The sequence below is a fragment of the Streptomyces sp. NPDC002795 genome (genome assembly GCF_042888725.1).
GTDB lineage: Bacteria > Actinomycetota > Actinomycetes > Streptomycetales > Streptomycetaceae > Streptomyces.
Window position 1 is genome coordinate 332,863 of sequence record NZ_JBIAQB010000005.1, and the last position, 55,478, is coordinate 388,340.

The window sequence follows — 55,478 nt, forward strand, 5'->3', positions numbered from 1 at the left end:
ACTGGCGGGGGCGCTGCTCACCGGTGTCGGCCTGCTCATGAGGACCGGACTCGCCGGCCGGCTTCCGCAGGCGGCCCGCGACCGCCTCGATACTCCGCGGCGGGCGGTCGGCCTGGGTTTCGGGGCGGCGTGCGTGGCGGTCACAGGCATGGTCCTGATGCCGCTGGCCGCCTCCCCGGCAGCCGCCCGAGAGTGCGAGGGCAGCACCGAGCTGTGCGACCGCCCCTACGACGAGGTCGCGTATCTCACCGCGCACAACGCGATGTCGACGACCGCCGACCACTTCATCGGGCCGCTCCAGGACCCGCGTATCAGCACGCAGTTGGACCACGGGGCGCGCGCCCTGCAACTGGACACCTACCGCTGGGAGACGCCCGACGAGATCGCCGGGCGTCTGGACGGCTCCGACTTCACGGCGGAGCAGCAGGCGCTGGTGCGGTCCGCGGTCAACCGGGTCAATCCGCCGCGCAAGGGGCTGTGGCTGTGCCATTCGGTGTGCCGGGCCGGGGCGATCTCCCTGGTGCCGACGTTGCGCGAGATCGGCGACTGGATGAACGACCACCCCAACGAAGTGGTCACCTTGATCATCCAGGACGCGATCTCCGCCGAGGACACCCGAAAGGCCTTCCGCCAGGCCGGGTTGGAGAAGCTGCTGCACCGGCCGCACGCCGATCCGGCGAAGCCGTGGCCGACGCTCGGCGAGATGATCGACAGCGGCCGGCGCCTAGTGGTCCTCGCCGAGCAGGCGGACACCCCCGGCTCCTGGTACCGCAACTTCTACCGCTACGGCATGGAGACGCCGTTCGCCTTCCGCTCCCCGGACCAGATGAGCTGCGTCCCCCACCGCGGCGGCGACGACAAACGGCTGTTCCTCCTCAACCACTTCATCACCGACAACGGCGGCAGCCGCATCGACGCGGGCGAGGTCAACGCCCGCCGCTACGTCCTGGACCGGGCGCACCGCTGCGAACGCGAGCGCGGCAGGCCGGTGAACTTCGTCGCCGTGGACTACGCGACGATCGGGGACGCGCAGGGGGCGGTCGACGCGCTCAACGAGGGCCGCTGACCGGCTCCGGTACCGATTCCGGCTCCTCGACCAGCGACGTCTTCGAGGTCTCGGGCATCAGCGCGTAGGTGATCAGCGAGATGAGGGCGCAGCCGGAGACATAGAGGAAGAACCAGTTCTCGTGGCCCGCGTCGGCGAAGGCCAGGGCGACGTAGGAGGCGGTGCCGCCGAAGATGGCCTGGGCGAGGTTGTAGGGGACGGCGACGCCCACGGTGCGTACCTCGGTGGTGAACAGTTCCGCCTTCACCACCGCGTTCACGGACGAGTATCCGGCGACGATCGTCAGCGCCAGGATCGAGAGCGCGAGGGCGGCGCCCCAGGTCGGCCACGCCTTCATGCCGCTGAGGATCGGGTACGTACCGAGGGTCGTGCCGACGCCGAAGAAGATCAGCACCGGGCGTCGGCCGACCCGGTCCGAGATGTATCCGCCCAGCGGCAGCAGCACCAGGAAGACGCAGAGCGCCGCGAAACTCACCCAGGACGCCTGCTCCTTGGGCAGGCCGACGCTGTTGACCAGGTAGCTGTTGAGGTACGTCGTGTACGTGTAGTAGGCGACCGAGCCGCCGAGCGTCAGGGCGAACACCAGCACGGCGGCGCGCCGCTGCCGCCACACCTCGCGCAGGGTGCCGCGCCGTTCCTGTACGTCCCCGGCCTCCGCCTTGACGTACGCCTCGGTCTCGTGCATGCCGCGGCGCAGATAGAAGACGGCGACGGCGCCGAGCGCGCCGATCACGAAGGGGATGCGCCAGCCCCACTGCGTCAACTGGTCCTCGCTGAGCAGGGTTTGGAGCACGATCAGGATCACGAGGCCCGCCAGCTGGCCGAGCGTCACGGAGACGTACTGGAAGCTGCCGCCGAGGCCGCGCCGGTGCCCCGCCGAGACCTCGGTGAGGTACGAGGCGCTGGCCGCGTACTCGCCGCCGACGCTGAGGCCTTGCAGCAGGCGGGCCACGACGAGGACGACGGCGCCGGTGTAGCCGGCCGTCGCGTGGTCGGGGGCGACGGCGATCATCAGGGCGCTCACCGACATCAGGCCGACGGTGACGGTGAGGCCGGTCTTGCGGCCCTTGCGGTCCGCGAGTCTGCCGAGCAGCCAGCCGCCGACGGGCCGGGCGAGGAAGCCGACGGCGAAGACGGCCGCGGAGTTCAGCAGGGAGGCGGTGGGGTCGTCCGCGGGGAAGAAGCGGCCGGAGAAGTAGACGGCGAAGGTGGCGTAGACGAACCAGTCGAACCACTCGATCATGTTGCCGATCGAGCCGACCATGATGTTCCGGACGTAACCGCGCTTCTGCGCGGCCGTGCCGGATTCCGCTCTTGGGTTGACCGGGCGACTCATCGTCGAACCTCGCTGGGGAAGGTGGCGGCGGGGGCGGTGAGGACGTCCCAGAGGGCGGGTTCGCCGGCCGCGATGGCCAGCCGGCCCAGCGCGACGGCCTCGGCCTGCTGCGGGACGGGGGTGTCGCGCCAGGCCCAGAGGCGGCGCGTGTAGCGGTGCAGCGGGTACTCGGCGGTGATGCCGAGCGCGCCGTGCAACTGGTGGGCTCTGTGGGCCACTTCGGTGGCGGTGGACGCGGCGGTGATCCGGGCGGTGGCGGCTGCGGCGGTCAGCTGGTGGGCATCCTTTTGAGCGCTCGCGTCCGCGCGGTGGATGTCGCGGGCGTGGTTCAACGCGGCTTCGGCCTGCAAGAGGTGGACGCGCATGGTGGCGAGGTGGGCGGCGACGGCCGGGATCTTCAGGAGCGGTGCGCCGAACTGCTGGCGCCGGGTCACGTGCCCCGCGGTCAGCTCGTAGGCGCCCTCGGCCGCGCCGAGCAGGGCGGCCGAGCGGAGTACGGCGAGGCGGGCGCGGATGTGTGCGGGGGACGGTGCGCCGGGCGGCAGCGTGTTCACCGGTGCGGCGGTGAGGTCGATGGCTTCGTAGGGGGTGCCGCACAGGGCGGGTCGGGGCGGGTGGCGGGTGACGCCGGGGCCCGTGAGGTCGACGGTCCACGGGCCCGCTGCGGATGTTCCTACGATCTCGGCCGCCGGGACCAGCAGCAGGGTGTGCGCTCCGGACGCCCAGGGGACGGCGGGCAGTTGGGCGGTGAGTGTGCCGTCGGCGGCCGGCTCCGTGATGTCTGCGGGGAGGAGGGCGAGTGTGGTCGCCCCCGTGGGGAGGGGGGCGCCGGAAGCCAGGCACCAGTCGGATGTGGCGGACTCGGCGACCGGGGTGGTGACGGTGTGCCGGGCGAGCGCGTGGGTCAGGGCGAGGAGGTCGTCGAAGGTGCCGCCCGACCCGCCTGCCGACTCGGGAACGTCCAGGCGTGTCATGCCCAGTTCGGCGAGTCGCTCCCACAGCGCGAACCCTGACGCGTCTTCCGTGGCGGCCGCGTCCGCCGCGAGTCCGCGTACGACCTCGCGGAGTTCGTCGGCGTACTCGCTGGTGATGGTGGGCTCGCGGCGCCGGGCCTGGCTGGGGGTGGTCATGCGCGGGTCTCCTCGCGGGCGATCAGGGACAGCAGGACGTCGGAGGCGCCGCCGCGCAGGCCGAACGCCGGGGCGGCGAGCAGCGCCTGGCCGAAGTGACTGTCGGCGGTGGGCGGCAGGCCCCCGGATGCCTCGCGGAACGCCTCGACGACGTCGTTCTCGAAGGCGTTGCCCAGGTACTTCAGGGCGGCGGCCTCTCGGACCGGGGTCTCCCCGCGGTCCATGGCGGAGGCCACGTCCCAGCAGAGGCGGCGCAGCACGGTGAGCCGGGCGGTGAGGGAGCCGACCGAGGCCGCGATAATGTCCGGGACGGCCGCCCCGGATTGCCCGTCGCGGGTGGCCTCGGCGAGCAGGGCGACGAGAAGGGGATAGCTGGACAGAACGCGTTCGGCGCCGCCGCGTTCGAAGGAGAGCTGCCCGACGACCTGGCGCCAGCCCTCCCCCTCGGTGCCGATGAGGCGGCCTTCCGGGACGAACACGTCCTCGAACCGCACCTCGTTGAAGTGGTGTTCGCCCGCCAGGTCGGGGATGGCGCCCGTGCTCACCCCGTCGGCGTCCATGTCGACGACGAACTCGCTCAGCCCCTGGTGCTTGCGTTCGACGTCCTCCCGCGCGGTGGTGCGGGCCAGTACGTAGGCGTGGGTGGCGTGGTGGGCGTGGCTGGTCCAGATCTTGTGGCCGCTGAGCCGCCAGCCGCCCGCGACGCGGCGTGCGGTGGTGCGGACCGAGGCCAGGTCGGAGCCGGCCTCGGGTTCGCTCATGCCGAGGCAGAAGACGGCGTCGGTGGCGGCGATCCGCGGCAGGATCTCCTCCTTGAGCGCGGTGCTGCCGTGCCGCAGGATGGCGGGTCCGATCTGCCGGTCCCCGATCCAGTGCGCGGCGACGGGGGCGCCCGCGCGCAGCAGTTCCTCGGTGACGGCGAGCCGGTCGACGTTGCGCAGGGCGTGGCCGCCGTACTCCTGCGGCCAGGTCATGGCGGTCATCCCGCGGCCGGCCAGTTCGCGGCTGAAGTCGCGGTCGAAGGAGCGGAGCCAGGCGTCGCTGCGGGGTGTGTAGCGGCCGGCCTCCCGCCACTCGGCGGCCAGGGCGCGGGCGGCGGCCCGAGCGGTGTCGGTCGGGGACATACGGGAGGTGCCTCCTGAAGCTGAAGGTCCGGTGGTGGGGAGGGGCGTGGGCGGCCGTCAGGAGCCCGTGTACGTACCGGTGCGCTTCTCGCGGAACGCGTCGTAGGCCTCGCGGGAGTCGTCCATCGATGTCACCACGGCCATGTGGGAGGAGATCAGGTCGAGCGCGGTGCGCAGGTCGTGGTGGGCGCCCTGGCGCACGGCGCGCTTGATGATGGCGAGGGCCGCGGGCGGGCGGGCCACGAGGCGGGCGGCGAACGCGTACACCTCGTCGAGGAGGTCCGCGTCGTCGAAGACGTCCTCGACGATGCCGAGCCGCTTGGCCTCGGCCGCGTCGACGAAGTCGCCGGTCCACAGCAGGCGCAGCGCTGCCGCCTGGCCGACGACGCGGGGCAGCAGCCAGCAGCCGCCGTCACCGGGGACCAGGCCGACCTTGATGTAGCCCTCGCAGAAGCGGGCGGAGCGGCCGGCGAAGCGCAGATCGCACAGCAGGGCCATGTCCATGCCCGCACCGACGGCGGGCCCGGTGACGGCCGCGAGGACCGGCTTGTCCAGGTCCTCAAGCGCCCGTGCGACCTGGTGCACCCGCTCGGTGAGCAGCCTCTTCTCCTGGATCGGGGTGCGCTGCTCGCCCTTGAAGTCGGCGAGGTCGACACCGGAGCAGAAGGCGTCGCCTGCGCCGGTGACGACGATGACGCGCACCTCGGGGTCGGCGTCGGCGCGGCGCAGGGCCTCGGCCCAGGCGTCGGCCATGTCGAGGGTGAACGCGTTCTTCCGGTGCGGGCGGTTGAGGGTGATGGTGGCGATGTGGTCGCGGGTGGAGTACAGGAGGTCTTCGTCCGCGGACATGGCGGATCCTTCCGTCGGGTGGCTGTTCTCAGGCGGCGGTCGCGGCGGTCGGCTCGCGCGCCACTCCGGTGTCGAAGAGGGCGGCGGCCTCCGTGCCGGGCAGGCCGAGCTCGGCGAGGACCTCGCGGGTGTGCTCGCCCAGGTGCGGGGCGGGGCGCAGCGGGCCCTCGTCCTCGCGCGGGGACGCGCCGGCGGCGGGTTCGGTCATCCGGACCGGTGGCCGGCCGAGCAACAGCGGCCCCTCGGTGGGGTGTTCGGTGCGCTCGAAGAAGCCGGTGGCGCTCAGGTGCGGGTCGGTGAAGAGATCGTCGAGTGTGTTGACGCGGGTCGCGGGTATGTCGCGGGCGTCGAACTCGGCCTGCCACTCGGCCGTGGTGCGCAGCAACAGCTCGGCGTTGACCATCGAGTAGAGGGTGTCGATGTGCTCGGTGCGCTCCGTGATGGTGCGAAAGCGCGGGTCGTCGGCGAGCGCGGGGCGGCCGATCGCGGTGAAGAAGGCGCGCCACTGGGCGTCGGTGTAGATCATGACGGCGAGGTGGCCGTCCTTGGTGCGGCACGGGCGTCGGTGCGGGGAGCTGGTGCGGGCGTAGCCGGTGGGGCCCGTGGGCGGGTCGAAGACGCGGCCGCCCTGCTGTTCGAGGAGGGTGAACGAGGCCATGGTCTCCAGCATCGGGACCTCGACGGCGCGGCCCCGGCCGGTGATCTGACGCCCGTGCAGCGCGGCGAGCACGGCCGCGGCCCCGTACACGCCGACCGTCTTGTCGGCCGCGGCCTGCCGCACGTACTCCGCGCCGCCGTCGCCGCCCTGGAGTGCGGCGACGCCTCCGGCGGCCTGGATGACGTCGTCGTAGGCCGGCCGGTCGGAGTCGGGGCCGCCGGCGGCGAAGCCGCGGAACGCGCAGTGGACGAGGCGCGGGTTGCGGGCCAGGGCGGACTCGGCCGTGAGCCCGAGGCGGCGGGCGGCCGCGGGGCGGAGGTTGTGCACGAGCACGTCGGCCGAGTCCACGAGGGCGGCGAGGACGGGCGCCGCGCCGGGCGCCTTGAGGTCGAGGGCGGCGCTGCGCTTTCCGCGGTTGGTGTTGAGGAAGGCGGGGCCCATGCCATTGCCCCGGGTGTCGCCGATGTAGCGGACGACGTCGCCTGCGGGCGGCTCGATCTTGATGACGTCCGCGCCCCACTGGGCGAGCAGCAGGGTGCAGTACGGGCCCATCAGTGTCGAGGTGATGTCGACGACGCGGACGCCGTCGAGCGGCCGGCCCGCGGGAGATCCACCGCCGCTCTCCGCCGCCACTGCGGCTTCGGAATTGTCTACCGATTCTGCCGGTTCCTTCGGCGCCATCGCCGAGTCCTCCTCTGAAATCGGCCGCTGATGGCGTGCATTGAAGCCATCAACAGGTTTCATTTCGGGGCGTTCACCACTGAACGGGACATCCATCCGAGCAAGATTGGATGCAATCTGACTCACGGTGCGGCATCATGTCAATGCCCCAGTCGGCACAGGGGAGTTAGAGTCGACAACCCTCGGAGGGAAGGCAGGCAACAGTGACGGCTCAGGCGGGGGCGGAACGTCTGGACGCGGTGTCCGGTGCGGTGGCCCAGGTGGTGGAGGAGTTGCGGGCGATGCTGTTCGCGCGCGATCTGACGCCGGGCAGCCCGGTACGGCAGGAGGCGCTGGCCGCGCGACTCGGGGTGAGCCGGGCACCGGTCCGCGAGGCGCTGCGGGTGCTGGCCAGCGAAGGCGTCCTCGATCACGTCCGCAACGTCGGATACCGCGTGAAGGTACTGACCGCAGCCGAGTTCGAGCAGACCTATTTGATGCGGCGGGTCCTGGAGGCAGAGGTACTGCGTCGACTGCCGCCCTTCTCGGCCTCCGCCCTGGAGCGACTCTCCGCCGTGAACGAGCGGATCGCGGAGGCGTCGGCCCGCGGCGACCTCACCGCCATGGCCCGCCTCAACTCGGACTTCCACTTCCGCATGTTCACCGCGTCGGGCCTGGACCTCGTCGTCGCCGAGCTGCGCCGCGTCTGGCAGCTGAGCGACGGCTACCGGGCCTACCTCCTGCACGACCCGACGTCGCAGAAGCGGATCGTCGACGAGCACGCGGAGATGGTCGAGGCGCTCCGCGTGCGGGACCACGAACGGCTCGTCTCCCTCATGGACCACCACCGGGACGGAACGCGCCCCCAACTGGAAGCGGTCTTCACACCCGCGTGATAGCTTCGCTGAGCCAGTCGTACCTTTGTGTGTTTTTCTACGCACACGGGTCAGGGAATCCGGTGTGAACCCGGAACTGACGCGCAGCGGTGAGGGTGACGGGCGGAGCCACTGCCACTGGGCCGGCACATCGGTCTGGGAAGGCGCTCCGCGCGGACGACCCCGAGTCCGAAGACCTGCTGGCGGCCTCCAGTGCCGCGTGGCGTGGGGGCGGACCGTAGGCCGGCTCCGCGTATGAGCCCTGGACGCGAAGGAACTTCCGTGCTGTTCGCACGTCAACTCCGCCGATGCGCACCGCTGTTGGCGCTCACCCTACTGCTCACCGGGTGCGGCACGACCGCCGCCACCGAGGACGGTGCCGCCGGTGGCGGCGGTGTCACGCTCGACAACTGCGGCAAGAAGGTGCGGGTCGAGCACACCCCACGCCGGGCCGTCGCCCTCGACCAGGGCTCCGCCGAGATCATGCTCTCGCTCGGCCTGGAGGACCGGATGGCCGGCACCGGCACCTGGACCGACCCGGTCCCCGAGGAGCTGGCGAAGGCCAACGCGAAGGTGCCGCGCCTGGCCGACCGCTACCCGTCGTTCGAGAAGGTCCTCGGCACCGAACCGGATTTCGCCGCCGCCTCCTTCACGTACACCCTCGGCAAGGGCGGTGTGGCGCCGCGCGCGGAGTTCGAGAAGCTCGGCGTGCCCACGTACCTCTCCCCCAGCGACTGCACGGGCAAGGACAACGGCGACGGGGACGGCGTGCGGACCAAGACCCTGGGGCTCGACGTCGTGTACGGCGAGATCCGCGATCTGGCGCGCGTCTTCGACGTGGAGGAGCGCGGCGAGAAGCTGATCGACAGGCTCAAGTCCCGGGTGCGCACGGCTACTTCGGGGGTCGACGCGCATGGCGTGGACGTCCTGTACTGGTTCGCCAACTCCGACTCGCCCTACATGGCGGGCTGTTGCGGCGCCCCCGGCGTCATCACCAAGGAACTCGGGGCGCGCAATGTCTTCGACGACACGCGCGCGGAGTGGCCGCAGGTCAACTGGGAGACCGTCGCCGACCGCGATCCAGATGTGCTGGTCATCGGCGATCTGACGCGCCGCTCGCAGTCCGCGGAGTCGGCCGCGCAGAAGATCAGGTTCCTTGAGTCCAACCCCGTCACCAAGCACATGACCGCCGTGAAGAAGAAGCGGTACGTGCGCCTGAGCGGGCAGGCCATGAACCCGACCATCCGGACGGTCGAGGGCGTGGAGCGGGTGGCCGCGGGGCTGCGCGAGTTCGGGCTCTCGCGGTGACGGCCCGCACGGTCGCGGCTCACGCGGTACCGGCGGCCTTGCCGCGGGCCTCGCCCCGGTTCTCCGTTCGCGCCACGCTCGCCTGGGCGGTCGCCATCGCCGTGCTGTGCGCCTCCGTGGCCTTCGCCATCACCCTCGGTCCCGCGCAGATCCGGGTCGGCGACGTCTGGGCCGCGGTCGGTGACCGGATGGGCCTCGCGACCTCGGATCTCTCGCCGATCCGGGACGGCATCGTATGGAATCTGCGGCTGCCGCGGACGCTGCTCGCGGCGGTGTGCGGGGCGGGGCTCGCGGTGTGCGGCACGGTGCTTCAGGCGCTGCTGCGCAATCCGCTCGCCGACCCGTTCGTGCTCGGTGTCTCGTCGGGGGCGTCGACCGGGGCCGTGCTCGTGGTCGTGCTCGGGCTCGGCGGGGGCGCCGTCTCGGTGTCGGGCGGCGCGTTCGTCGGCGCCGTCTGCTCCTTCGCCCTGGTGCTGGTGCTCAGTCACACGCTGGGCGGCAGCACGGACCGGGTGGTGCTGTGCGGGGTCGCGGCGATGCAGCTGTTCTCGGCGCTGACCTCGTTCGTCGTGCTGACCTCGGCGGACGCGGAGACCACACGCGGTGTGCTGTTCTGGCTGCTCGGCTCGCTCAGCGGGGTCGGCTGGACCGAGGTGTGGCTGTGCCTGGCCGTGCTCGCCGTCACGCTCGTGGTGTGCCTGGCGTACGGGCGCACCCTGGACGCGTTCGCCTTCGGCGCGGAGGCGGCGGCCACGCTCGGTGTCCGGGTGGCCCGCACCCGGATCGTGCTGCTGTGTGTGACGGCGCTGCTGACGGCGGCCCTGGTCAGTGCGGCGGGCGCGATCGGCTTCGTCGGCCTGGTGCTGCCGCACGCGGCGCGCGCCCTGGTGGGTCCGGGGCACACCAGGCTGCTGCCGGTGACGGCGCTGGCCGGGGCGGTGTTCCTGGTGTGGGTGGACACGGTGGCGCGGACGGTGCTCGAACCGCAGGAGGTTCCGGTGGGTGTGGTGACATCGCTGATCGGTGTGCCGGCGTTCGTGCTGGTGCTGTACCGCGGGCGGGGTGTTCGGTGACGGCGGGGCTGCGCGCGGAGCGCGTGTCGTGGTCGCCGGGTGGCACGCTGGTGCTCGACGGGGTGTCCGTGGCGCCGGAGCCCGGCACCGTCACCGGTGTCCTGGGGCCCAACGGCTCGGGCAAGTCGACTCTGCTGCGTCTGCTGTCCGGGGTGCTCGCCCCGGACAGCGGCGTCGTCACCCTCGACGGTGACCCGCTCGCCTCGGTGGGCCGCCGGCAGGCCGCGCGGCGCATCGCCATGGTGCAGCAACAGTCCGACGCCCAGGTCGAGTTGACCGTCGCCGACGTCGTACGTCTCGGCCGGGTACCGCACCGTCGCGCCTGGCAGCCCGCTTCGGCGACCGACGAGGCGGCCGTGCGCTCCGCCCTGGAGCGCAGCGGACTCGCCGACCGGGCACACCGCCTGTGGCACACACTGTCCGGCGGCGAGCGCCAGCGGGTGCAGATCGCGCGGGCGCTCGCTCAGGAGCCGCGCGAGCTGCTGCTCGACGAGCCGACCAACCACCTCGACATCCAGCACCAGCTCGAACTACTCGACCTGATCGGCGCGCTGGGCATCACGTCCGTCGTCGCCCTGCACGACCTGAACCTCGCCGCCACCTACTGCGCGCGCGTCGTCGTGCTGCGCGAGGGCCGGGTGGTGGCGGCCGGGGAACCGGGCGACGTACTGACCGAGGAACTGATCGCCGACGTGTACGGGGTGCGCGCCGAGGTCACCCGCCCCGGCGCCCGCCCGCACATCCGCTACTTGGGCACGACGACGCCTGCGTGAGCGGGGTCACTCGAAGCGCTCGGTGTCCCCCGCCCCGCGCCGTACGATCTCGGCCTCCCCGCCGGAGAAGTCGATGACCGTGGTGGGCACGGTGCCGCAGTCGCCGGAGTCCACGACGGCGTCCACCACGTGGTCGAGCTCCTCCTTGATCTCCCAGCCCTGCGTCAGCGGGTCCTCCTGGCCGGGCAGCAGCAGCGTGCTGGACAGCAGCGGCTCGCCGAGCTCGGTGAGCAGCGCCTGCGTCACCACGTGGTCGGGGATGCGCACGCCGACGGTCTTCTTCTTCGGGTGCTGCAACTGCCGCGGCACCTCACGCGTCGCGGGCAGGATGAAGGTGTAACTGCCGGGCGTGGCCGCCTTGATGGCACGGAACACGTCATTGTCGATCTGGACGAACTTCCCCAACTGGGAGAAATCCTGGCAGACCAGTGTGAAATGGTGCCGGTCGTCGAGCTGTCGGATCTGGCGGATCCGGTCGACGCCCGCCCGGTTGCCGAGCCGGCAGCCGAGCGCGTAGCAAGAGTCCGTGGGGTAGGCCACGAGCGCGCTGTCGCGGATGCCGTCGGCGATCGCGGAGATGAGGCGCGCTTGCGGGTTTTCTGGGTGCACGTCGTAGTACCTGGCCATCCGGCGAGGGTACGGGATCGGACGCGCCACGCCGGGGTACACGAGGGGCGAATCGGGCACGTACGCGCGACAATCCCGACACCGGCCCACCCTGCCCTGGCCCCCGCGCGCCCACGGACCCCATACTGGTCGCGCCCCGATCACTCACAGAACGACTCCATGGCGAAGAAGAACTCAACCCCGACCCCCGTCCCCGACACCGTGTGGCTAGGACGCGGACGCCACCTCGGGCCCGATCCCGAGCGCGATGTCCGGCGCAACCTGATCGCCCTCAAGGCGGCGGGGGTGCTCGACGACTTCCTCGACCTCGATCCCGAGGACGCGGCGCGTTCCACGGTGCTGCACCCGCGCGCGGAGGAGGCCGGTCCAGGCCCCGGCGCCCGGCGGGTGTTCGAGGCGCGCTGGCGTGTGGCCGACAACGTCACCGTGCGCGGCCAGCTGACGACGTACGACCCCGAGACGCGCGCGAGGAACTCCGAAGGCGTCACCTGGGTCCTCGCAGCGGAGGCGGAGCGGGCCTGGGAGCTGGCCTGGCCGTCGCCCGCGCCGATGTTCTGGCCGGACAGCGAGCGGGTGCCGTGGGACCACGACACGGTGGCGGGGCTGCGCCTGCGGGAGCCGAACCACCTCCCCAAGGACGACGACGCGCTGCGGCGCCTCCTCAAGGACTGCTCGCGCTCCAGCTGGTACGTGCATGTCGTCATCCACGAGGCGATGACGCCGGACGCGGCCGGGCAGCGGTCCATCACGCGGCATCTGCCGCCGAGCCTGCAGCACCGGGTGATCGAGCACCGGGCGACGCCGGACCAGGCGCAGGTCGTGGACTTCGGGCTTCGCAAGGACTTCAAGGCGGGGATGCCGCGCGGTGGCGGTGTCGTGCTGCCGACCGCGCCCCCGCATCCTGACTATGTGGCGGACCGTTTCACCGTGCGCAGCGTGTTCCTCGACGGCAGCGAGCCGACCGAACTGGTCGACCGGATCCGGGAGTTCACCGCGTTCCCGCGGCCGCTGACGGACGAGGCGGCGCAGGCCCTCACGCGACTGCGCGACGGCTGGCATCTCCTCACGTCCGACGAGGAGTTGACCCACGCGCAGGACATGGTCACGAAGTACGCGGAGGCGCTCGACGCCATGACCAGGTCCCGGGACAGCTACCGCGAGGCGGCCGAAGCGGCGCGCGCCGCGCTCGCCGAGGTCCCGCGCGGCGACAGCGCGGCGCACCCGTCGGAGGCCCCGGACGCCAAGGACGCCTCACCGTTCGGCACGCTCGGCAAGGCGTTCGGACGCTTCCGGGGGCCGAACAAATAGCGACCTAGGGCCTGATCCGAACGACAGGCCCTAGGGGCCCTCACCCTCCGCCTCCTCCGCGTCCCCCGGATCGGACATCCGCAGCGCGATCTCCTGCAGCAGCTCGCTGGAGTTGACGTCGATGCGGCCCTCGTCGTGGACCTTGGCGAGCTGCGTGAAGAGGAACGCGAACGCCTCCACGAGCGACACGCTCGCCGGCATCAGCGCGGCGATGGCCAGTTCGGCCGCCTCCTCCGCGCTGGCCCCCGACGGGATCTCGATGGTCGGGAACACTTCCGACACGAGCCGCCCCAGTTGCGTCAGGTCGGTGTCGAGTGCCTCGCCGTCGCTGAGCCTGCGCACCATCTCGTGCGTCTCGGTGAGCACGCCGATGGCCCGCAGAATGATCTCCCTCTGTTCCATGTGCGGAGCTTATGCCGGGGCCCGTGCCCCGCGTGCAACGTGGTCGCAACGTCACTCCCCTTTGACTGGGTGTCATGACCGACGTATCCCGCGTGGAGCTGACGTCCGCGGCCGCCGAGTTGGTGCGGCGGCTGAGCGAGGCCCACGGTCCGCTGATGTTCCACCAGTCCGGCGGCTGCTGCGACGGCAGCGCGCCGATGTGCTACCTGGCGGGCGAGTTCCGCACGGGAGCCTCCGACGTGCTGCTCGCCGATCTCGTGGTGGAGGGGGTGGCGGAGCCGGTCTCGTTCTGGATGTCCAAGAGCCAGTACGAGGTGTGGAGCCATACACGGCTCATCGTCGACGTCGTCGAGGGGCGCGGCAGCGGCTTCTCCCTGGAGGCGCCGGACGGCGTACGTTTCCTGATCCGTTCCCGGCTCGTCGGTACCTAGTCATCGACGCGGGCCCCTCCGTCTGCTGAACTCCCCGCATGCAGACGAGATCTGGCAAGCGAGGCAGAAGAGTTCTTGCGGCCCTCGGGGTCGCGTCGATGCTGGCCGGTGCCGCCCTGACGGGTGCGGCGCCGGCCGGCGCCGCTTCGGGCGAACGGGTCGCACCAGGGGTCACGTACACGGAGTTCGACGTCCCCGCCGCCAAGGGAACGGCACATGCCCATGTCCTCACCGTCGATCTGACCGACCCGCGCGTGCGGGTCGACCTCCTGCACCCCGGCGCGGTCGGGGCCCGCGCCACGGTCTCCTCGATGTCCGACACGGCCGGCGCCGTCGGCGGGGTCAACGGCGACTTCTTCAACATTACGGAGAGCCAGCATCCGGGCGTCGCGGCCACCGGCGCCTCCGTCGGCCCGGCGATCGCCGCAGGGCACACGCTCAAGGCGGCCGTGCCGAACGGGCAGCGCTTCGGCCCGGCGCTGCCGCCCGGCACCTCCACGCGTGACGTCCTCGGCGTCGGCGTCGACCGGCGGGCCCGCCTCGACACCCTGGACCTCGACGGTTCGATGCGCACCCCGGACGGCCGGAGGCCGCTGGGCGGGCTCAACCAGTACGCGCTGCCGGTCGGTTCGGTGGGCGCGTTCACGTCCGACTGGGGCAGCGTGTCGCGGGTGCGGGCCACCTGCGGCACGGACACCCAGCGGGCGGCGCCGTGCAGCGCGGACACGTACGAGGTGACGGTGCGGCGCGGGCGGGTCGTGTCGTCGGCCGACACTCCCGGCAGCGGGCCCATAGCGGCCGGGTCCACGGTCCTCGTCGGCAGGGAGGCCGGGGCGCAGTGGCTGCGCAAGCTGTCGCCGGGTGAGCCGGTCGCGGTCCACCACCGGCTCGTCGCCGCGCGCTCCCACATCCCGTACCGTTTCGCGATCGGCGGCTATCCCGTGCTGCGCGACGGCGCGCCGCTGCCCGGCCTGGACGCGACGACGTCGGCGGTGCGCACGGCGGCGGGGATCGGGGACGACGGCCACGAGCTGATCCTGCTGGCCCTGGACGGCGCCCCCGCGTACCGCACCGGCATGTCGATCTCCGAAGTGGCCGCGACGATGCGGTCCTTGGGCTCGGACGACGCGTTCAGCCTCGACGGCGGCGGTTCGTCGACGCTCGTGGCACGCGCACCCGGCGCGCCTTCGGTGTCGGTCCGCAACCACCCCAGCGACCCACCGGAGCGGGCGGTCGCGAACGGGATCGGGGTGTTCTCGGCGCGGTAGACCTCACGGACTGAGGCTGCTGACCAGCCCGGCGGTGGAATTGATGCCGTCGTGGATGGTCGGCGCCGCGTCGGTGCCCGCGAGCAGGAAGCCGAGCAGCAAGAAGACGAGCCCGTGCGAGAACTTCATGGCGCCGTTGCGCAGGAAGATCACCGCGACGATGGCCAGCAACAGCACGACGGAAATGGACAGAGACATCGCCGGACCTCCTCCGCCACGTCAACACCGTGGCTATCGGCCGCAAGTGTGACGCAGCGGAGGACGCCGACCGGGGCGTGACCTGTCCCCCGAACGGGTGTTAACCCGGCGTCACCGGCCGGAACTCTTGTCGCGGCCCTTGTCGTGGGCCTCCAGGAACGCCCGCAGCCCCACGAGGTCGTCGGTGTTGAGGTGGTCGACGTCGGCGGCCGTCAATTCGGCCCAGACGGCTTCGCGTTCGAGGCCGGCGACATCGGGTGTCGCCCAGAAGCGGACGCGCTGGCCGCGCGCGTGGGCGGCGCCGACGATTCCGCGCAGCTTGTCGCGCTCGGCCGCCGGGATGGGACCGCTCCCCAGCCACGTGAAGTTGTTCGCCCAGTTGTCGCTGATGAGCGGGATGAGCGAGGCGGGCGCCGCGCTGCCGAGGTCGGTGAGGCGGCCGTCGTAGAAGGCGCTGCGCCTGGTCTGCGCTTCCATCGGCGGGCGGGCGGCGCGGTCGCCGGACACGACGACGGTGGCGGCTCCGCTCCGCACGCGCCCGCGGTCGTAGGTGGTGAAGAGGCGGCCGTAGCGGCGGAGTTGGCGGTCGAGTTCCTGGTACGTCGCCGCGCCGTCGGTCTTGATGTCGACGAGGAGTTGTAGCGGGGTGCGCCAACCCCGGTACACCGAGCCGTGGTTGGCCTTCACGCGGGCGGCGAGCGGGGCGAGGTAGAGGGAGGCCAGGGTGCGGGAGGGGTCGAGGTCGACGGGGTCGTGGGCGACGAGGAGGTCGCCGTTCACGAGGTAGATGTCGGCCTCGACGCTGTTGAACCGCTGGTCGAGCGCGTCGAGCAGGGGGCGCGGGTGCTCGTAGTCGTTGTGGGCGTGTGCGCGCCGCAGCGGCGCGGGACCGCGCTTGGCTTCGGTGGCGTGTGCGAGCTGGGGTGTGGTGACACCGACGGCGAGCGCGGCGGCGAAGGTGCCGAGGGCTCTGCGGCGGGTGGTCGGGGCCATGTGTGCCTCCCGTGGTGGGCCGGTGGGACAGGGTGAGTATGCGGGGCGCGGGTCATCAACCGGCAGAGGTGGGACGGGAGTTGGCGTGACCGGCACCCCGGGTTCACCACGGGGCCACCACAACCCACTGGTCACGGGCGTGCATGATGACAGCTACAGAACATCCGAGCTTGTCACCGAACGCAGTCTGGAGAAGTCCCCTTGACCCACGTGTCCCGCCACGTATCCATCGAAGAGCACCCGGTCGCCGACCGCGCGGCCGGGCCCTACGCCCTCGTCACCGGACCCGACGGTGCGCTCTGGTTCACCCTCGTCCACAGCGGCGAGATCGGGCGGCTGGTCCCGGGCGCCGATCCGACGCGCCACCGTCTGAAATCCCCCGACTGCGGGCCGACCGTCATCACCCCGGGCCCCGATGGCGCCCTGTGGTTCACCGAGTACCGGGCGGACCGGATCGGGCGGATCACGGTGGACGGCGCCGTCGACGAGTTCGACGTGCCCACGCCCGGCTGCGGACCGTTCGGGATCGCGCCGGGCCCCGACGGGGCGTTGTGGTTCACCGGGACGGCGGCCGACCGCATCGGCCGTATCACGGTGGACGGTGACATCACCGAGTTCCCGCTGCCGGTCACCGGCGCCTTCCCCTCGGCGATCGCGGCCGGCGCCGACGACGCGATGTGGTTCACGCTCAACCAGGCGAACGCCATCGGCCGGATCGGCATGGACGGCGCGATCACCCTCCATTCCCTGCCGACGGAGGCGGCGGCTCCGGTGGGCATCGCGGCGGGGCCCGACGGTGCGCTGTGGTTCGTCGAGATCGCCGCCGGTCAGATCGGCCGGATCACTGCGGACGGCCGGATCACCGAGTTCCCGCTGCCCGACCGCACGGCCCGCCCGCACGCCGTCACGGTCGACGGCGAAGGCACCGCGTGGTTCACCGAATGGGGCGCCAACCGCATCGGTACGATCACCGCCGACGGCACGATCACCGTTCACGATCTGCCCACCCCGGACTCCGAACCGCACGGCATCGCCGTCGGCCCGGACGGCGCCCTGTGGGCGGCGTTGGAGATCGGCGCGCTCGCGCGCGTCGCCCTCTCGTAGTGCGACCGGGCGCGCGCCTACGCTCCCGCCAACTGCCCCCACTCCACCGTCCGGTCGCACCACCGCTCCAGGAGCACCCGGTCGTGCCCCACGGACAGGAGTCCCGCCCCGGTCTCCCGCCGGTAGTCCTCCACCACGCCCACCAGCGCGGCCGTGGTCGACGCGTCGAGCATGGCGGTCATCTCGTCGCAGATCAGCCAGCGGGGGCGCAGGGTGAGGGCGCGGGCGAGGCAGGCGCGTTGGAGTTGGCCGTCGCTGACCTCGTGGGGGCGGCGGGCGAGCAGGCCGGCAGACAGGCCCACCGTGTCGGCCAACTCCCGTACGCGGACCGTGTGGTCGGCGCCGTTCGCGCGCAGTGGTTCCGCGATCAGGTCGGACAGGCGCAGGCGCGGGTCCGCGGACAGGCGGGGCTGCTGGAAGACGACGCCGAACGCGGTGCGCTGGGCACGTGGCGCGCGGTGGCGCCAGCCGCGGGCCGGCTCGCCGTCGATGACCACGCGTCCGGCGTCCGGGGCGTGCAGCAGCGCGGCGACGCGGGCGAGGGTCGATTTGCCGCAGCCGCTGGGGCCGAGGAGTCCGACGCTGTCCCCGGGACCGACGGTCAGGGTCACGTCGCGGACGACGGGGGCGCGTCGGTCGTAGCCCGCGGTGATGGAGTGGAGTTCAAGCACGGGTGGCCTCCTGGTGGGCCGGTACGGGGTGGTGGCAGGCCACGCCGTCCGTGAGCCCCGGCATCACCGTGCACCGGTCGTCGGCGCGTGTGCAGCGCGCGGCGAACGCGCAGCCCTCTCCCAGCGCGCTCAGTTCCGGCGGCATCCCGGGGATCGGGGTGAACTCGCGGTCGGGCAGGGCTTGGAGGAGACCTCGGGCGTACGGGTGGCGGGGGCCGGGTGCCCCGAAGAAGGCCTCCGCGTCCGACAGTTCGACGATGCGGCTCGCGTACATCACCGCCACCCGGTCCGCGATCCGTTCCGCCGCCGCGAGGTCGTGCGTGATCAGGAGGAGCGCCCGGTCGGTGCCGATGTGGCGGCGCAGTTCGTCGACGGTGCGCTCGACGAGGTCGCGGTCGAGGCCGGTGGTCGGCTCGTCGGCGAGGAGCAGCGGCGCGTCCCCGACGAGGGCGAGCGCGGTCGCGGCGCGCTGCGCGAGGCCGCCGGAGAGTTCGTGGGGATAGCGGTCGAGATGGTCGAGGGGGAAGGAGGCCCGCGCGGCGGCTTCCGCGACGGCTTCCTCCAGCCGCGGGCCGCGACGCGGCGCACCCGTCAACTGCCTTAGTGTCTCGGCCAGTTGTGAGCGCACCGTACGGACCGAAGTGAGGTGTGCGGCCGGACTCTGCGGCACCAGCCCGATCCGGCGACCGCGCACCGTGCGTACGAGTGTCGCCTCGTCGGCCGCCATCAGGTCCAGGTCACCGAGGCGCGCCGAACCCGCCGTCTCCGCGTTGGCGGGCAGCAGGCCGAGCAGCGCGGAGGCCAGCACCGACTTTCCGCAGCCGCTCTCGCCCACGAGGGCCAGACACTCCCCCGCCCCGAGGTCGAAGGAGGCGCCGCTGACGGCCCGTACGTACGCGCCGTCGCGCATCCGGAACCGTACGGACAGGTCGTCCACCGAAAGCACCGTGGTCACAGGGTCAGCTCCGATCGGCGGCGGGGGTTCAGGCGTTCGCGCCAGGCGCCCGCGAGGCCCGCGATGGCCAGCGTCGGCACGATGATGAACAGGCCGGGGAAGAGGGTCGGCCACCAGTCGCCGGCGAGCAGCGAACCGCGCGCCGTCTGTACGAGTGTGCCGAGGCTGGCCTGGTGGGTGGGCAGGCCCAACCCCAGGAAGGAGAGGGCGGATTCGTGCCAGATGGCGTGCGGGACCATGAGGACCGCGGCGAGCGCGGCCTGCGGCAGGACGCCGGGCAGGAGGTGCCTGGCCGTCACCCGCCACCGTGAGGCTCCGCCGGAGATGGCGGCGTCCACGTAGGGGCGCGAGCGCAGCGAAAGCACCTCGGCGCGCACGATGCGGGCCGTCGACAGCCAGTGCGTCAGGCCGACGGACACGACGACCGGCCACACACCCGGCCGGAACATCGCCACGATGAAGATGCCGAGCAGCAGGTGCGGCACCGACGAGAACGTGTCCACGACGCGCATCACACCCCGGTCCACCCAGCCGCCGAGCGCGCCCGCGAGCGCCCCGACGGCGGTGCCGATGACGGTCGCGACGACCGCGGCCACCACGCCGACGAGCAGCGAGACCCGCAGCCCGTACACGCTGCGCAGCAGCAGATCACGGCCGACGTCGTCGGTGCCGAACGGGTGCGCCCAGGAGGGCGGTTGGAGCTTCGCGGCGAGGTCGACGGCCTGCTGGTCGAGCTGCGTGAGCGGCGGTACGACCAGCACGGCGAGGACCACCAGAGCCACGAGCACCGCGGACGTACGTATCCGCCACGCGCGCGTGGAGCGGCGCCGTACCCCGCGCGTACGCCACTGCCTTTGCAGAACCTGCTCAGCCATCGAAGCCCACCCTCGGATCGGCGATGCCGTACAGGAGATCGGCGGCCCAGTTCCCGGCGAGCACGGCGAGCGTCGCGAGGACCGTGACGGCGGCGAGCAGCGGGAAGTCCACGGACGTCGCCGCCTGCACGGTCGCGGCGGCGATGCCTGGCCAGCTGAACACGGTCTCCACGAGCAGCGCCCCGGTGATGAGTTCGGGTACCCGCGAGCCGATGAGCGTGAGCACGGGCAGCGTGCCGGAGCGCAGCGCGTGCCCGAACAGGACGGTGCGCGGCGCGAGTCCGCGGGCCCTGGCCCCGCGCACGGGGTCCTCGTCGAGCGCGTCGCCGACGCCCTGACGGACGTACAGGACGAACCACGGCAGCTGCGAGATCGCCAACACGCCTGCGGGCAGCGCGAGATGGGACAGCACCTGCCCGGCGGTGATCGTCGATGAGCCGGTGTCGGTGAGTCCGCCGGCCGGGAGCACACCGAGTTTCAGCGCGAACAGCCACACGGCGAGCAGGCCCAGCCAGAACGGGGGCGCGGCCTCCAGCGTGTACGCGAGCGAGGTGATCACCCGGTCGAGCCGGCCGCCCTGGCGGCGCCCGGCGAGCACACCGAGCAGGGTGCCAAGGACGATCGCGACGAGGAACGCGGTGGCGGCAAGCAGCACCGACCAGCCGAGCCGTTCACCGATCACCTGCGCGACGGGTTGCCGCATGACGGCCGAGTCGCCGAGGTCGCCGCTGAGCGCGGACGTCAGCCAGTCCCACCAGCGGGTGAACAGGGGTTGGTCGACGCCGAGGTTGACCCGCAGCTGGTCGAGGTTCTCCTGTGACGCGGTGAGTCCGGCCGTGCCGGCGTATGCCTTGACCGGGTCGAAGGGGGAGGCCGCGGCGATCGCGAAGACGCCGAAGGTGACGGCGGCGAGGACGGGCACGGCGAACACGATCCGCCGGCCCGTCAGGCGCGCCATCGGCCCCCAGGGGAGCCTCCTGCTCATGCCTTCCAGTCCTCCACGTTCCACCACGGCCCGGAGGCGAGCCCGTGGTCGTGCGGCTCGATCTGCGTGGAGAGGTCGCCGAACTTCTTGTCGACCACGTAGAGGTGGTCGATGTGGGTGAGGAAGGTGTAGCCGGGGTCCTTGACGAGTTCGCGCTGGACGGTGTCGTACGCGGCCTGCCGCTTCGCCTTGTCGTCGGTGCGGCGGGCGTCCTCCAGGGCGGCGTCGACCTTCTTGTTGTCGTAGTGCGCCATGTTGTTGAAGCCGTCGCCCGCGAGGGTGGACTTGAGCAGCGAGTACTGGTCGAAGTCGGGGTCGGCGGGCGCGCCGCCACCGGCCAGGACCGCGTCCTTGGGCATGCGGGGCATGATGACTTCCCAGGTGCCGCTGTCGACCTTGATGTCGATGCCGAGCTTCTTGGCGTCGGAGGCGTAGGCGAGGGCGTGGTCCTGGCGGAGCTTGTCGCCGGTGAGGTACCAGAGCGGGAAGGCGGCGCGGACACCGTCCTTCTCGCGGATCCCGTCCGTGCCCGCCTTCCAGCCGGCCTCGTCGAGCAGCTTCTTCGCCTTGGCGAGGTCGTGCTCGCGCTCGGTGCCCTTGGTGAACCAAGGGCTGTCGGTGGGCACAGGCCCGTACGCCTCCTTGCCCGCGCCCTCCAGGATCTGGTCGACCATGGCGCCCCGGTCCACACCGATGTCGAGGGCGCGGCGGATGTCGGTGTCGCCGGCCACCTTGTTGCCGGTCGGCAGGGTGACGACGCGGTAGTCGAAGGTCTTCGCCGCGTACGTCTTCTTGGCGGTGTCGGACTTGTACGTCTTGGCGAGGTTGGGCGGCAGGATGGCGCCGTCGAGGTCGCCGGAGCGCAGCCGGGTGGCGCGCACGTCGTCGTCCTTGATGATCGCCATGGTGAAGTTCTTGATCTTCGGTGCGCCGCCCCAGTAGTCGGGGTTGGCCTTGAAGACGAGCTTCTCGCCCTTGGACCACTTCACCAGCTCGTACGGGCCGGTGCCGATGGGCTTGGTGGTGAACCTGCCGTTGTTGACGTCCTGTTGCCCCGCGACGTGCTCGGGCGCGATGGGCAGGACGGTGCGCTCGGCGAACGGCGCGTAGGGGTACTTGAGGTGGAAGACGACGGTGTCGTCGCCCTTCGCCTCGACGTCCTTGACGGCGTCCAGCTCGGTCTTGGAGGCGTTGTTGGTCTTCTTGTCGAGGATGGTCTCGTACGTGAAGACGACGTCCTTCGAGGTGAACGGCTTGCCGTCGCTGAACTTCACGCCGTCGCGCAGCTCGTACGTGTAAGTGCGGCCGCCGTCGGTGACCTTCGGCAGTTCGGCCGCCAGCGCGGGCTTGAGCTTCATGTCGGCGTCGTGCGTAAGCAGCCCGTCGAAGATCTTCGAGTTGCCGTCCTTGCCGTAGCCGAGGAGCGGGCTGAGGCTGTCGGGTTCGTAGGCGATGCCGACGACGGCGCTGTCGCTGCCGCCGCCCTTGGCGTCGTCGTTCGGCGCCGCGCAGGCCGCAGCGGTCACCGCCAGTGCGGCGACCGCTGCCCCTACTGTCGCGCTCCGTGCCGGCCTGGCCACGTCACCCACCCCTATTCAAGATCTACTGTTATTGCGAACGAGTCGCAATAATGTCATCTCGTCAAGGTGAGGTAAAACCCGGCTGTCAACTTCTCGGCCGTGAACGGCCGAGCCTGTGCGGCTGTGGCCGTTCACACCTTGTCGCGCTTCCGACTGCCCCCTACGACGGGACGGTCACGGGTCGCATCTCCCCGTCTCTCCTGGCCGTTCAGCCAGGAGAGACGGGGACGGGTGCGTTGACGAACACCCACGCCGAGCGTGCGCGGTTGCGCACGTTGACCCCGGCGACGTGATCGGCGGGCCCAGCGAGGCCGCACCGACGACAGCAGAAATGGTCCCGGGTCGACCGGTTGGCCTTCTCGGTGTGCCCGCAGCGCAGGCAGCGCTGCGAGGTGTAGGCCGGATCCACCTCGATGTAGGGCACCCCGGCCTGTCGGGCCTTGTACTTCAAGTGCTCACCGAGCTGGTGGAAGGGCCAGGAGGAGAGCCGGTCCCGCTGGTCGCGTCGAAGCCGTACCCGGTCCCGGATCCCGCCGAGTTCTTCGACGGCGATCCCGCGACCGGTGCGTTGCGCGACGGACACACGATCTCCTTGGCAATCTTGTGGTTCACATGCGTGGCGTGCCGGAACTCCGTGCGTGCCCGGCGGGCCAGGCGGCGGGTGGCCGAGCGGGTCTGCTTCTTCTGCAGCTCGGCGCGTTTGCGGGCCTGCCAGCGGCGGTAACGGGTCAGGCGCCGGCCCTGGTAGTTGGTGCCGTCGGAGGTGGTGGCGAGGTTGACGATGCCACGGTCCACCCCGATGAAGTCCACCGGCTCGTACGCCTCCACGTCGGGGATCTCGCAGGTCGCCAGCAGGTACCACGTGCCCTTGATCTGGACCAGGTCGCTCTCCCCGCGCCGGAACTCGGCGAGTGTCTTCAGCTGGTCCGCCTGCCCGGTGTAGCGCAGGGATTTCAGGCGCCCCTCGACGGTCCAGATCGAGACCGTGCGGGCGTCGTATTGCCAGGACAGGCAGCGGTCATCGAACGGTTGGGCGGCCTGTGGGCGGAGGGTGACCGGCTCCCCGGTGGCCTTGCGCCACCGCTTCGAGCCGGCCCTGCCGAGGTTTCCGGCCTTCAAGTTGGCGCGCAGGGTGGCATAGGCGTCCACCGCCTTCTTGATGGCCCGCACGGCGGGCTGCGCCGAGAGCCCGAAGGCGGCCTTGACGTCCGCGTAGACCAGCTTCTGCAGTTCGTTGCGGGTATACGTGCTGTGCTCGAAGGCGACCTCGGCGGCGTGGGTGGCGGCCCGGTTGCAGGCACGCAGGGTCGCCTCAAGCACCGACGCCTGCTCCCGCGTCGGCAGCAGCTTCACCCGCACCACCCACTTCATAAGTCCGGACTGTAGTGCGCCCATCACACACCCGATCGGCATCCGGCCGCCGCTCATCAATACCGGTGACAGACACGGAAGTTGCCCGCACGGTCCGGCTCCGCCGGGTAAGGGTCGGCGATGCTCCGCATCGCTCATGAACCGACACGGTGCTGCGACGCTCCGTGTCGCCCTGCGGGGAGGCGGTTCCTCCCCGGCGTGAACGCCGGGGCCTCCTCGCCAGAAACCGGTGAAGTTGTTGTGCGACCGAAAGGCGTCGGCCGCCGTCAGGGAGCCCGCAGATCGACCAGTTCGGCCAGTTCCTCCCGGTGCCGTCCCGCCGTGCCGAGCGCGATCGAGTCCGCCTTGGCGCGCTTGAGGTACAGATGGATCGGGTGCTCCCACGTCATGCCGATGCCGCCGTGCAGCTGCAACGCCTCCTCAGCGGCGTGCACCGCGACGGGCGCCGCGTACGCCTGGGCGACGGCGACCGCGATGTCCGCGTCCTCGCTGCCGGTCGCGAGCGCGTCGGCCGCGTTGCGGGCGGCGGCGCGGGTGTTCACCGTCTCCAGCCACAGCTGGGCGAGCCGGTGCTTGAGCGACTGGAAGGACCCGACGGGCCGGTTGAACTGGTTGCGCTCCTTCGTGTAGCGCACGGTCTCCGTCAACAGCCAGTCGGCCAGGCCCAGTTGCTCGGACACGAGCAGGCCGGCCCCGGCCCGCAGCGCGCGCCGCACCGCCGTCGCCGCACTGTCGGTCAACTTCCGCCCGGCGACCCCCTCGAACGTCACGGAGGCCAGCGGGCGCGTACGGTCCAGCGAGACCTGCGGCTCGACGGAGACACCCTCGGCGCCCGCGTCGACGGCGAAGAGGCCGCTCGCGGTGGGCACGAGGAACACGTCGGCGGCGCCCGCGTCCGCGACGCCGGTGACGCGCCCGGTCAGCGCCCCGCCCTCTTCTCGTACGTCCCTGAAGTCCTGCCCGGGCGCGGCCGACAGCGGCACCGTGAGCACGCCGATGGAGCGGCCGGAGGCGAGCGCGGCGAGGACGGTGGCCGCCTCGTCGCCCTCGCAGGCGAGCAGCGCCTCCGTGGCGATGACGGCGCTGGTCAGATACGGCACGGGGGCGACGGCGCGCCCCAACTCCTCCAGGACGACGGCCGCTTCGCGGTGCGAGGCGCCCTGGCCTCCCTTGTCCTCCGGGACGAGGAGGCCGGCCAGGCCCATCGTCTCGGCGAGGTTCTTCCACAGTTCGCGGTCGTGCGGCGCGTCCGTGTCGACGCGGGCCAGGACCGACGTGGCGTCGCAGTGGTCGGTGAGCAGGTCGCGGACCGCCGAGCGGAGGGCTTCCTCCTCCTCGGAGTAGAGGAGGTCCGGTTCGGTGTTGGCGGTAACGGTGGCGGTCATCGGGCGAGGTCCTTCCAGGCGACGTCCTTGTCGGTGCGCGGCTCGGACGGCAGGCCCAGGACGCGCTCGGCGACGATGTTCAGCAGGATCTCGCTCGTCCCGCCCTCGATGCTGTTCCCCTTGGCGCGCAGATACCGGTAACCGGCCTCGCGGCCCGCGAAGTCGACGATCTCGGGCCTGCGCAGGGTCCAGTCGTCGTACAACAGGCCCTCCTCGCCGAGGAGTTCGACCTCCAGGCCGCTGATCTCCTGGTTGAGGCGGGCGAATCCGAGCTTCATGCCCGCGCCCTCGGGTCCGGGGTGTCCGGCGACGAGCTGCTGGCGCAGGCGCTCGGACGCGAGTCGGGCGACCTCGGCCTCGACCCACAGCTTGACGAGCCGCTGGTGCAGGTCGTGGGTGCGCAGCTCGGGGCGCTCGCGCCAGGTCCTGGAGACGATGCCGACGAGCCCGCCCTCGCGGGGCACGCGCATGCCGCCGATGGAGACGCGCTCGTTGTTGAGGGTGGTCTGGGCGACCCGCCAGCCGTCGCCGACCTCGCCGAGCCGGTGGGCGTCGGGGATGCGGACGTCGGAGAGGAACACCTCGTTGAACTCGGCCTCGCCGGTGATCTGGCGCAGCGGCCGGACCTCGACACCCGGGTCGGTCATGTCGCACACGAAGTACGTCATGCCCTTGTGCTTGGGCACGTCCGGGTCGGTGCGGGTGACGAGGATCGCGAAGCGGGCGTTGTGCGCGTTGGACGTCCACACCTTCTGCCCGTTGACGACCCAGCTGTCGCCGTCACGGACGGCGCGGGTGCCGAGCGCCGCCAGGTCGGACCCGGCGCCGGGCTCGCTGAACAGCTGGCACCAGACCTCCTCGCCGACCCAGAGCGGCTTGAGGAAGCGCCGCTTCTGGTCCTCGGTGCCGTAGCGCAGGATGGTGGGGGCGGCCATGCCGAGCCCGATGCCGTTGCGCCGCGGGTTGTTGTCCGGGGCGCCGGCTGCCGCCAGCTCGGCCTCCACGACGGCCTGGAGGGCGCGCGGCGCGTCGAGCCCTCCGAGGCCCTCCGGGTAGTGCACCCAGGCGAGCCCGGCGTCGAAGCGGGCACTGAGGAAGTCCTCGCGGGACGTGGTGGCGGGCGGGTGCGCGGCGAGGAACTCCTGGGTGCGGGAGCGCAGTTGGGCTGCGTCGACGGTCATGCGGAGGTTCCTTCCTGCGTACGGGCGTTCAGCCCGGGGACCACCACGACGCGGCCCGTCGTGACGCCGTCGGCGACGCGCTGCACGGCGCCCGCGGCATCGCTCAGGTCGACGCGCTCGCTGACGAGGGGCTTGATGGCGCCGCTCGCGGCCAGCTCGGTGAGCTTCTGGTGGCAGTGCGGGATGAGCTTCGGGTTCTTGGTGGCGTACAGGCCCCAGTGCAGCCCGACGATCGAGTAGTTCTTCACGAGCGCGTGGTTGAGCGCGGCGGTGGGGATGGCGCCGGAGGCGAAGCCGATGACGAGGATGCGGCCCTCGAAGGCGACGACCTTCGTGGACTGCCGGTACGCGTCGCCGCCCACCGGGTCGTAGATCACGTCGGCGCCGCGGCCGCCGGTGGCCTCCTTCACGGCGGCGATGACGTCCTCGGAGCGCCGGTCGATCACGACGTCGCAGCCCAGTTCGGCCGCGACCTTCGCCTTCTCGGGGCCGCCGACGACGCCGATGACCCGGGCGCCCGCGGCCTTGCCGAGCTGCACGGCGGCGCTGCCGACCCCGCCCGCGGCGGCGTGCACGAGCAGTGTCTCGCCCGACTGGAGGTGGGCGCGCTGGTGCAGACCGAACCAGCCGGTCTGGTAGCCGATGTGCAGGGCGGCGACCTCGGCGTCGTCCAGCGAATCGGGCGCGGGCAGCAGGGACTTCGCGTCGGCGACCGTGTACTCGGCGAGTCCGCCGCGCGGCAGCACGGGGTTGGCGATGACGCGGCGGCCGTCCTCGGTCTCGCCGCAGATCTCCACGCCCGGGGTGAACGGCAGCGGCGGCGTGACCTGGTACTGCCCCTTGCACAGCAGGGCGTCCGGGAAGTTGATGTTGGCGGCGCGCACCTTGAGCAGAACCTGCCCCGCACCGGGCTCGGGACGCTCCACCTCTTCGAGGCGCATCACCTCGCTCGGCTCGCCGTTCTCGTGCACTTGCCATGCCTGCATGCGGAGCCTCCACGGGACTGCTTCGTCAAACCGGGTTCGGCCGCATACTAAGCGGTCGCTTGCCGATCTGTGAATGCCCCGGAGCGGTTCGGATGAGGGTTTGGGCGGTAGTGACTACTCCTTCTTGCGGGCGGGCCGCGCGCGTACGTGCATCCGCTCGCCTTGCGGCCCGAACAGCACGAGGAACTCGGCGGGCCCCTCCCCCGTCGACCCGAACCAGTGCGGCACGCGTGTGTCGAACTCGACGGCCTCCCCCGGCTCAAGCACCACATCGTGCTCGCCGAGCAGCAGCCGCAGCTTCCCGGACAGCATGTACAGCCACTCGTAGCCCTCGTGCGTCTTCTGCTCGGGTTCGAGCCTGCGCTGCGGCTCGATCACCTTGTACGCCTGAAGTCCGCCCGGCTTCCGTGTCAGCGGGATCATCGTCCGGCCGCCCCGCATGATCGGCTTCGCCTGCACGCGCGGGTCCTCCACGGGTGGGGCGCCGACCAGCTCGTCCAGCGGCACCTTGTGCGCGCGGGCGATGGGCAGCAGCAGCTCCAGGCTGGGCTTGCGCAGGCCCGACTCCAGGCGGGACAGCGTGCTCACGGAGATGCCGGTGGTCTCGGACAGCCCGGACAGGGTGGCGCCGCGGTCCTTGCGCAGTGCGCGCAGCCGGGGCCCGACGCCGGTCAGGACGGCGTCCATGCTCGCGTCGGACTGCTCGTCCTCGTGGTGCTGGTGACCTTGCGCATTCATGAATCCATTGCAGTTTCAGCAAGCTTGTTTGTCAATACGGCAGGGGTGGGTGCACCTTCGGAATCGAGAGGTTCCCGTGCAATCCCGAACACGAGGTGGTCACCATGCAGAGCAAGAAGAACGCGTACGAGGTCGTGATCGTCGGCGGCGGAGCGGCGGGCCTGACGGCCGCGCTGATCCTGGGCCGTTCGCGCCGCTCGGTCCTCGTGGTCGACGCGGGCGAACCTCGCAACGCCCCGGCCGCGCACATGCACGGCTTCCCGTCGCGGGACGGCATGCCGCCCGCCGAGTTCCTGGCGCAGGTGCGGCGGGAGGTCGCCGAGTACGGTGTCGAGCTGGTACGGGACCGGGTGACGGCGGCCGAGCCCGACGGGTCGGGCGAGTTCGAGGTGGCCCTGGCGGACGGCGGCCGGGTGCACGCACGACGCCTCGTCGTCGCCACCGGCCTGGTGGACGAGTTCCCGGACATCCCCGGCCTCGCCGAACGCTGGGGCAACGACGTGATCCACTGCCCGTTCTGCCACGGCTACGAAGTGCGCGATCGCGCCATCGGCGTCCTCTACCGCAAGGAGACGGGCATCCACCAGGCCCTCCTCTTCAGCGGCCTCTCCTGTGACGTGACGCTGTTCCTGAACGGCGCGGACGAGGACGACCTCCCGGACGAGCACTGGCAGACGCTGGCGGCGGCCGGGGTGAGCGTGGTGAGCGGCGAGGTCGACGGCATCGAGGTGACGGACGCCCGGCTGAGCGGGGTGCGCCTCGCGAGCGGCCGAGTGTTCCCGCGCTCGGTGGTGGTCGTCCCGACGGTGATGGTGCCGCGCGACTCCCTGCTGAGCGCGCTCGGGGCCCGGACGAAGGACACTCCGGCGGGCCCGTTCGTCGAGGTGGACCCGACCGGCCTGACCAGCGTTCCGGGCGTATGGGCGGTGGGAAACGCGACCGGCCCCGCGGAACAGGTGGTCAACGCGGCGAGCGCCGGCTACCGCGCGGGCGTCACCATCCACGCGCAGCTGCTCAACGGGGACCTGGAGCGCGAGGTGGCGCGACGCCGCGCCGGGGCGTTCTCACCGGAGGGCGAGCGGGCGGTGGCGCGGGCGCGGCGGCAGGCGGTGGGGGCGTGAGGGATGCCGGGATCCCGGAGCGCCTCATCCGCCCGCGCCGCCCTCGACCTCCCACCTCAACAGACCCCCAGGCTGACACTCCAGTACCTCGCACAGTGCCGCGAGTGTCGTGAAGCGGACGGCCTTGGCGCGCGACCCCGAGGACGGCCAGACCGACCCCGCCCATGATGAGGGTGACGCCCGGGTCCTCCCGCTGGCCGGGTGCGTTGACGGCCGTGACCGTGAACCACAGGAGGGCGGCCGCCACGATCGCGCCGATCACCCCGTCCACGTACCGGAAGGCGGCACGGGAGAACACGGTTCCGCCGCGCACCATCGCCACGAGCCGCCATACGCAGACGAGGGCGACCTGGGCTGCGACCATCCCCAGGATCGTGATCACACGCAGCGCGGTCAGCGGGAGCGAGCCGTCCTCGGGATCACTCCCGCCGGCCAGCACCCACACCCGACGCCCTTGGGTGGGTGAACCATACGAAGGGCTCACTACGTCCCGCAGTACAACGTATGGAAGGTTGCGCGCCCAGGAGGTATCCATGTGCGCCATGACGCACTCCTCGCCCGCCCCGCGCGGCCTCCCCGCCCCTCCCCCGCTCGGCGACTCCGCTCTGCCCCCGGACACGTACGACGGTCGGCTCGTGCTGGTGACCGGGGGTGGGACGGGGCTCGGGCGGGCCGTCGCCGCGGAGTTCGCGCGGCTCGGGGCCGGGGTGATGATCGTCAGCCGGAAGGCGGAGCATCTGGCGCCCGCACGCGAGGAGTTGCGGGCGATCGAGGGCGCGGGGCCGGTCACGGCGGCGACCTGCGACATCCGGGACGCGGCCCGGATCACGGAGGTCTTCGACGCGGCGTTCGCGGCACACGGGCGGATACCGGACGTGCTGGTGAACAACGCGGCCGCCAACTTCCCCGTACCCGCCGAGGAGTTGTCGCCGAACGGCTGGCGCACGGTCGTCGACATCACGCTCAACGGTACGTACTTCATGACCCGCGAGTTCGGGCGCAGGCACCTCGCCGCGGGCACACCGGGCTCGGTGATCGCCGTCGGCGCGTCGTACGCGTGGACGGGCGGGCCCGGTTTCGCGCACAGTTCGGCGGCGAAGGCGGGTGTGAAGAACCTGGTGGAGACGCTGGCCGTGGAGTGGGGCCCGTACGGGATCCAGGTCAACGGCCTGGTGCCGGGCCTCATGCTGCACGAGGACATGACGCCCGACATCCGCGAAAACCTCGACCGCGCGGAGGACCCCGCCGCCCGTCAGCCCGCTCTCCGGGTGGGCGCGCCACGGGAGTTGGGCTGGGCGGCGACGTTCCTCGCCTCCCCCTACGCCCGTTTCGTCAGCGGCCACACACTGGTGGTGGACGGCGCGAACTGGCAGCGGCGGGATCTGGTCAACGCGCCGGTGACGCCGGTGCGGGAGCAGATGGGGCGCGGCCCGTTCGCGCCGTGATCCGACCGTCAGCCGAGCCGCTGCCCGTACACGTGGTCCACGGCCATCACCATCAGCACCCGGCGGTCGGACACCATCACGGACCGGTACTCGTCCCAGTCCGGGTGTTCGCCCGCCGCCTTGCGGTAGTAGTCGACGAGCGCCTCGACCTCGTCCCCCTTCGGGTCGGTCCCCGGTCCGACGAGCGTGACGGCGCCCTCGGCGGTGGCCCAGGACCGGCCGTCGGAACCGGTCACCTCCAGCGCGGCGCGGGGGTCTCGGCGCAGGTTCACGGTCTTGGCGCGGCCCTCGGTCATCGACACGTACAACGTCTCGGTGTCCGGGTCGTAGAACGGCTGCACCGGCGAGAGCTGCGGCCGGCCGTCGGCCTTCAGCGTGGCGAGGACGCCGAGCCTGCTCTCGGCGAGGAGGGCGTGGGGAGCGAAGGGTGCGGTGGTCATGGTCACCTTTCGGGCGGGGGCGGACGCTACGGCGTCGACGTGGTCCGCCGACACCCTTGCGAACATCTCACGCGCCCCGGTATTCCGGCGGTCTGCGCCGCGCCTTCGCGGTGAACCCTTCGGTCGCGTCCTCGGAGGTGAGTGTCAGCGCCGCGCTCATGGCGACCCGGTCGAGCGCCGCGTCGAGCCCGGCGTCGGCGTACGCGTCGATGTCACGCTTGACGGACTGCACGGCGAGCGGCGCGTTGCCGGCGATCTCGGCGGCCACGTCACATGCGGCGCGCTCCAACTCGTCGACCGGCACGACCTGTTGGAGGAGATTGAGCCGGTGCGCGGTCCCCGCGTCGATCCTTCGCCCGGTCAGCGCGAGGAACTTGGCCCACCCGGCCCCCGCCTCGCGCGCGATCCGCAGATCCCCGCCCGCGTCGACGGCGACCCCCAACTGCGCCTCCGGCAGCGCGAACACGGCGTCGTCGGCCGCGATCCGCACATCCGCCATGAGCGCCAGCTCGAACCCGAAGCCCAGGCAGTACCCCTGTACGGCGGCGACCACGGGCTGCGGCAGCCGCGCGAACGCCGCGAACCGCTCGTGCACCCACCGGATGCCCTCGTAGTACGCCCGGTGCCGCGCGGAACCGCTCTCCCCCTCGATGCCCCCGCCCGGCGCGGTCACATCGATCCCGGCACAGAAGGCCCGCCCCTCGGCGCGCAACAGCACGACCCGTATCCGCTCGTCGAACCGGATCCGGTCGGCCATGACACCCAGCTGCCGACTGGACTCCCAGCTCCAGGCGTTGAGCTTGGCCGGACGGCACAGCGTGAGCACGCCGACGCCGTCCTTCTCGACGTCGAGGCGCATCCGCCGCTCGTCCCCTTCGGGGATGCGGGTGTCGGTCGTGTCGATCATGCGGTCACCTGCCGGCTCGGGAGGGGGTTCGAGGTAACTGGCGGCGCGCAGCGTAGCCCTGTGGGCCCACATATTGAAGACAGCTTGAAGACAGCTCCGCGACCGTCATCGCGAGACGGCCCAGAGCCGCTCGGCGGTCGCGGGGTCGAGCGCCCATTCCTTGACACCGTGCGGGTGCCGCGCCAGTTCGGCGTCGTTCGGCACCGTGTACGCCTCTTGGCCGTCGTCGAGGTAATGGCCTCCGGTGTGGGCGAACTGCGGGGCGACCGCCGCGACGACGCTGGTGGCTGCCCCCTGCTCGACCGTCTTGTACGTGAAGACACCGGCGGCCTCGGCCGCGTCGAGGGACGCCTTCTGCTCGGGCGTGAAGTTCCGTTGCAGCCCGGTGGCGACACCACCCGGGTTCACCGCATTGGCCACGATGCCGTCGGACGCCCAAAGGCGGGTCGCCTCGACGGCGAAGAGCGAGTTCGCCGTCTTGGACTGGGCGTAGGCGAGCTGCGGGTCGTACGCCCGACGCTCGAAGTGGAGGTCCTCGAAGTCGACACCGGCACGCATGTGCGCCGTGGAACTGACCGAGACGATCCGCGCTCCGTCGCGCTCGGCCGCTCCCCGCGCGAGCGCGCGATGCAGGCCCGTGGCCAGCGCGAAGTGACCGAGGTGGTTCGTCGCGAACTGCAACTCCCAGCCCTCAGCCGTGCGTTCGAGGCCGCCGGTGACCACACCGGCGTTGTTGATCAGCAGATGGAGCGGGCCGCGCCAGGCCTCGACGAAGCGCGCGACGGAGGCCCTGTCGGCAAGGTCGAGCCGTACGACCCGCGGCCGGGCCCCGACGGTCGACTTCGCGAGCCTCTCGGCGACGGCCTCGCCCGCAGCCGTGTCGCGGACGGCGAGCGTCACATCCGCCCCGGCGGCGGCCAGTACCCGCGCCGTCTCGGCCCCGAGGCCGGAGGAGGCCCCCGTCACGACCGCGCGGACACCGGCGAGGTCGACACCGCGCAGCACCTCGTCCGCGGTGCTGGAGGCGGTGAAGGGCGTGGTGATGAGGGCGTGGGCATCCATACGAGCCACTATACGTACTGGACTGCACTTGTATAGTTTGTTCACCACTCCTACGCTTGCCCCATGAGCAGCCCCGACGCCGCCCCTGACGCCGACCGCCGCACCCTGGTCCTGGACTCCGCCATGGCCACGTTCGCGCGCTTCGGATACCGGAAGACCTCCATGGAGGAGGTGGCACGGGCCGCGCACATCTCCCGACCCGGCCTCTACTTCCTCTTCTCCTCGAAAGAGACCCTGTTCCGTGCCGCGGTCACGCAGACCCTGGAGCGGGACATCAGCGCGATCGAGCACACCCTGGCCGACACCGGCCGCCCCCTGCCGGAGCGCCTCGTGGACGCGTTCGACCGGTGGGCCGGGCGGTACGTCGGCCCGCTGTCGGGCGACGTCATGGTGGTCATCGAGGACAACCCCGGCCTCCTCGGTGAGATCGCCGACACCGCGCCACGACGCTTCGAGGAACTGGTCACCGACGCGATCGCGAGCGGGGCGACAGTAGAGGAAGCCGCCCCCTTCGCCCGGACATTGATCAGTACGTCGATCGGCCTCAAGCACCAGGCCGGCTCAAGGGAGTTCTACGTCGACCGGATGAAGACCGCGGTCGCACTACTGGTGCGTTGATCCGGCTTCCCGACGAGGCGCGGCTCAGCCGGACACAGGGGTACGGGACAGCGCCGTGCGCAGCGCGAAGACGCCGAGCAGGCCGCCTGCCGTGAACCGCTGGGCGGTCATGGCGCGGGGGCGGGCGGTCAGGAATCCCGACACCCGTGCGGCGCCCAGCATGATCAGGGCGTTCACGGTCATCCCCACGACGATCTGTACGGCGCCGAGTTGGAGCAGCTGGCTCCAGGCAGGACCGGCGTGCGGGTCGAGGAACTGGGGCAGCAGCGCGGCGTACATGAGCGCGATCTTGGGGTTGAGCAGGTTGGTCAGCAGCCCCATCGAGAACAGGCGGGCGTCGGAGACCGGTGGCAGGTCCGCTGCCGGGGCGAACGGCGAGCGGCCGCCGGGCTTGAGCATGCTCCAGGCGAGGTAGGCCAGGTAGGCGGCCCCGGCGAGCTTGACCACCAGGAACGCGACCGGCACGGCGGCGAACAACGCGGACAGGCCAGCGGCCGCGGCCAGCAGATAGGCCACGAAGCCCACGGCTGTCCCGCTCAGGCTGACCAGTCCGGCCCTGCGTCCCTGGGTGATCGCGCGGGAAGCGAGGTGGATCATGTTCGGTCCCGGTGTGAGGGCCATGCCCAGTTCGATCAGGGCCACTCCCCCGACCGCGGTCGCACTGATCATCGTCAGGCCCTCAGTGCGCGATGCCGTCGATCAGTTCCCGCGCGCCCTGCCGCAGCAGCGCCACCGCCACCGACATCCCCAGCGTCGCCGGGTCCAACGGGCCCGCCCACTCCTGCGCGTTGAGCACCCGCTTGCCGTCAGGGGTGAACACACAGCCCCGCAGCGACAGGTCGCCGGAACGTTCGGCGCGGGCGTAGCCGGCGATCGGTGAGTTGCAGTGGCCTTGCAGGACGTGCAGGAACATGCGCTCGGCCGTCGCCTCGCGCCAGGTGTCGCGGTCGCCGAGACCGGTCACCGCCTCCAACGTCGACTCGTCGCCCTCGCGGCACTGCAGCGCCAGGATCCCGGCACCGATCGGCGGGCACATCGTCTCCGGCGAGAGGACCTCGGTGATGACATCGGTGCGCCCGATACGTTCGAGTCCCGACAGCGCGAGGAGGAGTACGTCCGCGTCGCCCGCCGCCATCTTCTCCATGCGGCGGTTGGCGTTCCCGCGCATCGGGACGCACTCCAAGTGCGGGTGCGACGCCGCGAGTTGAGCGACACGGCGGACCGAGGACGTGCCGACGCGGGTCCCCTCGGGCAGTTCGTCGAGGGTGCGGCCCGCCGGGTCGATGAGCGCGTCCCGTACGTCGTCCCGCTTCAGGTACGCGCCGAACGTGCAGCCCTCGGGCAGCGGCCGGTCGGCCGGGATGTCCTTGAGGCAGTGGACGGCGAGGTCGGCCTGCCCGTCGAGGAGCGCCCGGTCGACCTCCTTGGTGAAAGCGCCCTTGCCGCCGAGCTTCGACAGATCGCCCATCCACTTGTCACCGCTGGTCGTGACCGGCACGACCTCGGTGCGGATGCCGGGGTGCAGCGCGGCGAGTTCGCCGCGGACACGCTCCACCTGGGCCAGGGCCATCGGCGACGAACGGGAGACGATACGGATCAACTCGGCTGCCATGGCGCAACCATAGGGCAATCCGCGCACACCTTCCTGAGCGGGTCGGCCCTACCTGCTGAACAGTTCGAACGGCACCGCCGGCTTCCCGCCGAACCGCTCCGCCGCCGACTGCGCGTTCCCCATGAGGAAGGTACGGCAGTACGTCTCCGGGTCCTCGTCCGTCAACACCTCGATGTACGTGCGGTGTTCGAGGAGGGAGCTGATGGAGCGCTCAAGGCCGGCGGTCGCGTCGACGGCGTGCGTGGGCTGCGCGGAACCGGCGATGGCCACCCACCGCACCCCGTCCCATGGTTCGAGGCCCTGCTCGGTCAGCTCGGGGAAGATCCACCGGTTGCCCGCGTCCCCGGCCGCGTCGAGCGTGGCGCGGCCGACGGCGACGTGGTCGGGCGTGTTCCAGGCGACGCCGCCCCACGTGTCCCGGTGGTTGAGGGTGATGACGAGTTCCGGGCGGTGGCGGCGGATCGCGGCGGCGATGTCGCGGCGCAGCGCCGTGCCGTACTCGATGACACCGTCCCGGTGCTCGAGGAACTCGACCGTCTCCACACCGACGACCGCCGCACTGGCCCGCTGCTCCTGTTCGCGCAGCGGGCCGCACTTGGCCGGTTCGAGGGTGTCGATGCCGGCCTCGCCGCGGGTGGCGAGTACGTAGCTCACCTCGCGGCCCGCGTCCGTCCAGGCCGCGACGGCGGCGGAGCAGCCGTACTCCAGATCGTCCGGGTGGGCGACGACGGCGAGGGCGCGCCGCCAGTCCTCCGGCATGGGGTGAAGCGGGGCTTCGGTGCTGGGTTCGGGCAGGGTCATGTGGGCAGCCTATGGCCCTGCCCGCGAGCTCACACCTCTCCGCGCGCCATCGCCAGCAGCCGGTCCAGCACCCGCGGACCGCCCGCCCGCAGCCCGTCGTGCTCGAACTCGTTCGTCACCCACGGGCGCAGGCCGCGGATGGTCCGGGCGGTGCGCAGCGCGTGCTCCGTGTCCACGTACATGTCGTCGTGGTAGACGGCGGCGACCGCCGGGACCTCGTTCGCGGCGAGCCGGGTCGGGTCGTACAGCGGCGCCCAGTCGGTGCGGGCCGCGACCCGCTCCGCGACCCCGCGCAGCGGCCGCAGCGCCGGGTCGCAGTCGAACTGCCACGGGTGGACGGTCTCGCCGGTGAACAGCAGCGGCCCGCCGCCCGTGAGGGCCTTCTCCCCGTCGAACTGCGGGAATTCACCGCGTACGCGCTCCGCGGACCAGTCGGTGGCCCGGCCGCCCTGCGCGTAGATCGCCTCGTGCACCACGGCGTACAGCGGGTGGGAGCGGTACGAGAGCGCGCCCGCGACCTGTTCGCAGAACGCGTCCGACAGCTCCCGCCCACCCGGGGTCCGCACGAACGCGTCCTCCAGCAGGTAGTGCAGCCGGTCGCTGCCGTCGCCCGCGCCGAGCCAGATGCCGAGGGACTGGAAGGCGGGGACGGTCAGGCGGTAGCCGTTCGGAAGGACCGGCTCGTGCTCCTGGACGTACGTGGCGATGTCCTTCGCCCGCTCGACGTCCATCGGGTAACGGGCGTAGTGCGCGCGCACCTTGCGCTCGACTCGCGGGTAGGCGGCCCGGTAGACGTCGTCCGCGTGGCCGTCGAGCGTCGGCAGGCCACCCGTGATGATCGCGGTTTGCAGGCCCTCCGGAGCGGACGACAGATAGCGGACGGCGCAGAAGCCTCCGAAGCTCTGCCCGAGGATCGTCCAGGGCGCGCCGCCGGTGACCTCCCGGCGGATGAACTCGCAGTCGCGCACGATCGAATCGGCGCGGAAGTGGCCCACGTACGCCGCCTGCTGCTCGACGTCGCCGCGCAGCGGGAGCGTCTGGCGGTTGACGGTGGCGGAGGCGCCGGTGCCGCGCTGGTCGAGGAGGAGGACGCGGTAGTCCTTCAGTGCGCGGCCGAGCCAGGCCGCCGGGCCGGAGAAGCGGTTGGCGCCGAAGCCGGGGCCGCCCTGGAGGTAGAGCAGCCACGGCAGGTTCTCGTGCGCGCGCCCCGGAGCGACGGCCTCGCGCGCGAAGAGCTCGATGCGCTCCCCGTCGGGGACCTCATGGTCCAGGGGTACGGAGAACCGGCGGTCGGTGAGGACGACCCCGGCCTGTCGGTAGCTGGCGGCGCTCAATGCGGCTCCTGTGCTGCGGTGCGGACGGTTCGTCCGCCCAGTTCAGCACACGGTGATCGCGTAGGTGGGCGCTGCCCCCGCACTCGGGCGACTGTCAGTACAGCGGCTCCAGGATCACCACCGTGGTCTCGGTGGACCGCTTCGCCGCGTGGGCGTCCAGGTTCTTCTCGGTCTCGCGCCAGCGGTTCCACAGCCGCGTCCGTTCGTCGCCCGTCGCGGCGCGCGCCCGCACCGTCCGCCGGCCGGAGACCATGTGGACGGTCGCCTCGGGGTGTGCCCGGAGGTTGAGCCACCAGGCGGGCTCGCCTTCGCCCCACCCGTTCATCGCCAGCGTGACCAGCTGTGGGCCGTCCTCCACGTAGGCGACGATGACACCGCGCCGGCGGCCGGTGCGGCGACCCGTGGTCGTGAGCCGCAAGATGCCCCACTTGTCGGGGCGCGGCTTCCACAGCCCGACCCTGCCGCCGAAGGCCCGGTACGCGCCCCGGTGCACCGACCAGGCGAGGCGGATGAACCAGCGCGGTGGCAACCACGGCGCTTCTCTACGGTCCTTGCCCGGCATGGCGACCTCTCCCACGCGCTGTTGGCTGCGGTTGCGGAGCACGCTAGCCGCGGGTGTGCGCCCCGGGTAGGGCCGAACGGTCCGTTGACGCTCAGCGCGCGCCGAGACTCGACCCCCGCACCACCAACTCCGGCTGCAGCACCACCCGTCGGTGCTCGTGCACACGCCCCGGCTCGTCCGCCGCCTCGATCTCCTCCAGGAGCAGGTCCGCGGCGAGGGCGCCCATGTGGACGGCCGGCTGGCGCACCGAGGTGAGCGGGACCGCGGCCGCCGCCGCGAACTCGATGTCGTCGTAGCCGACGATCGCGATGTCGTCGGGGACGCGGACCCCGGCCGCGTACAGGGACTGCAGGACGCCGAGGGCGAGGAGGTCGTTGGCGCAGAAGACGGCGGTGGGGCGCTCGGTGAGGCCGAGGAGGCGGGCGCCCGCGTCGCGGCCCGCCGCCACGTCGAGGCGTTCGGTCGGGAGTTCGCGCAACACGGAGGAAGGCAGTCCTGCCTCATTCAGGGCGCGCAGGGCGCCCTGGCGGCGGTCCTCGACCTGGTTGAGCGTGCGCGGGCCGCTGACGTAGGCGATGCTGCGGTGTCCCGCGTCGATGAGGTGGCGCACGGCGAGCGCGCCGCCGTTGACGTCGTCGACGGAGACCGAGCATTCGGTGGCGCCCTCGGCGACCCGGTCGACCAGGACGAACGGGATGTCGTGCCGACGGAAGGCCTCCACGGTGGGGCCGGTCGCCTCGGCGGGCGTCAGGAGGACTCCGCGTACCCGCTGCTCGGCGAAGAGCGACAGGTAGTCGGCCTCTTCGACGGGGCTCTGCGCGCTGTTGCACACCATCACCCCGAGCCCGGTGTCCCGCGCGGCGCGCTCGGCGCCGCGCGCGACATCCACGAAGAACGGGTTGCCCATGTCGAGGACGAGCAAGCCGATGATGCGGCTGCGTCCGGCGCGCAGTTGGCGCGCCGACTCGCTGCGGACATAGCCGAGCCGTTCGATGGCGGCCTGGACGCGGGCCCGCGTCGCGTCGGCCACGGCCTCGGGCCGGTTGATCACGTTCGAGACCGTGCCCACGGACACCCCCGCTTCACGGGCGACGTCCTTGATCCCCACGGACTGTCCCATCGGGTGTGGTCCTCCTGGTGAGCTGGTGCGGCAGTGGGAGTGTACGTGGGTGTGTCCGTCCGGCGTCCGGCCCGCCGAACATGCCGAGCGTGTCAGTCCGCCGTGTCGTACGCGGAGCGGAACGTCCAGGTGCCGGGGCCGACGTCGTAGAGCGCCTTTCCGTCCTCCGTGCCCACGAGCCGCGCGCCCTTCGGCGCCCCGACCTGCCCCGAGGTCACGGGCACCTCTCCCGCTCACCGGTGTTGGGTCCGCGCAACTGGACGTCGGGAGCCTCCCAGCCTCCGCAGGGTTCGGCGTCGGAGGGGAGGCCGACGTTGGTGCGGAAGGTGTGCAGCAGCCGGTCGGGGTCGACGGCTTTGAGGTAGGCGCAGGTGCGGCGCATGTCGGCGCGGAACGGGCTGTCGAGCAACGTCACGTCGCGCAGCGGCACTTCGGCGAGAGCGGGCGCGGGCGCCGCGCCGCTCGCCCCGTCGGCGGCGAGCCCTTCCTCGGCGGCCGCCGCGGCGAGGGCCGTCCCGCCGTATCCGGGCGCCGCGCCCAGGGCCGCCGCCCCGGGCAGCGTCTTGAATCGTTTCGCCCTGCTGTTCCGGGCAACTTTCGGGGAGCCGGCATCGCCTGTCAATCTGCTTGCACAGATGGCCTGTTGCTCAATCTCTTGCCTCCGCACTCGTGGACGCGTACGTTCCAGCAACCGCAATTGAATCGTTTGAACCGTTCAACTGCCCTATGACCAGGGCGAGGAGAATCGAGGAGCTCGATGGGCCCGCGCAGACGCACTGTGTTGAGAACGGCCGCCCTGGCATCGGCGGCCTCGGCCCTGCCGCTCGGCGCCGCGCCCGAGGCCCTCGCCCAGGGAGCCGCACCACCGTCACCGGCGCTGCCCGCCCCGCCGCCGTCCGTGCGCCCCAAGTTCCGCTGGTGGTGGCCCGACGCGCGCGTGGACACCGGCGAACTCGCCCGGGAGATCCGCCAGATCGCCGACGCGGGCTTCGGCGGAGTGGAGATCGCCGCGGTCACCCACAGCATGGACCAGCAGCTCGACACGGTCCGCTACGGCTGGGGCACCGAGGCCTGGCGGGCCGCGGTGGAGGCCGCACTGCGCGAGGCGAAGAAGCGCGACGTGACGGTGGACCTCACCATCGGCCCGGCGTGGCCCGCGGCGGTGCCCTCCCTGACCCCGGACAGCCCCGGCGCCGCGCAGGAACTCGCCCACGGTGCGGCCGTGGTGGCACCGGGCGGGCGCTACGAGGGGCCGGTCCCGGCCGCCGTGGTCGAGGCCGCGGACGGTGTGCGCGAGCAGCGGCTGTTGCTCGTGCAGGCGGTGCGGGTGACGGCGGGCAGCTCGCCGGCCGCCGTCCCGGTACGCCTCGACCAGGACACCGTCACCGACCTCACCGACGAGGTCGCGGGCGGGCGGCTCACCTGGAGCGCCCCTGACGACGGCGCGACCTGGCTGCTCGTGACGTACTGGGAGCGCGGCTCGGGCCAGCGCCCCGAGGGCCGCGACCACACCACTCCCCTCTCCTACGTCGTTGACCACCTCAGCGACGCGGGCACCCGCGCGGTCACCGACTTCTGGGAGAGGCACATCCTCACGCCCACCATCCGGGGGCTGCTGCGCGAGACCGGCGGGACGCTGTTCGAGGACTCCATCGAGCTGGAGACCGACGCGACGCTGTGGACGCCAGCGCTGCCCGCCGCGTTCGAGCGGCGCATGGGCTACCCGCTCCTGCCCCATCTGGCCGCCTTCGTCGAGAAGGACGAGAAGTACGTCTTCAGCTTCGAGTCGTCCCTGGACAAGGCGATCCGGCGGGACGTGATGGAGGTCGTCACCGAGCTGTATGTGGAGCACCATCTGCGGCCTGTGCAGCGGTGGGCCCACACGCTGGGCCTGAAGCTGCGCATCCAGCCGTACGGCCTGGAGACCGACGCCGTCTACAAGTCGGCGATCCTGGACGTCACCGAGGGCGAGTCGCTCGGGTTCAAGAACCTCGACGACTTCCGCGCTCTGGCCGGGGGCCGCGACATGGGCGGCAAGCCGCTGGTGTCCAACGAGGCGGGCGGCACGGCGGGCGGCGCCTACGCCACGACGTGGACGGACACGCTGAAGAAGCTGGTGACCCAGTACGCGGCCGGGGTCAACCAGGCCGTCTTCCACGGTTTCGCGTACGCGGACGCGCCGGGCGCCCAGTGGCCGGGGTTCGCGGCCTTCTCCCCGTACAAGGGGGCGGCCGGGTACGGCGAGGCGTGGGGCCCGCGTCAGCCGCTGTGGCGGCACACACCGCAGGTCGCCGGGTTCCTGTCGCGGGTGCAGCAGGTGCTCCAGACCGGCGTGAACCGGGTCGACGTGGGCGTGCTGCGGCAGAAGGGGTACGCGGGCTCGGGCCTGGGCGCCCCGTGGTTCTCCAGCGACGGGGTGCCGGTCGGCTGGACCCACACGTTCCTCAGCCCGCGGCTGCTGTCGCTGCCGTCGGCCGTGGTGCGCGAGGGGCGTCTGGCCCCGGACGGTCCCGCGCTCAAGGCCCTGGTCGTCGACGGCGACATCATGATCGGCCGTGAACACACGCTCCAGCTCGACGTCGCCGGGAAACTCCTGGAGTACGCGCGGGCGGGCCTGCCGGTGATTCTCATCGGCGACTGGTCCGACGCCCACGTGCCGGGCCTGGCCCGCCCCGGCGACAACGACCGCCTTCGGCTCCTGCTCACCCGGCTCCAGGAGTCGAAGACCGTGCACACGGTCGCCGACCGGCCCGACGTCCCCGAGGCGATCGCCGCCCTCGGCCTGACCCGCGACGTCGAGTACGACCGGTCGTCGATGCTGGTGCACGCCCACCGCACGGACCGCCACGCCGACTACTACTTCTTCGCCAACGACGCGGTGAGCAAGAAGGGCTCGACCGGCAGTCGCATCACGCACGACGTCACGCTCACCGCGCACGTCAAGGGCGCGATCCCGCACCGCCTCGACCCGTGGACCGGCGACCTGACCCCGCTCGCCCTGTACACGCGCACGGACGACGGGCGGATCCGTCTCACCGTGGACCTTCGGCCGGGCGCGGTCACCGTGATCGTGCTGGCCCGCCCGCGCGGCGCCGCGCCCCGTCGGCACGCGACCGCCACCGGGGCCGACGAGCTGCGTGTCGCCGCGGGCGGCCGCCTGGAGCTGCGGGCGTCGCGGCCCGGCACGTACACCACCACGCTCGACGACGGCAGCACACGCCGCACCACGGTGGACGCCGTCCCGGCCCCCGTCGACCTCGCCTCCTGGCACTTGACGGTCGACGACTGGCGGCCGGGGGCCACCGCCACGGAAACCGTCCACGAGCGGCACGACGCGACGCTCGACACGCTCGCACCGTGGACCCGGCTGCCCGGCCTGGAGGACGTCTCCGGGATCGGCCGCTACCGCACCACCGTCGACCTCGCCGAGGCCGACGGCTGGGATCCCGGCGTGCACGGCGCGCTGCTCGAACTCGGCGGCGTCCTCGACACGTTCACGATCCGCGTCAACGGACGCGACCTGCCGCCGGTCGACCAGCTCACGCGCGTCGCCGACCTCGGCGGCAGGCTGCGGATCGGCTCCAACACGATCGAGATCGAGGTGGCCACCACCCTCCTCAACCGGCTCCGTGTCGCCCGCCCCGACGTGTTCGGCGCGGCCAGGCGGCAGGAGTACGGGCTGACCGGTCCCGTGCGCCTCGTGCCGTACGCCCGGCTGCCGCTGCGCGGCTGACCCGAAGCCGCGCCGCACCACAGGAACGCCCACCGCACGGTTCACCAGCATCGTCGAAGGGACACGACAGATGACCAGCGACATCCGCCGCAGAACCGTCCTCGCCGCGACCGCGGGCGCGGTACCCGTCATCGCGGCCGGGGCCGCCGCCCCGCCCGCCGCCGCGACGACCTCCACGGGACCCGCCGCCCTCCCCGCTTCCCCGGGCGGCGCGGTCACCGGCCTCACCACCGAGCACCGCGTCGACCCCCTCGGCACGGACGCCGCCCGCCCGCGCTTCGGCTGGCGGCTCGGTTCACGCGAGCGCGGCCTGGCGCAGGGCGCGTACCGGATCCGGGTGGCGTCCAGCGCCGCACGGCTCGCCCGCGCCGACGTGTGGGACAGCGGCCGCGTGATGTCGCCCGACTCGGTGGCCGTGCGCTACGCCGGACCCGAACTGGGGCCGTCCACTGGGTACTTCTGGTCCGTGACGGTGTGGGACGCGGACGGCCGCGAGGTCGGCGTCTCCCCCGCCGCCCGCTTCGAGACCGCCCTGCTGAGCAGCGACGGCGTCACCCGCTGGGACGGCGCCCAGTGGATCGGCATGAAGGGCAAGAAGCTCAATTCGGCGGGCGCGCCGCTGCTGCGGAGTCAGACCGCTCTGCGCAAGGGAAAGGTCCGCGAGGCGCGCCTGTACGTGACGGCGCTCGGCGTCTACGAGGCGTATGTCAACGGCGAGCGCGTCACGGTGCCCGAGGGCGAGGGCCACACACTCGAACTGCTCACCCCGGGCTGGACGAACTACGACACGAGCGTCAACTACATGACGTACGACGTCACTGAGTCGGTCGCACGCGGCGGCCGTGATGTGACGCTCGCCGCCGTGCTCGGCAACGGCTGGTACAACTCACGTGTCTCCGAGGGCAGCACGTACTACTCCAAGGACGGCAATCCCCTCGCCCTCAAGGCGAAGCTGCTCGTCCAGTACGCCGACGGCAGCACGCAGAGCGTCGTCACGAAGCCCGGCTCCGGCTGGAAGGCCACCGACACCGGCCCCCACCGCGCCGACGACATCTACGACGGCCAGACCTACGACGCCCGCAAGGAGCTCACCGGCTGGACGGCGAGCGGCTTCGACGCCTCCGCGTGGTCGGACGTCGAGGAGGTCGGCTATTCCGCGAAGTACCCGGACGCCAAGCTCACCGCCTACCCCGGTGAGACGGCCCGCGTGATGGAGAAGTGGGACCGCGCGGCTCAGTCGGTGACGGTCTACTCCGAGGTCACGGGCGAGGGGTCGAGCGCCAACGGCAAGGGCCGCGTCGTCCCCGACCCCGCCCGCTCCACCAGCGGGAAGCCCGGCCCGGTCACCCTGCGCTCCGGTGACACCGCCGTCTTCGACCTCGGCCAGAACATGGTCGGCGTCCCCCGCTACACGCTGCGCGGCCCCGCCGGAGCCGAAGTCGTCGTCATGTTCGGCGAGATGCTCAACGACGACAGCAAGGGCGCGGACGGCCCCGAAGGCTCCCTCTACCGGGCCAATCTGCGCTCGGCGAAGGCCACCAGCACGTACATCCTCAAGGGCGCGGGCAAGGGCGAGACACACCAGGACTCACTCACCTTCTACGGCTTCCGCTACGTGTCGGTGGCGGTGACCACGAAGGACGCCGAGGTCACGGTCTCCGGTCTCACCGGCAAGGTCGCCACCTCCGCCCTGCGCGAGACCGGCAGCATCACGACCAACGACGAGGACATCAACCAGCTGATCAGCAACGTCCATTGGGGCCAGCGCGGCAACTACCTGTGGGTGCCGACCGACTGCCCGCAGCGCGACGAGCGGCTCGGCTGGACCGGTGACACCCAGGTGTTCGCCGGCACCGCCCTCTACAACACGGACTCCGTCGCCTTCCTCAGCCACTTCGAGGACATCCTGATCGAGTCGCAGAAGACGTACGGCGTCGACGGCGCCCAGTTCACGGCGGTCGCGCCCGGCAACCGGTACAACGCGGCGGCGCCGTGCAGCGGTTGGGCGGACTGCGGGGTCGTCGTGCCGTGGACGGTGTGGCAGATGAGTGGCGACCGGAGCATCATCGACCGCAGCTGGGACGCCATGACCCACTACATCGACTGGATCAAGAAGAAGGGCGGCGACAGCTACGCGGGCCAGGGCGCGATCTTCGCCGACTGGCTCGCCTTCCAGAACACCGGCACCCAGCTGATGAGCGACGTCTACTACGCGTACAGCGTCCGCCTGATGGCGCAGATGGCGCGCGCGACGGGCCGGACCGCGGAGTCGAAGGCGTACGAGGACCTCTTCGCCCGCGTCCGCCGCGCCTTCATGGCGAAGTACCTCGCGGTCGACGGCGACAAGATCACCGTACGGTCCAGCCTCGGCGGGAAGCCGGTCATGGGCGGCGACCCGGAGGACAACAGCCAGTCGGCCCTCCTGTGGGTACTCAAGCTCGGCTTGTACGACACGCAGGCCCAACGCCGCGCCCTGGTCGGCCTGTTGGCGGACAACATCGGCAACGACGCGGCGTACAAGGCCGCCCACCCCGACAGCGCCCGCGTCGACTACGCGGAGAACACCCTCTCCGTCGGCTTCCTCGGCGCGAACGTCCTCGCCCCCGTCCTCACCGACGAGGGCCGTCCCGACCTCGCGTACAAGCTGCTGCATCAGGACGCGATGCCCTCCTGGCTCTACTCGGTGAAGAACGGCGCGACGACGATCTGGGAGCGCTGGAACTCCTACTCCAAGGACGACGGTTTCGGTCCGGTGGAGATGAACTCCTTCAACCACTACTCGTACGGCGCGATCATGGAGTGGATGTACACGTACATGGCGGGCATCGCAGGCGACCCCGAGCACCCCGGCTTCCGGCGCTTCCGCCTTCAGCCGCACCTCGACCCGACCGGGAAGGTCACCGAGGTCGAGGGCCGCCACCTCTCCCCGTACGGCGAGATCGCCAGCAAGTGGTCCCTGTCCGGCGACGGCACGCTCGCGTACGAGGCCGTGGTCCCGGCCGGCACCGAGGCGACGCTCGCCCTTCCGGCCGTCTCCGCGGACGCGGTCCGCGAGGGCCGCACCCCCCTGGCGAAGGCCGACGGGGTGCGCTTCGAGGGCTTCGCCGACAAGGTGGCCACGTACCGGCTCGCGCCGGGGAGGTACCGGGTGACCAGCACGGTGCGCTGACCGCTACGGCACCGCGCGGCTCGACCCCCGTACCACCAACTCCGGTCGGAGCACAATGTGTTCGTGGTGGTGGTCGGCCGCGTGGTCGCCCGTTTCCTGGAGCAGGAGGTGGGCGGCGATGGTGCCCAGGCTGGTGGCCGGCTGGCGGACCGAGGTGAGGGGGACCGTGGCGGCAGAGGCGAATTCGATGTCGTCGTAGCCGACCAGGGACATGTCTTCGGGGACCCGGACCCCGGCCGCGTACAGGGATTGCAGGACGCCGAGGGCGAGGAGGTCGTTGGCGCAGAAGACGGCCGTGGGGCGGTGGGCGAGGCCCAGGAGGCGGGCGCCCGCGTCGCGGCCGGCTGCCACGTCGAGGCGCTCCGTGGGGAGTTCGTACAGGTGGGAGGCCGCCAGGCCCGCCTCGGCGAGTGCCTTGTGGGCGCCCTCGCGGCGGTCCTGCACCTGTTTGAGGTGGGGTGGGCCGCTGACATAGGCGAGGGAGCGGTGGCCCGCGTCGACGAGGTGGCGGAGGGCGAGCGTGCCGCCCGCCACGTCGTCGACCGCCACCGAGCAGCCCGGTTCGTCGCCCGCGACCCGGTCCACGACGACGTACGGGATGCCGTGCCGGCGAAACGCGCGGAGCGTGGCGCCGCTCGGGTCGGCCGGGGTGATGAGGGCGCCGCGTACCCGCTGTTCGGCGAACATGGAGAGGTATTCGGCCTCCACGGCCGGGCTCTGCGCGCTGTTGCACACCATCACGCCGAGCCCGGCCTCGCGCGCGGCGCGTTCGGCGCCGCGTGCGAGGTCGACGAAGAACGGGTTGCCCATGTCGAGGACGAGCAGCGACATGATCCGGCTCTGACCGGCCCGCAGTTGGCGGGCGTACTCGCTGCGTACGTAGCCGAGGCGGGCGATGACCTGCTGGACGTGGCGGCGGGTGGGCCCGGAGACCCGGTCGGGCTGGTTGAGGACGTTGGAGACGGTGCCGACCGAGACACCCGCCTCCCGGGCGACGTCCTTGATGCCCACGCCGGAACGCTCAGGCAAGGTGGAAGACCTCGGTGAGCGGGCGCATCGCGGCGTCGGGTGCCTGCCCGTCCAACGCCTCGAAGAACTCGCCCATTTCGGCCTGCCAGCGGGCGTTGACGTCGGTGGCGTCCATGGCGGCGCGGGCCTTGTCGAAGTCCTCCGTCTCCAGGTATCCGACGAGCGTGCCGTCCTCGCGCAGGAAGAGCGAGTAGTTGTGCCAGCCGGTGGCGGACAGGGCCTCGCGCATCTCCTGCCACACGTCCGCGTGGCGGGCGCGGTACTCGTCGATGCGGTCGGCCCTGACCTTGAGCAGGAAGCAGACGCGCTGCATGTCACTCATCTCCCGTGCCCCGCTCAGAACTTGTAGTCGTCGATGTTCGACTTGTCGAAGACGGTCGGCTTGCCGAGGGTGACGACGCCGTCCTTCCCGATCGTGTACTCGCCCATGTCGCCGGCCGTGAACTTCTCGCCCGCCTTGCCGGTGATCTGCCCGGACTCCAGCGCGACGGCGGTGTGCGCGGCGAGCGCGCCGAGCTTCGCCGGGTCCCACAGCTCGAAGGCCTCGACGGTGCCGTTCTTGACGTAGGCGCGCATGTCGTTGGGGGTGCCGAGGCCGGTCAGCTTGACCTTGCCCTTGTACTTGGAGCCGGACAGGTACTGCGCGGCGGCCTTGATGCCGACCGTGGTCGGGGAGACGATTCCCTTCAGCTTCGGGTGCTCCTGGAGGAGGCCCTGGGTCTGCTGGAACGACTTCTGGGCGTCGTCGTCCCCGTAGGCGGTCGTGACGAGCTTGATGTCCTTGTAGGCGGGCTTCTTCAGCTCGTCCTTCATGTACTTGATCCACGTGTTCTGGTTGGTGGCCGTCTGCGCCGCCGAGAGAACCGCGATCTCGCCCTTGTTGCCGATCTGCTTGGCGATCTGCTGCACCTGGGTGCGGCCGAGGTCCTCGGCGGAGGCCTGGGAGACGAAGGCGTTGCGGCAGTCGACCTTGGTGTCGGAGTCGTACGTGACGATGCTGACGCCGTTCTTCATGGCCTGCTTGAGCGCGGTGCACAGGGCGCCCGGGTCCTGCGCGGACACCGCGATGGCGTCGGCCTGCTGCTGGGTGAGGGTGTTGACGTAGGAGACCTGTCCGGAGGTGTCGGTGCCGGAGCTGGTGCCGACCTCCTTGTACGTCGATCCGAGCTGCTGCACCGCCTTCTTGCCGCCGTTGTCGGAGGTCGTGAAGTACGGGTTGTTGACCTGCTTGGGCAGGAAGGCGACCGTGAGGCCCTTCTTGGTCTTGGCGTCCGGGTCGGCCTTGCCCGCGGCGGCGGACTTCGCGTCGTCCTTGTTGGAGTCCGACTTGGTGGTGCCGCCGCAGGCGGTGGCACCGAGGACGAGGGCGGTGGTCACGGCGAGGGCCGCGGTGAGTCGGCGGGTTCTGGAGGTCACGTTCATGGGTGGTTCCTTACGTGTGGGTGGGCGGGGTGAGCGGGGCGGGCGGGGGCCTCAAGTGACCGCGGCCGCCGTTCTCTTCCTGGACCGTGCCTGCGCGACCTGGCGGCCGACGCGCGGCGCGAGCACGGAGATCACGAGCAGCACGCCGGTGACGACGATCTGCGACTGCGCGGAGACGTTGAGCAGGCTCATCACGTTCTGCAGCGAGCCGAGCAGGAACACACCGGCGATGGCTCCGCCGAGGGTTCCCTTGCCCCCGTCGAAGTCGATGCCGCCGAGCAACACGGCGGCGATGACGGAGAGTTCGAGCCCGGTGGCGTTGTCGTAGCGGGCGCTGGCGTAGTGCAGGGCCCAGAAGACGCCGGTGAGCGCGGACAGCACTCCCGTCGTGACGAACATCGACAGCTTGAGGCGCTTGACGCGCACCCCGGCGAACCGGGCGGCCTCCTCGTTCGCGCCGATCGCGAAGAGGGAGCGGCCCATGCGGGTGGCGTGCAGCACGACGGTCGCGATGGCGAGGAGGACGACGAAGGGCAGGGCGGCGTACGGGATGAACGTGTCGCCGATCCGGTTCGCGCCGAAGTCCAGGTACGGGGAGGGGAAGTCGGTGACCGAGTCGGAGCCGAGGACGATCTGGGCGATGCCGCGGTAGGCGGCCATGGTGCCGATGGTGACGGCGAGGGAGGGCAGGCCGAGGCGGGTGACGAGCAGCCCGTTGACGAGGCCGCAGACGACGCCGAGCAGCAGGCACAGCGGGATGATCGTCTCGATGGCCATGCCGTTGTTCCACAGCGCGCCCATCACGGCGCCTGACAGGCCGACGGTGGAGCCGACCGACAGGTCGACCTCGCCGGAGATGACGAGCATCGTCATCGGCAGCGCGATGATCGCGATGGGCAGTGTGTTGCCGATCAGGAACGACAGGTTGAGCGCGTTGCCGAAGTTGTCGACGAACGCGAACGAGCAGAGCAGCAGCACGACGAGCAGGGCGCCGACGGCGGTGTCCCAACGGACCGAGTGCTTGAGAGAGTCAGGCATGTCGGGCACTCCTCATCTGTGCGGCCTGCTTGCGCAGCACGGCGGCGACGCGCAGCGCGACGATCCGGTCGACGGCGATGGCGAGCAGCAGCAGGATTCCGTTGATGGCGGTGACCCAGACGGAGCTGACGCCGATGGCGGGCAGCACGCTGTTGATGGAGGTCAGCAGCAGGGCGCCGAGCGCGGCTCCGTAGACGGTGCCTGCGCCGCCGGTGAAGGCGACGCCGCCGACGACGACGGCGCTGACGACGGTGAGTTCGTAGCCGTTGCCGGTGCCGGAGTCGACGTTGCCGAAGCGCGCCAGGTACAGGGCGCCCGCGAGTCCGGCGAGCGCGCCGCACAGCACGTACGCGGTCATGATCCGCTTGCGGACGGGGATGCCGGCGAGGTTCGCGGCCTCTGGGCTGGAGCCGAGCGCGTACATTTCGCGGCCGCTGCGGTAGCTGCGCAGGTAGTAGCCGACGCAGAGCAGGACGGCGACGGCGAGCAGTGCCAGATAGGGCACGATCCAGATGCCGTCGTGGCCGAAGTCGACGAAGGTGTCGGGCAGGTCGGCGGCGACGATCTGCTGCGAGCCGACCCAGATGGAGTCGATGCCGCGCACCACGTACAGGGTGCCGAGGGTGACGACGAGGGCGGGCACCTTGCCGAGGCTGACGAGCGCGCCGTTCAGGACGCCGAAGACGGTGCCGATGGCGACGGCGTACACGACGGCGATCAGTGAACTGCCGCCGCTCTGAAGGTAGTCACCTGCGGCGAAGGCGGAGATGCCGAGCACCGAGCCGACGGACAGGTCGACGTTGCGGGTGATGACGACGATCGCCTGTCCTGTGGCGACGAGGACGAGGATGGTGGCGTTCAGGAGGAGGTCCTTGACGCCCTGCTGCGACAGGAACTCGGGGTTGGAGACCTGCGTGGCGAGCAGCATCACCACGAGCACGGCGGCGACGGCGAGCTCGCGCGCCTTGAACACCTTGTCGAGCAGCCGGCGCCCCGCGGCGGGCGGTGGCGCCGCGTCCTCGTGTACGGGTGGTGCGGTGATGGTCATGGGGTGCTCCTTGCGGTGCGGGCGGCGTGCTCAAGAGCAGGCCCGGGGAGTGCGGGGTTCACGCCGTCCTCCCCGTCGCCGCCGCCATCACGGACTCCTCGTTCGCCTCGGCGCGCGGCAGTTCCGCGGAGAGGCGGCCCTCGTGCATGACGAGGACCCGGTCGGCCATGCCGAGGATCTCGGGCAGGTCGGACGAGATCATCAGGACGGCGACGCCGTCGGCCGCGAGCGAGGACAGCAGGCGGTGCACCTCGGCCTTCGTGCCGACGTCGATGCCGCGCGTGGGCTCGTCCACGATGAGCACCTGCGGGCCCGTGGCCAGCCACTTGGCGAGGACGACCTTCTGCTGGTTGCCGCCGGAGAGCGTGCCGACGACATCGCCGAGCCGCGCGTACTTGACCTGGAGCTTCACCGACCAGTCCAGGGACCGGCTGCGCTCCGCCTTGCGGTTCATGAGTCCCGCGCGGGAGGTGTCGGCGAAGCCGGTGAGGCCGATGTTGCGCTCGATGGACATGTCCATCACGAGGCCCTGGGCCCGCCGGTCCTCGGGGACGAGCGCGAGGCCCGCGTGCATGGCGAGGCTCGGCGCACCGGGCTTGAGCCTCTGGCCGAGGACCTCCACCTCGCCGCCGTCGAAGCGGTCAACGCCGAAGACGGCGCGAGCCACCTCGCTGCGGCCCGCGCCGACGAGCCCTGCGAGGCCGACGATCTCGCCGCGCCGGACCTCGAAGGAGACGTCGGTGAACACACCCTCGCGCGTCAACCGGCTGACTTTCAGGGCCACTTCGCCGAATTCGGTGTCCTGCTTGGGGTACAACTCGTCGAGGTCCCGGCCCACCATGCGGCGTACGAGGTCGTCCTCGGCGAGCCCGTCGACCGGCTCGCTCGCCACCCACGCCCCGTCGCGGAGCGTCGTCACCTGCTGGCACAGCTCGAAGATCTCCTCCAGGCGGTGCGAGATGAAGAGGACCGCCGCGCCCTGTTCGCGCAGCGTCCGTACGACACCGAACAGGCGGGCCACCTCGCTGCCGGTGAGCGCGGCGGTCGGCTCGTCCATGATCAGCACGCGGGCGTCGAAGGACAGCGCCTTGGCGATCTCGACGAGCTGCTGGTCGGCGATGGACAGGCCGCGGGCCGGCTGGTCCGGGTCGAGCTCCACACCGAGCCGCTTGAACAGCGCCGCGGTGGCCTCCTTGACCGTGGTGTGGTCGACGCGGCCGAAGGAACGGCGCGGCTGGCGGCCCATGAAGATGTTCTCGGCGATGGACAGGTCGGGGAAGAGTGTCGGCTCCTGGTAGATGACGGCGACACCGGCGTCGCGGGCGTCGGCGGGGCCGTGGAACTCGACCGGGGAGCCGTCGAGCAGAACCGTCCCGGCGTCCGGGCGGTGCACCCCGGCGAGGGTCTTGATGAGCGTCGACTTCCCCGCGCCGTTCTCACCGGCGAGGGCGTGCGCCTCGCCCGCGTGCAGGCTCAGTGACACACCGCGCAGGGCGCGCACGGCACCGAAGGACTTGCTCACCCCCTCCAGGGCGAGCACCGGAGTGGTCTCCGGTTCAGGTGGCGTCATGAAAGGTCTCCAGGGGTCGAAGGTCACCCGACGTGAAATGTTTCAGTGAAACGTTCCGGAAGCTAGCTACGCCTCGGCGGCCCGGTCAAGGGGTCTGGACGGCCGGAATACATCGACGTACGACACGATTCCGTAACGCGCGAGAGTTGCCGCCCACCCCCTTGACGCACCCCACGAGGGGGACTAGCTTCGCTGCACAATGAATCGATTCACAGATGATTCATCCGACGGCTCGCAGACCCGTGTACTCAGAGGTGGACATGCCTGACATCGCTGCCGTGAAGGCCGCACTCGCCAACCAGCGGATCGAGACGCCGTCCTGGGGCTACGGCAACTCCGGCACCCGGTTCAAGGTGTTCGCCCAGGCCGGTGTGCCCCGCACGCCCCGCGAGAAGCTCGAAGACGCGGCGAAGGTGCACGAGTTCACCGGCATCGCCCCGAAGGTCGCGCTGCACATCCCGTGGGACAAGGTCGACGACTACGCGGCGCTGTCGGCGTACGCGAAGGAGCACGGTGTCGAACTCGGCACCATCAACTCCAACACCTTCCAGGACGACGACTACAAGTTCGGCAGCGTCTGCCACCCGGACCCGAAGGTCCGCCGCAAGGCGCTCGACCATCTCCTGGACTGCGTCGACATCATGGACGCCACGGGTTCCAAGGACCTGAAGATCTGGCTCGCCGACGGCACCAACTACCCCGGCCAGGACGACATCGTGGCCCGCCAGGACCGCCTCGCCGAGTCCCTCGCCGCCGTCTACGAGCGACTCGGCGACGACCAGCGGCTGCTCCTGGAGTACAAGTTCTTCGAGCCGGCCTTCTACACGACGGACGTGCCGGACTGGGGCACCTCCTACATGCAGTGCATGAAGCTCGGCGACAAGGCGCAGGTCGTGGTCGACACCGGCCACCACGCGCCCGGCACGAACATCGAGTTCATCGTGGCGCTGCTGCTGCGCGAGAGGAAGCTCGGCGGCTTCGACTTCAACTCCCGCTTCTACGCGGACGACGACCTGATGGTGGGCGCCGCCGACCCGTTCCAGCTGTTCCGCATCCTGCACGAGGTCGCGAAGAACGGCGGCTTCGACCCCGAGACCAACGTGGCGTTCATGCTCGACCAGTGCCACAACATCGAGGCGAAGATCCCGGCGGTCATCCGCTCCGTGATGAACGTCCAGGAGGCCACCGCGAAGGCGCTGCTCGTGGACCGTGAGGCGCTGAGCGCCGCGCAGGCCTCTGGCGACGTCCTGACCGCGAACTCCGTGATCATGGACGCGTACAACACCGACGTGCGGCCGCTGCTCGCCGAGTGGCGTGAGGAGCAGGGACTCGCGGCGAATCCCGTCACCGCGTACACCGCCTCCGGATGGCAGGAGCGGATCGTGGCCGAGCGGGTCGGTGGGGAGCAGGCCGGGTGGGGCGCGTAACCACCTCCCGACACACCACAGCCCTCAACATCTCAGGAACTTAGGACCTTTCATGGCTACGCACCCCCAGGTCGCCGCCCTCATCGACCGCTCGAACCGGCTCGGCGCCGACCCCCGCAACACCAACTACGCCGGCGGCAACACCTCCGCCAAGGCCACCGAGACGGACCCGGTCACCGGCGGCGACGTCGAGCTGATGTGGGTCAAGGGCTCCGGCGGCGACCTGGGCACGCTCACGGAGGCAGGCCTGGCCGCCTTGCGCGTGGACCGTCTCAAGGCGCTCACCGAGGTGTACCCGGGCGTGGAGCGCGAGGACGAGATGGTCGCCGCGTTCGACTACTGCCTGCACGGCAAGGGCGGCGCCGCGCCGTCCATCGACACCGCCATGCACGGCCTGGTCGACGCGGCACACGTCGACCACCTGCACCCGGACTCCGGTATCGCGCTCGCCTGCGCGGCCGACGGGGAGAAGCTCACCGCCGAGTGCTTCGGCACGAAGGTCGTGTGGGTGCCGTGGCGCCGCCCCGGCTTCCAGCTCGGCCTGGACATCGCCGCGATCAAGGCCGCCAACCCGGAGGCCATCGGCTGCATCCTGGGCGGTCACGGCATCACGGCGTGGGGTGACACGGCCGAGGAGTGCGAGGCCAACTCGCTTTACATGATCCGCACCGCCGAGACGTTCCTCGCCGAGCGCGGCAAGGAGGAGCCGTTCGGCCCGGTCGTCGAGGGCTACGCGGCACTCGGCGCAGCCGGGCGCCGGGCCCGGGCCGCCGAACTCGCGCCGCTCATACGGGGGTTGGCGTCCACGGACCGCCCGCAGGTCGGCCACTTCGACGACTCGGGTCCCGTCCTGGACTTCCTGGCGTCCGCCGAGCACCCGCGCCTCGCCGCGCTCGGCACCTCCTGCCCGGACCACTTCCTTCGTACGAAGGTCCGCCCGCTCGTCCTCGACCTGCCGCCCACGGCCGAACTCGACGCCGTGACCGAGCGGTTGAAGGAACTGCACGCCGACTACCGCACCGAGTACGCGGCGTACTACGAGCGGCACGCGAGCCCCGAATCCCCCGCGATGCGCGGCGCGGACCCGGCGATCGTGCTCGTGCCGGGTGTCGGCATGTTCTCGTTCGGCAAGGACAAGCAGACGGCGCGCGTGGCCGGCGAGTTCTACCTCAACGCGATCAACGTGATGCGCGGCGCCGAGGCGGTCTCCACGTACGCGCCGATCGAGGAGTCGGAGAAGTTCCGCATCGAGTACTGGGCGCTAGAGGAGGCCAAGCTCCAGCGGATGCCGAAGCCGAAACCGCTCGCCACGCGGGTGGCCCTGGTGACGGGCGCGGGCTCCGGCATCGGCAAGGCCATCGCGCACCGGCTCGTCGCCGAGGGCGCGTGCGTGGTCGTCGCCGACCTCAACGCGGACGGTGCGGAGGCGGTGGCCGAGGAGTTGGGCGGACCCGACACGGCGGTCGCCGTGACGGTCGACGTCACGTCGGAGGAGCAGATCGCGGACGCGTTTCGGGCCGCGGCGCTCGCCTTCGGCGGGGTCGACCTCGTGGTGAACAACGCGGGCATCTCCATCTCCAAGCCGCTCCTGGAGACCACGGCCAAGGACTGGGACCTCCAGCACGACATCATGGCGCGCGGTTCGTTCCTGGTCTCGCGCGAGGCGGCGCGGGTGATGCGGGCGCAGGACATGGGCGGCGACATCGTCTACATCGCCTCGAAGAACGCGGTGTTCGCGGGTCCGAACAATGTGGCGTACTCGGCGACGAAGGCGGACCAGGCGCACCAAGTGCGGTTGCTGGCGGCCGAGTTGGGCGGGGACGGCATCCGGGTCAACGGGGTCAACCCGGACGGCGTGGTGCGCGGGTCGGGGATCTTCGCCGGGGGCTGGGGCGCGAAGCGCGCCGCGGTGTACGGGGTGGAGGAGGAGAAGCTGGGCGAGTTCTACGCGCAGCGGACTCTTTTGAAGCGGGAGGTGCTGCCGGAACACGTCGCCAACGCGGTCTTCGCTTTGACCGGGGGGGACCTTACGCATACGACGGGTCTGCATGTCCCCGTGGACGCAGGTGTCGCGGCGGCGTTCCTCCGCTGACCCGCCTGGGCGCGCCCA

General features: G+C 71.5%; 53 protein-coding genes, 2 pseudogenes and 1 riboswitch (1 of these 56 running past the window's edge). Of the genes and pseudogenes, 16 read left to right on the forward strand and 39 right to left on the reverse strand.

From position 1 onward, the window contains the following. On the forward strand, nt 1–1,066 hold the 3' end of the coding sequence (locus ACFYWS_RS17580) for a hypothetical protein (protein WP_389276638.1). Its footprint begins 1,121 nt before the window's first position; only the last 1,066 of its 2,187 coding nucleotides appear in the window; its start codon lies beyond the left edge, outside the window; the stop codon is at nt 1,064–1,066. Here ACFYWS_RS17580 and ACFYWS_RS17585 read toward each other — a convergent pair. From ACFYWS_RS17585 to ACFYWS_RS17605, 5 genes are read right to left on the reverse strand one after another with little or no spacing between them, the layout of a single operon-like run. Next, nucleotides 1,050–2,402: an MFS transporter gene (locus ACFYWS_RS17585; RefSeq protein WP_389276641.1), complete on the reverse strand. Its 1,353-nt coding sequence runs from the start codon at nt 2,400–2,402 to the stop codon at nt 1,050–1,052. The genes ACFYWS_RS17580 and ACFYWS_RS17585 overlap by 17 nt on opposite strands. Further along, nucleotides 2,399–3,532 carry an acyl-CoA dehydrogenase family protein gene (locus tag ACFYWS_RS17590; RefSeq protein WP_389276644.1) on the reverse strand — a complete coding sequence of 378 codons (1,134 nt, stop codon included), beginning with the start codon at nt 3,530–3,532 and terminating at the stop codon, nt 2,399–2,401. Before ACFYWS_RS17590 ends, ACFYWS_RS17585 begins: the two co-directional genes overlap by 4 nt. Then, a complete protein-coding gene (locus ACFYWS_RS17595) occupies nt 3,529–4,656 on the reverse strand; it encodes an acyl-CoA dehydrogenase family protein (RefSeq protein WP_389276647.1) in 1,128 nt (375 codons plus the stop codon). Before ACFYWS_RS17595 ends, ACFYWS_RS17590 begins: the two co-directional genes overlap by 4 nt. 57 nt (nt 4,657–4,713) lie before the next feature. Beyond that, entirely contained in the window at nt 4,714–5,505 is a 792-nt protein-coding gene (locus ACFYWS_RS17600) for an enoyl-CoA hydratase/isomerase family protein (protein WP_389276650.1), read from the reverse strand. 28 nt (nt 5,506–5,533) lie between these two features. Then, the gene (locus ACFYWS_RS17605) at nt 5,534–6,796 is read right to left on the reverse strand and encodes a CaiB/BaiF CoA transferase family protein (RefSeq protein WP_389276653.1); all 1,263 of its coding nucleotides are present in this window, start codon (nt 6,794–6,796) and stop codon (nt 5,534–5,536) included. 251 nt (nt 6,797–7,047) lie between these two features. Here ACFYWS_RS17605 and ACFYWS_RS17610 point away from each other — a divergent pair, with 251 nt between their 5' ends. The 4 genes from ACFYWS_RS17610 to ACFYWS_RS17625 all read left to right on the forward strand — a co-directional run bounded on the left by ACFYWS_RS17610 (nt 7,048) and on the right by ACFYWS_RS17625 (nt 10,852). After that, complete coding sequence (locus ACFYWS_RS17610) at nt 7,048–7,719, forward strand: GntR family transcriptional regulator (protein ID WP_389276656.1); 672 nt, start codon at nt 7,048–7,050, stop codon at nt 7,717–7,719. 8 nt (nt 7,720–7,727) lie between these two features. Beyond that, a riboswitch (cobalamin riboswitch) is annotated at nt 7,728–7,918 on the forward strand. A 35-nt stretch (nt 7,919–7,953) separates the two neighbouring features. Then, on the forward strand, nt 7,954–9,006 hold the full coding sequence (locus ACFYWS_RS17615; RefSeq protein ID WP_389276658.1) for an ABC transporter substrate-binding protein: 1,053 nt from the start codon (nt 7,954–7,956) through the stop codon (nt 9,004–9,006). Next, entirely contained in the window at nt 9,003–10,079 is a 1,077-nt protein-coding gene (locus ACFYWS_RS17620) for a FecCD family ABC transporter permease (RefSeq protein WP_389276661.1), read from the forward strand. The genes ACFYWS_RS17615 and ACFYWS_RS17620 overlap by 4 nt, the downstream gene beginning before the upstream one ends. After that, nucleotides 10,076–10,852: an ABC transporter ATP-binding protein gene (locus tag ACFYWS_RS17625; protein ID WP_389276664.1), complete on the forward strand. Its 777-nt coding sequence runs from the start codon at nt 10,076–10,078 to the stop codon at nt 10,850–10,852. Before ACFYWS_RS17620 ends, ACFYWS_RS17625 begins: the two co-directional genes overlap by 4 nt. Before the next feature lie 6 nt (nt 10,853–10,858). Here ACFYWS_RS17625 and ACFYWS_RS17630 read toward each other — a convergent pair whose 3' ends face one another. After that, nucleotides 10,859–11,479: an L-threonylcarbamoyladenylate synthase gene (locus ACFYWS_RS17630; RefSeq protein ID WP_389276667.1), complete on the reverse strand. Its 621-nt coding sequence runs from the start codon at nt 11,477–11,479 to the stop codon at nt 10,859–10,861. A gap of 159 nt (nt 11,480–11,638) precedes the next feature. On the opposite strand from ACFYWS_RS17630, the gene ACFYWS_RS17635 reads away from it, so the two are divergent. Next, entirely contained in the window at nt 11,639–12,787 is a 1,149-nt protein-coding gene (locus tag ACFYWS_RS17635; protein ID WP_389276670.1) for a hypothetical protein, read from the forward strand. 30 nt (nt 12,788–12,817) lie between these two features. Here ACFYWS_RS17635 and ACFYWS_RS17640 read toward each other — a convergent pair whose 3' ends face one another. Then, nucleotides 12,818–13,189 (reverse strand): hypothetical protein, encoded by a 372-nt coding sequence (locus ACFYWS_RS17640; protein ID WP_389276673.1) that lies wholly within the window; start codon nt 13,187–13,189, stop codon nt 12,818–12,820. A gap of 74 nt (nt 13,190–13,263) precedes the next feature. Between ACFYWS_RS17640 and ACFYWS_RS17645 the strand changes: the two genes are divergently transcribed. Both ACFYWS_RS17645 and ACFYWS_RS17650 read left to right on the forward strand, forming a co-directional pair. Beyond that, nucleotides 13,264–13,620 carry a DUF779 domain-containing protein gene (locus tag ACFYWS_RS17645; RefSeq protein ID WP_389276676.1) on the forward strand — a complete coding sequence of 119 codons (357 nt, stop codon included), beginning with the start codon at nt 13,264–13,266 and terminating at the stop codon, nt 13,618–13,620. A gap of 38 nt (nt 13,621–13,658) precedes the next feature. Next, nucleotides 13,659–14,888 (forward strand): phosphodiester glycosidase family protein, encoded by a 1,230-nt coding sequence (locus ACFYWS_RS17650; RefSeq protein WP_389276679.1) that lies wholly within the window; start codon nt 13,659–13,661, stop codon nt 14,886–14,888. A 3-nt stretch (nt 14,889–14,891) separates the two neighbouring features. Here the strand turns inward: ACFYWS_RS17650 and ACFYWS_RS17655 are convergent, their stop codons facing one another. Together ACFYWS_RS17655 and ACFYWS_RS17660 are read right to left on the reverse strand one after the other, a co-directional pair. After that, nucleotides 14,892–15,086 (reverse strand): hypothetical protein, encoded by a 195-nt coding sequence (locus ACFYWS_RS17655; protein ID WP_389276682.1) that lies wholly within the window; start codon nt 15,084–15,086, stop codon nt 14,892–14,894. Nucleotides 15,087–15,197: 111 nt separating this feature from the next. Then, nucleotides 15,198–16,079, reverse strand: a complete 882-nt coding sequence (locus tag ACFYWS_RS17660) for a phosphatidylinositol-specific phospholipase C/glycerophosphodiester phosphodiesterase family protein (RefSeq protein ID WP_389276685.1) — start codon at nt 16,077–16,079, stop codon at nt 15,198–15,200. Between the two features lie 210 nt (nt 16,080–16,289). On the opposite strand from ACFYWS_RS17660, the gene ACFYWS_RS17665 reads away from it, so the two are divergent. Beyond that, nucleotides 16,290–17,183 (forward strand): virginiamycin B lyase, encoded by an 894-nt coding sequence (locus ACFYWS_RS17665; protein WP_389276688.1) that lies wholly within the window; start codon nt 16,290–16,292, stop codon nt 17,181–17,183. Between the two features lie 17 nt (nt 17,184–17,200). Here the strand turns inward: ACFYWS_RS17665 and ACFYWS_RS17670 are convergent, their stop codons facing one another. From ACFYWS_RS17670 to ACFYWS_RS17720, 11 genes are all read right to left on the reverse strand, one after another. Beyond that, complete coding sequence (locus ACFYWS_RS17670) at nt 17,201–17,854, reverse strand: ABC transporter ATP-binding protein (protein ID WP_389276691.1); 654 nt, start codon at nt 17,852–17,854, stop codon at nt 17,201–17,203. After that, on the reverse strand, nt 17,847–18,764 hold the full coding sequence (locus tag ACFYWS_RS17675) for an ABC transporter ATP-binding protein (protein ID WP_389277370.1): 918 nt from the start codon (nt 18,762–18,764) through the stop codon (nt 17,847–17,849). The genes ACFYWS_RS17670 and ACFYWS_RS17675 overlap by 8 nt, the downstream gene beginning before the upstream one ends. Nucleotides 18,765–18,805: 41 nt before the next feature. After that, nucleotides 18,806–19,684 carry an ABC transporter permease gene (locus ACFYWS_RS17680; RefSeq protein WP_389276694.1) on the reverse strand — a complete coding sequence of 293 codons (879 nt, stop codon included), beginning with the start codon at nt 19,682–19,684 and terminating at the stop codon, nt 18,806–18,808. Further along, nucleotides 19,677–20,669, reverse strand: coding sequence for an ABC transporter permease (locus ACFYWS_RS17685; protein WP_389276697.1), 993 nt, complete (start codon nt 20,667–20,669; stop codon nt 19,677–19,679). Before ACFYWS_RS17685 ends, ACFYWS_RS17680 begins: the two co-directional genes overlap by 8 nt. After that, nucleotides 20,666–22,249: an ABC transporter substrate-binding protein gene (locus ACFYWS_RS17690; protein ID WP_389276700.1), complete on the reverse strand. Its 1,584-nt coding sequence runs from the start codon at nt 22,247–22,249 to the stop codon at nt 20,666–20,668. Before ACFYWS_RS17690 ends, ACFYWS_RS17685 begins: the two co-directional genes overlap by 4 nt. A gap of 208 nt (nt 22,250–22,457) precedes the next feature. Beyond that, the gene (locus tag ACFYWS_RS17695; RefSeq protein ID WP_389277373.1) at nt 22,458–22,802 is read right to left on the reverse strand and encodes a zinc ribbon domain-containing protein; all 345 of its coding nucleotides are present in this window, start codon (nt 22,800–22,802) and stop codon (nt 22,458–22,460) included. Further along, a complete protein-coding gene (locus ACFYWS_RS17700; RefSeq protein WP_389276703.1) occupies nt 22,697–23,620 on the reverse strand; it encodes a transposase in 924 nt (307 codons plus the stop codon). Before ACFYWS_RS17700 ends, ACFYWS_RS17695 begins: the two co-directional genes overlap by 106 nt. 266 nt (nt 23,621–23,886) lie before the next feature. Beyond that, complete coding sequence (locus ACFYWS_RS17705; protein ID WP_389276706.1) at nt 23,887–25,005, reverse strand: acyl-CoA dehydrogenase family protein; 1,119 nt, start codon at nt 25,003–25,005, stop codon at nt 23,887–23,889. Further along, a complete protein-coding gene (locus ACFYWS_RS17710) occupies nt 25,002–26,186 on the reverse strand; it encodes an acyl-CoA dehydrogenase family protein (protein ID WP_389276709.1) in 1,185 nt (394 codons plus the stop codon). Before ACFYWS_RS17710 ends, ACFYWS_RS17705 begins: the two co-directional genes overlap by 4 nt. Then, on the reverse strand, nt 26,183–27,172 hold the full coding sequence (locus tag ACFYWS_RS17715; protein ID WP_389276712.1) for an NADPH:quinone oxidoreductase family protein: 990 nt from the start codon (nt 27,170–27,172) through the stop codon (nt 26,183–26,185). Before ACFYWS_RS17715 ends, ACFYWS_RS17710 begins: the two co-directional genes overlap by 4 nt. Nucleotides 27,173–27,286: 114 nt before the next feature. After that, a complete protein-coding gene (locus tag ACFYWS_RS17720) occupies nt 27,287–27,910 on the reverse strand; it encodes a helix-turn-helix domain-containing protein (RefSeq protein ID WP_389276715.1) in 624 nt (207 codons plus the stop codon). Between the two features lie 104 nt (nt 27,911–28,014). Here ACFYWS_RS17720 and ACFYWS_RS17725 point away from each other — a divergent pair, with 104 nt between their 5' ends. Then, on the forward strand, nt 28,015–29,031 hold the full coding sequence (locus ACFYWS_RS17725) for an NAD(P)/FAD-dependent oxidoreductase (RefSeq protein ID WP_389276718.1): 1,017 nt from the start codon (nt 28,015–28,017) through the stop codon (nt 29,029–29,031). A 24-nt stretch (nt 29,032–29,055) separates the two neighbouring features. Here the strand turns inward: ACFYWS_RS17725 and ACFYWS_RS17730 are convergent. Both ACFYWS_RS17730 and ACFYWS_RS17735 read right to left on the reverse strand, forming a co-directional pair. Beyond that, nucleotides 29,056–29,163 (reverse strand): annotated as a pseudogene (locus ACFYWS_RS17730) (helix-turn-helix domain-containing protein); the annotation flags it as partial. Beyond that, nucleotides 29,162–29,566 (reverse strand): annotated as a pseudogene (locus ACFYWS_RS17735) (DUF2975 domain-containing protein); the annotation flags it as partial. The pseudogenes ACFYWS_RS17735 and ACFYWS_RS17730, both read right to left, overlap by 2 nt. Here ACFYWS_RS17735 and ACFYWS_RS17740 point away from each other — a divergent pair. After that, on the forward strand, nt 29,565–30,476 hold the full coding sequence (locus tag ACFYWS_RS17740; protein ID WP_389276721.1) for an SDR family oxidoreductase: 912 nt from the start codon (nt 29,565–29,567) through the stop codon (nt 30,474–30,476). The pseudogene ACFYWS_RS17735 and the gene ACFYWS_RS17740 sit on opposite strands and share 2 nt — an antisense overlap. 8 nt (nt 30,477–30,484) lie before the next feature. On the opposite strand, the gene ACFYWS_RS17745 is transcribed toward ACFYWS_RS17740, so the two are convergent. From ACFYWS_RS17745 to ACFYWS_RS17755, 3 genes are all read right to left on the reverse strand, one after another. Beyond that, on the reverse strand, nt 30,485–30,916 hold the full coding sequence (locus tag ACFYWS_RS17745; protein ID WP_389276724.1) for a PPOX class F420-dependent oxidoreductase: 432 nt from the start codon (nt 30,914–30,916) through the stop codon (nt 30,485–30,487). Between the two features lie 67 nt (nt 30,917–30,983). Continuing rightward, nucleotides 30,984–31,823 carry an enoyl-CoA hydratase/isomerase family protein gene (locus ACFYWS_RS17750; protein ID WP_389276727.1) on the reverse strand — a complete coding sequence of 280 codons (840 nt, stop codon included), beginning with the start codon at nt 31,821–31,823 and terminating at the stop codon, nt 30,984–30,986. Nucleotides 31,824–31,928: 105 nt separating this feature from the next. Continuing rightward, nucleotides 31,929–32,885 (reverse strand): SDR family NAD(P)-dependent oxidoreductase, encoded by a 957-nt coding sequence (locus ACFYWS_RS17755; RefSeq protein WP_389276730.1) that lies wholly within the window; start codon nt 32,883–32,885, stop codon nt 31,929–31,931. A 63-nt stretch (nt 32,886–32,948) separates the two neighbouring features. Between ACFYWS_RS17755 and ACFYWS_RS17760 the strand changes: the two genes are divergently transcribed. After that, complete coding sequence (locus ACFYWS_RS17760; protein WP_389276733.1) at nt 32,949–33,503, forward strand: TetR/AcrR family transcriptional regulator; 555 nt, start codon at nt 32,949–32,951, stop codon at nt 33,501–33,503. A 24-nt stretch (nt 33,504–33,527) separates the two neighbouring features. On the opposite strand, the gene ACFYWS_RS17765 is transcribed toward ACFYWS_RS17760, so the two are convergent. The 8 genes from ACFYWS_RS17765 to ACFYWS_RS17800 all read right to left on the reverse strand — a co-directional run bounded on the left by ACFYWS_RS17765 (nt 33,528) and on the right by ACFYWS_RS17800 (nt 39,554). Then, entirely contained in the window at nt 33,528–34,172 is a 645-nt protein-coding gene (locus ACFYWS_RS17765; protein WP_389276736.1) for a LysE family translocator, read from the reverse strand. Nucleotides 34,173–34,182: 10 nt separating this feature from the next. Further along, complete coding sequence (hemC, locus tag ACFYWS_RS17770; protein ID WP_389276739.1) at nt 34,183–35,115, reverse strand: hydroxymethylbilane synthase; 933 nt, start codon at nt 35,113–35,115, stop codon at nt 34,183–34,185. Between the two features lie 48 nt (nt 35,116–35,163). Then, on the reverse strand, nt 35,164–35,916 hold the full coding sequence (locus ACFYWS_RS17775; RefSeq protein WP_389276741.1) for a PIG-L deacetylase family protein: 753 nt from the start codon (nt 35,914–35,916) through the stop codon (nt 35,164–35,166). 29 nt (nt 35,917–35,945) lie between these two features. Further along, nucleotides 35,946–37,250 carry an alpha/beta fold hydrolase gene (locus ACFYWS_RS17780; RefSeq protein WP_389276744.1) on the reverse strand — a complete coding sequence of 435 codons (1,305 nt, stop codon included), beginning with the start codon at nt 37,248–37,250 and terminating at the stop codon, nt 35,946–35,948. A gap of 94 nt (nt 37,251–37,344) precedes the next feature. After that, complete coding sequence (locus ACFYWS_RS17785; protein WP_389276747.1) at nt 37,345–37,827, reverse strand: nitroreductase/quinone reductase family protein; 483 nt, start codon at nt 37,825–37,827, stop codon at nt 37,345–37,347. Between the two features lie 76 nt (nt 37,828–37,903). Beyond that, on the reverse strand, nt 37,904–38,932 hold the full coding sequence (locus ACFYWS_RS17790; RefSeq protein ID WP_389276750.1) for a LacI family DNA-binding transcriptional regulator: 1,029 nt from the start codon (nt 38,930–38,932) through the stop codon (nt 37,904–37,906). Nucleotides 38,933–39,024: 92 nt separating this feature from the next. Continuing rightward, nucleotides 39,025–39,150, reverse strand: a complete 126-nt coding sequence (locus ACFYWS_RS17795; RefSeq protein WP_389276753.1) for a hypothetical protein — start codon at nt 39,148–39,150, stop codon at nt 39,025–39,027. Beyond that, nucleotides 39,147–39,554, reverse strand: coding sequence for a beta-L-arabinofuranosidase domain-containing protein (locus ACFYWS_RS17800; protein WP_389276756.1), 408 nt, complete (start codon nt 39,552–39,554; stop codon nt 39,147–39,149). Before ACFYWS_RS17800 ends, ACFYWS_RS17795 begins: the two co-directional genes overlap by 4 nt. A gap of 156 nt (nt 39,555–39,710) precedes the next feature. Between ACFYWS_RS17800 and ACFYWS_RS17805 the strand changes: the two genes are divergently transcribed. Further along, entirely contained in the window at nt 39,711–42,665 is a 2,955-nt protein-coding gene (locus tag ACFYWS_RS17805) for a glycosyl hydrolase (RefSeq protein WP_389277376.1), read from the forward strand. A 70-nt stretch (nt 42,666–42,735) separates the two neighbouring features. Next, the gene (locus ACFYWS_RS17810) at nt 42,736–45,834 is read left to right on the forward strand and encodes a family 78 glycoside hydrolase catalytic domain (RefSeq protein WP_389276759.1); all 3,099 of its coding nucleotides are present in this window, start codon (nt 42,736–42,738) and stop codon (nt 45,832–45,834) included. A 3-nt stretch (nt 45,835–45,837) separates the two neighbouring features. On the opposite strand, the gene ACFYWS_RS17815 is transcribed toward ACFYWS_RS17810, so the two are convergent. From ACFYWS_RS17815 to ACFYWS_RS17840, 6 genes are read right to left on the reverse strand one after another with little or no spacing between them, the layout of a single operon-like run. Then, a complete protein-coding gene (locus ACFYWS_RS17815; RefSeq protein WP_389276762.1) occupies nt 45,838–46,863 on the reverse strand; it encodes a LacI family DNA-binding transcriptional regulator in 1,026 nt (341 codons plus the stop codon). Beyond that, nucleotides 46,856–47,176 (reverse strand): L-rhamnose mutarotase, encoded by a 321-nt coding sequence (locus tag ACFYWS_RS17820; RefSeq protein ID WP_389277379.1) that lies wholly within the window; start codon nt 47,174–47,176, stop codon nt 46,856–46,858. The genes ACFYWS_RS17815 and ACFYWS_RS17820 overlap by 8 nt, the downstream gene beginning before the upstream one ends. Before the next feature lie 23 nt (nt 47,177–47,199). Then, complete coding sequence (rhaS, locus tag ACFYWS_RS17825; RefSeq protein ID WP_389276765.1) at nt 47,200–48,285, reverse strand: rhamnose ABC transporter substrate-binding protein; 1,086 nt, start codon at nt 48,283–48,285, stop codon at nt 47,200–47,202. A gap of 51 nt (nt 48,286–48,336) precedes the next feature. Then, entirely contained in the window at nt 48,337–49,323 is a 987-nt protein-coding gene (locus tag ACFYWS_RS17830; RefSeq protein ID WP_389276768.1) for an ABC transporter permease, read from the reverse strand. After that, on the reverse strand, nt 49,316–50,371 hold the full coding sequence (locus ACFYWS_RS17835) for an ABC transporter permease (RefSeq protein ID WP_389276771.1): 1,056 nt from the start codon (nt 50,369–50,371) through the stop codon (nt 49,316–49,318). The genes ACFYWS_RS17830 and ACFYWS_RS17835 overlap by 8 nt, the downstream gene beginning before the upstream one ends. 58 nt (nt 50,372–50,429) lie before the next feature. Next, nucleotides 50,430–51,941, reverse strand: a complete 1,512-nt coding sequence (locus tag ACFYWS_RS17840; RefSeq protein ID WP_389276774.1) for a sugar ABC transporter ATP-binding protein — start codon at nt 51,939–51,941, stop codon at nt 50,430–50,432. A 260-nt stretch (nt 51,942–52,201) separates the two neighbouring features. On the opposite strand from ACFYWS_RS17840, the gene rhaI reads away from it, so the two are divergent. Together rhaI and ACFYWS_RS17850 are read left to right on the forward strand one after the other, a co-directional pair. After that, nucleotides 52,202–53,368, forward strand: a complete 1,167-nt coding sequence (gene rhaI, locus ACFYWS_RS17845; protein ID WP_389276777.1) for an L-rhamnose isomerase — start codon at nt 52,202–52,204, stop codon at nt 53,366–53,368. A 52-nt stretch (nt 53,369–53,420) separates the two neighbouring features. Next, the gene (locus tag ACFYWS_RS17850) at nt 53,421–55,460 is read left to right on the forward strand and encodes a bifunctional aldolase/short-chain dehydrogenase (protein WP_389276780.1); all 2,040 of its coding nucleotides are present in this window, start codon (nt 53,421–53,423) and stop codon (nt 55,458–55,460) included. Nucleotides 55,461–55,478: the final 18 nt, after the last annotated feature.

Coding starts and splice junctions, on each gene's coding strand:
- ACFYWS_RS17585 (WP_389276641.1), bottom strand. CDS start 2,402: ATGAGTCGCCCGGTCAACCCAAGAGCGGAATCCGGCACGGCCGCGCAG.
- ACFYWS_RS17590 (WP_389276644.1), bottom strand. CDS start 3,532: ATGACCACCCCCAGCCAGGCCCGGCGCCGCGAGCCCACCATCACCAGC.
- ACFYWS_RS17595 (WP_389276647.1), bottom strand. CDS start 4,656: ATGTCCCCGACCGACACCGCTCGGGCCGCCGCCCGCGCCCTGGCCGCC.
- ACFYWS_RS17600 (WP_389276650.1), bottom strand. CDS start 5,505: ATGTCCGCGGACGAAGACCTCCTGTACTCCACCCGCGACCACATCGCC.
- ACFYWS_RS17615 (WP_389276658.1), top strand. CDS start 7,954: ATGAGCCCTGGACGCGAAGGAACTTCCGTGCTGTTCGCACGTCAACTC.
- ACFYWS_RS17630 (WP_389276667.1), bottom strand. CDS start 11,479: ATGGCCAGGTACTACGACGTGCACCCAGAAAACCCGCAAGCGCGCCTC.
- ACFYWS_RS17635 (WP_389276670.1), top strand. CDS start 11,639: ATGGCGAAGAAGAACTCAACCCCGACCCCCGTCCCCGACACCGTGTGG.
- ACFYWS_RS17640 (WP_389276673.1), bottom strand. CDS start 13,189: ATGGAACAGAGGGAGATCATTCTGCGGGCCATCGGCGTGCTCACCGAG.
- ACFYWS_RS17645 (WP_389276676.1), top strand. CDS start 13,264: ATGACCGACGTATCCCGCGTGGAGCTGACGTCCGCGGCCGCCGAGTTG.
- ACFYWS_RS17650 (WP_389276679.1), top strand. CDS start 13,659: ATGCAGACGAGATCTGGCAAGCGAGGCAGAAGAGTTCTTGCGGCCCTC.
- ACFYWS_RS17655 (WP_389276682.1), bottom strand. CDS start 15,086: ATGTCTCTGTCCATTTCCGTCGTGCTGTTGCTGGCCATCGTCGCGGTG.
- ACFYWS_RS17660 (WP_389276685.1), bottom strand. CDS start 16,079: ATGGCCCCGACCACCCGCCGCAGAGCCCTCGGCACCTTCGCCGCCGCG.
- ACFYWS_RS17675 (WP_389277370.1), bottom strand. CDS start 18,764: ATGCGCGACGGCGCGTACGTACGGGCCGTCAGCGGCGCCTCCTTCGAC.
- ACFYWS_RS17680 (WP_389276694.1), bottom strand. CDS start 19,684: ATGGCTGAGCAGGTTCTGCAAAGGCAGTGGCGTACGCGCGGGGTACGG.
- ACFYWS_RS17685 (WP_389276697.1), bottom strand. CDS start 20,669: ATGAGCAGGAGGCTCCCCTGGGGGCCGATGGCGCGCCTGACGGGCCGG.
- ACFYWS_RS17700 (WP_389276703.1), bottom strand. CDS start 23,620: ATGAAGTGGGTGGTGCGGGTGAAGCTGCTGCCGACGCGGGAGCAGGCG.
- ACFYWS_RS17705 (WP_389276706.1), bottom strand. CDS start 25,005: ATGACCGCCACCGTTACCGCCAACACCGAACCGGACCTCCTCTACTCC.
- ACFYWS_RS17710 (WP_389276709.1), bottom strand. CDS start 26,186: ATGACCGTCGACGCAGCCCAACTGCGCTCCCGCACCCAGGAGTTCCTC.
- ACFYWS_RS17715 (WP_389276712.1), bottom strand. CDS start 27,172: ATGCAGGCATGGCAAGTGCACGAGAACGGCGAGCCGAGCGAGGTGATG.
- ACFYWS_RS17720 (WP_389276715.1), bottom strand. CDS start 27,910: ATGAATGCGCAAGGTCACCAGCACCACGAGGACGAGCAGTCCGACGCG.
- ACFYWS_RS17725 (WP_389276718.1), top strand. CDS start 28,015: ATGCAGAGCAAGAAGAACGCGTACGAGGTCGTGATCGTCGGCGGCGGA.
- ACFYWS_RS17740 (WP_389276721.1), top strand. CDS start 29,565: ATGTGCGCCATGACGCACTCCTCGCCCGCCCCGCGCGGCCTCCCCGCC.
- ACFYWS_RS17745 (WP_389276724.1), bottom strand. CDS start 30,916: ATGACCACCGCACCCTTCGCTCCCCACGCCCTCCTCGCCGAGAGCAGG.
- ACFYWS_RS17750 (WP_389276727.1), bottom strand. CDS start 31,823: ATGATCGACACGACCGACACCCGCATCCCCGAAGGGGACGAGCGGCGG.
- ACFYWS_RS17755 (WP_389276730.1), bottom strand. CDS start 32,885: ATGGATGCCCACGCCCTCATCACCACGCCCTTCACCGCCTCCAGCACC.
- ACFYWS_RS17760 (WP_389276733.1), top strand. CDS start 32,949: ATGAGCAGCCCCGACGCCGCCCCTGACGCCGACCGCCGCACCCTGGTC.
- ACFYWS_RS17765 (WP_389276736.1), bottom strand. CDS start 34,172: ATGATCAGTGCGACCGCGGTCGGGGGAGTGGCCCTGATCGAACTGGGC.
- hemC (WP_389276739.1), bottom strand. CDS start 35,115: ATGGCAGCCGAGTTGATCCGTATCGTCTCCCGTTCGTCGCCGATGGCC.
- ACFYWS_RS17775 (WP_389276741.1), bottom strand. CDS start 35,916: ATGACCCTGCCCGAACCCAGCACCGAAGCCCCGCTTCACCCCATGCCG.
- ACFYWS_RS17790 (WP_389276750.1), bottom strand. CDS start 38,932: ATGGGACAGTCCGTGGGGATCAAGGACGTCGCCCGTGAAGCGGGGGTG.
- ACFYWS_RS17810 (WP_389276759.1), top strand. CDS start 42,736: ATGACCAGCGACATCCGCCGCAGAACCGTCCTCGCCGCGACCGCGGGC.
- ACFYWS_RS17820 (WP_389277379.1), bottom strand. CDS start 47,176: ATGCAGCGCGTCTGCTTCCTGCTCAAGGTCAGGGCCGACCGCATCGAC.
- rhaS (WP_389276765.1), bottom strand. CDS start 48,285: ATGAACGTGACCTCCAGAACCCGCCGACTCACCGCGGCCCTCGCCGTG.
- ACFYWS_RS17830 (WP_389276768.1), bottom strand. CDS start 49,323: ATGCCTGACTCTCTCAAGCACTCGGTCCGTTGGGACACCGCCGTCGGC.
- ACFYWS_RS17835 (WP_389276771.1), bottom strand. CDS start 50,371: ATGACCATCACCGCACCACCCGTACACGAGGACGCGGCGCCACCGCCC.
- ACFYWS_RS17840 (WP_389276774.1), bottom strand. CDS start 51,941: ATGACGCCACCTGAACCGGAGACCACTCCGGTGCTCGCCCTGGAGGGG.
- rhaI (WP_389276777.1), top strand. CDS start 52,202: ATGCCTGACATCGCTGCCGTGAAGGCCGCACTCGCCAACCAGCGGATC.
- ACFYWS_RS17850 (WP_389276780.1), top strand. CDS start 53,421: ATGGCTACGCACCCCCAGGTCGCCGCCCTCATCGACCGCTCGAACCGG.